Origin of the sequence: Mammaliicoccus sp. JADD-157 (genome assembly GCF_049310805.1) — a bacterium.
GTDB classification, from domain to species: Bacteria; Bacillota; Bacilli; order Staphylococcales; family Staphylococcaceae; genus Mammaliicoccus; species Mammaliicoccus lentus.
Window position 1 is genome coordinate 230,686 of the sequence record NZ_JBMOVZ010000002.1, and the last position, 57,671, is coordinate 288,356.

53 protein-coding genes, 1 riboswitch and 1 other annotated feature (2 of these 55 only partly in view) are annotated in these 57,671 nt (G+C 31.9%); of the genes, 6 read left to right on the forward strand and 47 right to left on the reverse strand.

What is annotated here, in order from left to right; all coding sequences use genetic code 11:
• From ACO6VN_RS07675 to ACO6VN_RS07815, 29 genes are all read right to left on the reverse strand, one after another.
• Positions 1 to 500, reverse strand: the 5' portion of a protein-coding gene (locus tag ACO6VN_RS07675) for an AbrB family transcriptional regulator (protein ID WP_016999287.1). The gene continues 571 nt to the left of window position 1, outside the view; only the first 500 of its 1,071 coding nucleotides appear in the window; its start codon is at positions 498 to 500; the stop codon falls past the left edge of the window.
• A gap of 90 nt (positions 501 to 590) precedes the next feature.
• Positions 591 to 1,877 (reverse strand): glutamate-1-semialdehyde 2,1-aminomutase, encoded by a 1,287-nt coding sequence (hemL, locus tag ACO6VN_RS07680; RefSeq protein WP_216683884.1) that lies wholly within the window; start codon positions 1,875 to 1,877, stop codon positions 591 to 593.
• Between the two features lies 1 nt (position 1,878).
• Positions 1,879 to 2,862, reverse strand: coding sequence for a porphobilinogen synthase (hemB, locus tag ACO6VN_RS07685; RefSeq protein ID WP_194201336.1), 984 nt, complete (start codon positions 2,860 to 2,862; stop codon positions 1,879 to 1,881).
• Positions 2,862 to 3,539 (reverse strand): uroporphyrinogen-III synthase, encoded by a 678-nt coding sequence (locus ACO6VN_RS07690; RefSeq protein WP_216683885.1) that lies wholly within the window; start codon positions 3,537 to 3,539, stop codon positions 2,862 to 2,864. Before ACO6VN_RS07690 ends, hemB begins: the two co-directional genes overlap by 1 nt.
• A gap of 15 nt (positions 3,540 to 3,554) precedes the next feature.
• The gene (hemC, locus tag ACO6VN_RS07695) at positions 3,555 to 4,481 is read right to left on the reverse strand and encodes a hydroxymethylbilane synthase (RefSeq protein ID WP_016999291.1); all 927 of its coding nucleotides are present in this window, start codon (positions 4,479 to 4,481) and stop codon (positions 3,555 to 3,557) included.
• An 18-nt stretch (positions 4,482 to 4,499) separates the two neighbouring features.
• Positions 4,500 to 5,333, reverse strand: coding sequence for a cytochrome C assembly family protein (locus tag ACO6VN_RS07700; RefSeq protein WP_016999292.1), 834 nt, complete (start codon positions 5,331 to 5,333; stop codon positions 4,500 to 4,502).
• Positions 5,334 to 5,353: 20 nt separating this feature from the next.
• The gene (gene hemA / locus ACO6VN_RS07705; protein WP_016999293.1) at positions 5,354 to 6,703 is read right to left on the reverse strand and encodes a glutamyl-tRNA reductase; all 1,350 of its coding nucleotides are present in this window, start codon (positions 6,701 to 6,703) and stop codon (positions 5,354 to 5,356) included.
• Between the two features lie 74 nt (positions 6,704 to 6,777).
• Positions 6,778 to 7,365 (reverse strand): ribosome biogenesis GTP-binding protein YihA/YsxC, encoded by a 588-nt coding sequence (gene yihA, locus ACO6VN_RS07710; RefSeq protein ID WP_016999294.1) that lies wholly within the window; start codon positions 7,363 to 7,365, stop codon positions 6,778 to 6,780.
• A gap of 173 nt (positions 7,366 to 7,538) precedes the next feature.
• Complete coding sequence (gene clpX, locus ACO6VN_RS07715) at positions 7,539 to 8,801, reverse strand: ATP-dependent Clp protease ATP-binding subunit ClpX (protein WP_016999295.1); 1,263 nt, start codon at positions 8,799 to 8,801, stop codon at positions 7,539 to 7,541.
• 126 nt (positions 8,802 to 8,927) lie between these two features.
• Complete coding sequence (gene tig, locus ACO6VN_RS07720) at positions 8,928 to 10,208, reverse strand: trigger factor (RefSeq protein WP_016999296.1); 1,281 nt, start codon at positions 10,206 to 10,208, stop codon at positions 8,928 to 8,930.
• Between the two features lie 92 nt (positions 10,209 to 10,300).
• On the reverse strand, positions 10,301 to 11,230 hold the full coding sequence (locus ACO6VN_RS07725; protein WP_064204339.1) for a hypothetical protein: 930 nt from the start codon (positions 11,228 to 11,230) through the stop codon (positions 10,301 to 10,303).
• Positions 11,231 to 11,232: 2 nt separating this feature from the next.
• Positions 11,233 to 11,856 (reverse strand): NUDIX domain-containing protein, encoded by a 624-nt coding sequence (locus tag ACO6VN_RS07730; protein WP_194201338.1) that lies wholly within the window; start codon positions 11,854 to 11,856, stop codon positions 11,233 to 11,235.
• A gap of 158 nt (positions 11,857 to 12,014) precedes the next feature.
• Positions 12,015 to 12,374 carry a 50S ribosomal protein L20 gene (gene rplT / locus ACO6VN_RS07735; protein WP_016999299.1) on the reverse strand — a complete coding sequence of 120 codons (360 nt, stop codon included), beginning with the start codon at positions 12,372 to 12,374 and terminating at the stop codon, positions 12,015 to 12,017.
• 42 nt (positions 12,375 to 12,416) lie between these two features.
• Complete coding sequence (gene rpmI, locus ACO6VN_RS07740; protein WP_016999300.1) at positions 12,417 to 12,617, reverse strand: 50S ribosomal protein L35; 201 nt, start codon at positions 12,615 to 12,617, stop codon at positions 12,417 to 12,419.
• Between the two features lie 25 nt (positions 12,618 to 12,642).
• Positions 12,643 to 13,173, reverse strand: a complete 531-nt coding sequence (gene infC, locus ACO6VN_RS07745; protein WP_064204340.1) for a translation initiation factor IF-3 — start codon at positions 13,171 to 13,173, stop codon at positions 12,643 to 12,645.
• A 23-nt stretch (positions 13,174 to 13,196) separates the two neighbouring features.
• Positions 13,197 to 13,324 (reverse strand) — a sequence feature (ribosomal protein L20 leader region).
• 52 nt (positions 13,325 to 13,376) lie between these two features.
• Positions 13,377 to 14,870, reverse strand: coding sequence for an amino acid permease (locus ACO6VN_RS07750; RefSeq protein WP_064204341.1), 1,494 nt, complete (start codon positions 14,868 to 14,870; stop codon positions 13,377 to 13,379).
• An 89-nt stretch (positions 14,871 to 14,959) separates the two neighbouring features.
• Positions 14,960 to 15,132: riboswitch (Lysine riboswitch) on the reverse strand.
• A 68-nt stretch (positions 15,133 to 15,200) separates the two neighbouring features.
• Positions 15,201 to 17,129, reverse strand: coding sequence for a threonine--tRNA ligase (gene thrS / locus ACO6VN_RS07755; RefSeq protein WP_016999302.1), 1,929 nt, complete (start codon positions 17,127 to 17,129; stop codon positions 15,201 to 15,203).
• Between the two features lie 316 nt (positions 17,130 to 17,445).
• Positions 17,446 to 18,366, reverse strand: a complete 921-nt coding sequence (gene dnaI / locus ACO6VN_RS07760; RefSeq protein WP_016999303.1) for a primosomal protein DnaI — start codon at positions 18,364 to 18,366, stop codon at positions 17,446 to 17,448.
• Positions 18,366 to 19,763: a replication initiation and membrane attachment family protein gene (locus ACO6VN_RS07765; protein WP_194201339.1), complete on the reverse strand. Its 1,398-nt coding sequence runs from the start codon at positions 19,761 to 19,763 to the stop codon at positions 18,366 to 18,368. Before ACO6VN_RS07765 ends, dnaI begins: the two co-directional genes overlap by 1 nt.
• A gap of 11 nt (positions 19,764 to 19,774) precedes the next feature.
• Entirely contained in the window at positions 19,775 to 20,233 is a 459-nt protein-coding gene (gene nrdR / locus ACO6VN_RS07770; RefSeq protein WP_016999305.1) for a transcriptional regulator NrdR, read from the reverse strand.
• Positions 20,234 to 20,384: 151 nt separating this feature from the next.
• Positions 20,385 to 21,419 (reverse strand): glyceraldehyde-3-phosphate dehydrogenase, encoded by a 1,035-nt coding sequence (locus ACO6VN_RS07775; RefSeq protein ID WP_194201340.1) that lies wholly within the window; start codon positions 21,417 to 21,419, stop codon positions 20,385 to 20,387.
• A 274-nt stretch (positions 21,420 to 21,693) separates the two neighbouring features.
• Positions 21,694 to 22,293 (reverse strand): dephospho-CoA kinase, encoded by a 600-nt coding sequence (coaE, locus tag ACO6VN_RS07780; RefSeq protein ID WP_194201341.1) that lies wholly within the window; start codon positions 22,291 to 22,293, stop codon positions 21,694 to 21,696.
• Positions 22,294 to 22,303: 10 nt separating this feature from the next.
• Complete coding sequence (gene mutM / locus ACO6VN_RS07785; RefSeq protein ID WP_422404442.1) at positions 22,304 to 23,176, reverse strand: DNA-formamidopyrimidine glycosylase; 873 nt, start codon at positions 23,174 to 23,176, stop codon at positions 22,304 to 22,306.
• A 21-nt stretch (positions 23,177 to 23,197) separates the two neighbouring features.
• Positions 23,198 to 25,822, reverse strand: coding sequence for a DNA polymerase I (gene polA, locus ACO6VN_RS07790; RefSeq protein WP_422404443.1), 2,625 nt, complete (start codon positions 25,820 to 25,822; stop codon positions 23,198 to 23,200).
• Positions 25,823 to 26,012: 190 nt separating this feature from the next.
• Positions 26,013 to 27,719: a two-component system histidine kinase PnpS gene (gene pnpS, locus ACO6VN_RS07795; protein ID WP_422404444.1), complete on the reverse strand. Its 1,707-nt coding sequence runs from the start codon at positions 27,717 to 27,719 to the stop codon at positions 26,013 to 26,015.
• The gene (locus ACO6VN_RS07800) at positions 27,712 to 28,422 is read right to left on the reverse strand and encodes a response regulator transcription factor (RefSeq protein ID WP_016999311.1); all 711 of its coding nucleotides are present in this window, start codon (positions 28,420 to 28,422) and stop codon (positions 27,712 to 27,714) included. The genes pnpS and ACO6VN_RS07800 overlap by 8 nt, the downstream gene beginning before the upstream one ends.
• Positions 28,423 to 28,717: 295 nt before the next feature.
• Positions 28,718 to 29,650 (reverse strand): malate dehydrogenase, encoded by a 933-nt coding sequence (mdh, locus tag ACO6VN_RS07805; protein WP_194201345.1) that lies wholly within the window; start codon positions 29,648 to 29,650, stop codon positions 28,718 to 28,720.
• Between the two features lie 59 nt (positions 29,651 to 29,709).
• On the reverse strand, positions 29,710 to 30,978 hold the full coding sequence (gene icd, locus ACO6VN_RS07810) for an NADP-dependent isocitrate dehydrogenase (RefSeq protein WP_016999313.1): 1,269 nt from the start codon (positions 30,976 to 30,978) through the stop codon (positions 29,710 to 29,712).
• A gap of 50 nt (positions 30,979 to 31,028) precedes the next feature.
• Positions 31,029 to 32,147 carry a citrate synthase gene (locus tag ACO6VN_RS07815; protein WP_016999314.1) on the reverse strand — a complete coding sequence of 373 codons (1,119 nt, stop codon included), beginning with the start codon at positions 32,145 to 32,147 and terminating at the stop codon, positions 31,029 to 31,031.
• 431 nt (positions 32,148 to 32,578) lie between these two features.
• On the opposite strand from ACO6VN_RS07815, the gene ACO6VN_RS07820 reads away from it, so the two are divergent.
• Positions 32,579 to 33,931 (forward strand): amino acid permease, encoded by a 1,353-nt coding sequence (locus ACO6VN_RS07820; protein ID WP_194201346.1) that lies wholly within the window; start codon positions 32,579 to 32,581, stop codon positions 33,929 to 33,931.
• A gap of 118 nt (positions 33,932 to 34,049) precedes the next feature.
• Here the strand turns inward: ACO6VN_RS07820 and pyk are convergent, their stop codons facing one another.
• From pyk to ACO6VN_RS07860, 8 genes are all read right to left on the reverse strand, one after another.
• Positions 34,050 to 35,810, reverse strand: a complete 1,761-nt coding sequence (gene pyk, locus ACO6VN_RS07825; RefSeq protein ID WP_017000652.1) for a pyruvate kinase — start codon at positions 35,808 to 35,810, stop codon at positions 34,050 to 34,052.
• A 25-nt stretch (positions 35,811 to 35,835) separates the two neighbouring features.
• Positions 35,836 to 36,801, reverse strand: coding sequence for a 6-phosphofructokinase (gene pfkA / locus ACO6VN_RS07830; RefSeq protein ID WP_017000651.1), 966 nt, complete (start codon positions 36,799 to 36,801; stop codon positions 35,836 to 35,838).
• Positions 36,802 to 37,045: 244 nt separating this feature from the next.
• Positions 37,046 to 37,990, reverse strand: coding sequence for an acetyl-CoA carboxylase carboxyl transferase subunit alpha (gene accA / locus ACO6VN_RS07835; RefSeq protein ID WP_194201348.1), 945 nt, complete (start codon positions 37,988 to 37,990; stop codon positions 37,046 to 37,048).
• Positions 37,983 to 38,852: an acetyl-CoA carboxylase, carboxyltransferase subunit beta gene (gene accD / locus ACO6VN_RS07840; RefSeq protein WP_017000649.1), complete on the reverse strand. Its 870-nt coding sequence runs from the start codon at positions 38,850 to 38,852 to the stop codon at positions 37,983 to 37,985. The genes accA and accD overlap by 8 nt, the downstream gene beginning before the upstream one ends.
• A 16-nt stretch (positions 38,853 to 38,868) precedes the next feature.
• A complete protein-coding gene (locus ACO6VN_RS07845; protein ID WP_017000648.1) occupies positions 38,869 to 39,324 on the reverse strand; it encodes a FadR/GntR family transcriptional regulator in 456 nt (151 codons plus the stop codon).
• Positions 39,325 to 39,344: 20 nt separating this feature from the next.
• Positions 39,345 to 40,574, reverse strand: coding sequence for an NAD(P)-dependent malic enzyme (locus tag ACO6VN_RS07850; protein ID WP_026023712.1), 1,230 nt, complete (start codon positions 40,572 to 40,574; stop codon positions 39,345 to 39,347).
• Positions 40,575 to 40,711: 137 nt separating this feature from the next.
• The gene (locus tag ACO6VN_RS07855) at positions 40,712 to 43,903 is read right to left on the reverse strand and encodes a DNA polymerase III subunit alpha (protein ID WP_422404445.1); all 3,192 of its coding nucleotides are present in this window, start codon (positions 43,901 to 43,903) and stop codon (positions 40,712 to 40,714) included.
• Positions 43,904 to 43,915: 12 nt separating this feature from the next.
• Positions 43,916 to 44,842: a DHH family phosphoesterase gene (locus ACO6VN_RS07860; RefSeq protein WP_422404446.1), complete on the reverse strand. Its 927-nt coding sequence runs from the start codon at positions 44,840 to 44,842 to the stop codon at positions 43,916 to 43,918.
• 74 nt (positions 44,843 to 44,916) lie between these two features.
• Between ACO6VN_RS07860 and ACO6VN_RS07865 the strand changes: the two genes are divergently transcribed.
• Positions 44,917 to 45,276, forward strand: a complete 360-nt coding sequence (locus ACO6VN_RS07865; RefSeq protein WP_064204351.1) for a YtpI family protein — start codon at positions 44,917 to 44,919, stop codon at positions 45,274 to 45,276.
• 164 nt (positions 45,277 to 45,440) lie between these two features.
• Here the strand turns inward: ACO6VN_RS07865 and ACO6VN_RS07870 are convergent, their stop codons facing one another.
• Together ACO6VN_RS07870 and ACO6VN_RS07875 are read right to left on the reverse strand one after the other, a co-directional pair.
• On the reverse strand, positions 45,441 to 46,736 hold the full coding sequence (locus tag ACO6VN_RS07870; protein ID WP_017000643.1) for a DRTGG domain-containing protein: 1,296 nt from the start codon (positions 46,734 to 46,736) through the stop codon (positions 45,441 to 45,443).
• 142 nt (positions 46,737 to 46,878) lie between these two features.
• Complete coding sequence (locus tag ACO6VN_RS07875; protein ID WP_017000642.1) at positions 46,879 to 47,568, reverse strand: metal-dependent hydrolase; 690 nt, start codon at positions 47,566 to 47,568, stop codon at positions 46,879 to 46,881.
• A 108-nt stretch (positions 47,569 to 47,676) separates the two neighbouring features.
• Here ACO6VN_RS07875 and ACO6VN_RS07880 point away from each other — a divergent pair, with 108 nt between their 5' ends.
• The gene (locus ACO6VN_RS07880) at positions 47,677 to 48,735 is read left to right on the forward strand and encodes a M24 family metallopeptidase (protein ID WP_064211084.1); all 1,059 of its coding nucleotides are present in this window, start codon (positions 47,677 to 47,679) and stop codon (positions 48,733 to 48,735) included.
• The gene (locus ACO6VN_RS07885) at positions 48,732 to 49,361 is read left to right on the forward strand and encodes a copper homeostasis protein CutC (protein WP_017000640.1); all 630 of its coding nucleotides are present in this window, start codon (positions 48,732 to 48,734) and stop codon (positions 49,359 to 49,361) included. The genes ACO6VN_RS07880 and ACO6VN_RS07885 overlap by 4 nt, the downstream gene beginning before the upstream one ends.
• Before the next feature lie 262 nt (positions 49,362 to 49,623).
• On the opposite strand, the gene ald is transcribed toward ACO6VN_RS07885, so the two are convergent.
• Complete coding sequence (gene ald / locus ACO6VN_RS07890; RefSeq protein WP_017000639.1) at positions 49,624 to 50,736, reverse strand: alanine dehydrogenase; 1,113 nt, start codon at positions 50,734 to 50,736, stop codon at positions 49,624 to 49,626.
• Between the two features lie 233 nt (positions 50,737 to 50,969).
• On the opposite strand from ald, the gene ACO6VN_RS07895 reads away from it, so the two are divergent.
• Positions 50,970 to 51,476: a universal stress protein gene (locus tag ACO6VN_RS07895; protein ID WP_017000638.1), complete on the forward strand. Its 507-nt coding sequence runs from the start codon at positions 50,970 to 50,972 to the stop codon at positions 51,474 to 51,476.
• 159 nt (positions 51,477 to 51,635) lie between these two features.
• Here ACO6VN_RS07895 and ACO6VN_RS07900 read toward each other — a convergent pair whose 3' ends face one another.
• The 6 genes from ACO6VN_RS07900 to sppA form a co-directional block, all read right to left on the reverse strand.
• Positions 51,636 to 51,764 carry a hypothetical protein gene (locus tag ACO6VN_RS07900; protein ID WP_017000637.1) on the reverse strand — a complete coding sequence of 43 codons (129 nt, stop codon included), beginning with the start codon at positions 51,762 to 51,764 and terminating at the stop codon, positions 51,636 to 51,638.
• A 149-nt stretch (positions 51,765 to 51,913) separates the two neighbouring features.
• Positions 51,914 to 53,113 carry an acetate kinase gene (locus tag ACO6VN_RS07905; protein ID WP_017000636.1) on the reverse strand — a complete coding sequence of 400 codons (1,200 nt, stop codon included), beginning with the start codon at positions 53,111 to 53,113 and terminating at the stop codon, positions 51,914 to 51,916.
• 75 nt (positions 53,114 to 53,188) lie between these two features.
• The gene (locus tag ACO6VN_RS07910; RefSeq protein WP_422404447.1) at positions 53,189 to 54,133 is read right to left on the reverse strand and encodes a class I SAM-dependent methyltransferase; all 945 of its coding nucleotides are present in this window, start codon (positions 54,131 to 54,133) and stop codon (positions 53,189 to 53,191) included.
• A gap of 61 nt (positions 54,134 to 54,194) precedes the next feature.
• Complete coding sequence (gene tpx / locus ACO6VN_RS07915) at positions 54,195 to 54,695, reverse strand: thiol peroxidase (protein WP_017000634.1); 501 nt, start codon at positions 54,693 to 54,695, stop codon at positions 54,195 to 54,197.
• A 68-nt stretch (positions 54,696 to 54,763) separates the two neighbouring features.
• Positions 54,764 to 55,324, reverse strand: coding sequence for an RDD family protein (locus ACO6VN_RS07920; RefSeq protein ID WP_017000633.1), 561 nt, complete (start codon positions 55,322 to 55,324; stop codon positions 54,764 to 54,766).
• A gap of 12 nt (positions 55,325 to 55,336) precedes the next feature.
• On the reverse strand, positions 55,337 to 56,332 hold the full coding sequence (gene sppA, locus ACO6VN_RS07925; RefSeq protein WP_064204352.1) for a signal peptide peptidase SppA: 996 nt from the start codon (positions 56,330 to 56,332) through the stop codon (positions 55,337 to 55,339).
• A gap of 86 nt (positions 56,333 to 56,418) precedes the next feature.
• On the opposite strand from sppA, the gene ACO6VN_RS07930 reads away from it, so the two are divergent.
• Positions 56,419 to 57,222 (forward strand): NAD kinase, encoded by an 804-nt coding sequence (locus tag ACO6VN_RS07930; protein WP_017000632.1) that lies wholly within the window; start codon positions 56,419 to 56,421, stop codon positions 57,220 to 57,222.
• Between the two features lie 222 nt (positions 57,223 to 57,444).
• Here the strand turns inward: ACO6VN_RS07930 and ACO6VN_RS07935 are convergent, their stop codons facing one another.
• On the reverse strand, positions 57,445 to 57,671 hold the 3' end of the coding sequence (locus ACO6VN_RS07935) for a sulfite exporter TauE/SafE family protein (RefSeq protein ID WP_017000631.1). 547 nt of this gene lie beyond the right edge of the window; 227 of the gene's 774 nt are visible here — the last part of the coding sequence; its start codon lies off the right edge, out of view; it ends in the stop codon at positions 57,445 to 57,447.

Genomic DNA, 57,671 nt, shown 5'->3' on the forward strand with positions numbered 1-57,671 from the left:
CTACCATATATAGATGAAATAATAGGTACTAAAATAACTACGAACATAATTCTTGATGTTTGAGTTAAAGTAACTACTAATAAGTCAGCTTTTTTATTTTCTTCTGCCATAACAACCATTTGACTTAGCGCCCCAGGAATTGCACTTAACAAAGCAGTTTCAAATGTGACATTAGCAATTTTCTTAAAAACAATAGAAATTAATAATGCAATTAACAAAATGAATACTGACATTAGTACAATTTGTAACCATTCACCTTTAATATCATTTAATACAACAGGCGTAAAGGTTGACCCCATTTGTACACCTAATATTAAAAGACCTAAATTACCTAACCATGTTGGCCATATAATTTTTCTTTTCATGAATTTGATTACAATTAAACTCGCAAATATTGGGCCAAACATCCATGGTAAAATCATATGGATTTTATCAAGGAAAAACCCTAGTACGATAGCAAGTACACTTACTAATAAAATATTCCATTTATTACTATTCATGAAATAACACCTCGAATAGATTATATCATTTTTACAATTAAAGACCCCGAAAAACGGATTATAATCCAATTTTCCGGGGATATATTAAACTTATTTTACAATTCTTGATAGAGCATTATCAAAGGCTTGGATTGTTTTTTCAATATCTTCTTTCGTATGTGAAGTAGATAAGAACGTACCTTCAAATTGTGAAGGCGGTAAGAATACACCTTCTTTAGCCATTTCTCTATACATATTACTAAATAATTCTAGATCAGATTTATTAGCTTCGTCAAAATTCGTAACTGGGCCTTCATTTAAGAAGTAACCAATCATTGATCCAGCACGATTAACAGTTATTGGTACATTGTATTTACTGAATACATTTTTCAAACCGTCTTCTAATAAGTCTCCCAATTCATTGAAGTATTCATAACTTTCTTCAGTCAATTGAGTTAATGTAGCATAACCACTCGTCATAGCAAGTGGATTACCAGATAATGTACCCGCTTGATATACACTACCTACTGGTGCTATTTGTTCCATAATGTCTCTTCTACCACCAAAGGCGCCAACTGGTAAACCGCCACCAATTACTTTTCCAAGACAAGTTAAATCTGGTGTTACACCGAAGTAGCCTTGTGCACAATTATAACCAACTCTAAATCCAGTCATTACTTCATCAAAAATTAATAAAGTATCATTTGATGTAGTTATTTCACGAAGTCCTTCTAAAAATCCGTCAACAGGTGGTACAACACCCATATTACCTGCAACTGGTTCTACTATTACAGCTGCGATATCATCACCATAATGTTCGAAAGCTACCTTAACTGATTCAATATCGTTATAAGGTACTGTAATTGTATTTTTAGCTGTACCTTCTGGAACACCTGGAGAATCTGGTAGACCTAGAGTGGCAACACCAGAACCTGCTTTAATAAGCAATGAATCACTGTGTCCATGGTAACAACCTTCAAATTTCAATATTTTATTTTTTCCTGTAAAACCTCTAGCTAAACGCAATGCTGCTAGCGTAGCTTCAGTACCTGAAGAAACCATTCTCACCATTTCTATAGATGGTACACGATCAATAACTAATTGAGCCATTTTATTTTCAAGAATCGTTGACGCACCGAAAGAAGTCCCTTTGTCCACCGCTTCATGTAATGAATTTCTCACTTTATCATCAGCATGACCAAGGATTAATGGTCCCCAACTTAATACATAATCTATATACTCATTACCATCAATATCATAAATCTTTGAACCTTTACCATATTCCATGAATATTGGATCAGTGTCTACTGATTTAAATGCACGAACCGGACTGTTAACACCTCCAGGCATTAAATTTACGGCTTCGTTGTATGCTTGTATTGATTTTTCATAACGCATATTAGTATTCTCCTTCATCTAGATATTTACAAATGTCTTTTGCAAAGTAAGTAATAATCATATCTGCACCAGCACGTTTCATAGAAATCATTTGTTCCATAACAATTTTTTCTTCATCTATCCAACCATTTAACGCTGCTGCTTTAGTCATGCTATATTCTCCACTTACATTATAAGCAACTACAGGTACATCAGTATTATTACGTACATCACGAATAATATCTAAATAACTTAAAGCCGGTTTAACAATCATCATGTCACAACCTTCTTTTAAGTCACTTTCTAACTCTCTAAAAGCCTCTAATCTATTACTTGGATCCATTTGATAAGTCTTACGGTCTCCGAATGAAGGCGCACCATCTGCTGCTTCTCTAAATGGACCATAGAAACTTGATGCATATTTTATACCGTAACTCATAATAGGTATGTTTTTTAATCCTGCTTCATCTAAACCTTGTCTAATCTCCGTTACAAAGCCATCCATCATATTACTTGGTGCAATAATGTCTGCTCCTGCTTTTGCTTGTGATACAGCTGTCTTAACGAGTAATTTTAATGATTCATCGTTATCTACATCATGAGTCGTTTCATCTATAACACCACAGTGACCGTGGTCAGTATATTCACATAAACATGTATCTGCTACAACTAATAAATCAGGGAATTTACTTTTTGCTAAACGAGTGGCTTTCTGTATGATGCCGTCATCTACAAAAGCACCAGTACCACATGCGTCTTTTTCATTTGGAATACCGAAGAACATAACACCTCTTACACCTAAGTCATAAGCTTCTTTAAGTTCTTCTTCTAATAAGTTTAAGCTTAATTGATATATACCTGGCATAGACGTTATTTCATTTTTAATGTTATCTTCTTCTATTACAAAAATAGGATAAATTAAATCTGCTTTATGAACATAAGTTTCTTTTACAAGGTTTCTCATTGATTGTGAAGATCTTAATCTTCTATGTCTATCAAATTTCATTACTCTACCTCTTCCAATATTTTATTTAACATATCATTCAGTGTTGCACGTGGAGCAACTTTACATCCTTGATGGTATGTTTTTAATTTTTCTTCTGTTATTTCACCAATCGCATACACTTCAATATTATCAATCTTATTATACTTTTCAAAATAACTCGACACAGCAGATGAACTAGAAAATGTAACATGCGTTACTTCGTTATTTTCAATAAGTTCATGAACTTTATCTACATTTTCATAATTCGTTTTTGGTTCGTAAATATGAAGTCGTTGAACTTCATTGTCCCATTCTCTCAAATGGTCTGTTAATTTATTTCTTGCTAGTCTACTACAAGGGATTAATATTGATTGTTTATGCAATCGATTCTCTAAAGAATCCAATAAACCTTCTTGTGTAAATGTACTTGGCATAACTTCAATCGGTATTGAATAATCTTCAGCGAGTGCTTTAGTTTTTGTACCGATTGCTGCTATATGCTTTACATTTATTAAATTTAAATATGGCTGAAATAATTTAATGGCGTTTACAGACGTAAAAATAAGCCAATCATAGTATGGTTTTATACAAGATTCGTCAACTTCGATTGGAACAATATCTATAAAAGGATAATGTTTCAGTTCTATATCTTCGCGTTGAACAGTTCTTGTACTTGTAACCACTACAATTGGCTTCATTTTAACGACTCCTTATTACGCTTCTTCTTCATTTAGCTTTCTAATAATCTCATAAGCACCTTGGGCTTTTAACTCGTCAGATACTTCTTTACCTATTTCTACTGGATCAGTTCCAACTTTAGTAGATTCATATCTTTCTTTACCATCTGGTGACATTATTAAACCTGTGAATGTAATTTCGTTGCCTTCTTTAGTTGCATAACCAGCAATAGGCACTTTACAACTACCATCCATTTCACTTAAGAAAGTTCTTTCACTTGTAACACATGTTTTAACTTCTTCATCATGAACAGCATTTAATATATCTAGTAATTCTTTATCATCACTTCTACATTCGATGCCAAGCGCACCTTGACCGATTGCTGGCATCATCGTATCTTCACGTAAGTACTCTGTAACTATATCGTCACCCCAGCCCATACGTTTTAATCCAGCTGCTGCTAATATAATTGCATCAAAATCTTCAGTACGTAACTTTTCTAAACGTGTATCAATATTACCTCTTATCCATTTAATTTCTAGATGTGGGTATTTCGCTAAAATTTGAGCGCCTCTTCGTAATGAGCTTGTCCCAACAATACTGCCTGGTTTTAAATCAGCTAGTTTGACGTGATTGTTAGCTACATATGCATCAAAAGGTATTTCACGTGGTGGTATGCAACCTAATGTAAGACCATCAGGTAACACACTTGGCACATCTTTCAATGAATGAATAGCAAAATCAATTTCACGATCGAATAAAGCTTGTTGAATTTCTTTAACGAACAAACCTTTTCCACCTACTTTAGATAATTGAACATCAATTATTTTATCGCCTTTAGTGACAATTTCTTTAATTTCAATATCTAAATCTGGAAATTTTTCTTTCAATTTATCAATAAATTGCTGACTTTGTGTCATCGCTAATTTACTTCTTCTTGAGCCGACAATAATTTTACGCATATTTTCCTCCATGATCATTTAGTTAAACCATTGATGAAATCCTGAAAATTTCGAAACCACCAAATAATTTATCATACAAACTAAGAATATCATAATATTAGCAACTACTAATGTCTTAGTTTTAACAGTTTTTCTTACTCGTAGGAATAAATATATACCATATAGCAATAAGACAATTAATGATCCAATTACTTTTAAGTCCAACCAAATCTCACTACCAATAATGATTAGACCCCATTGTATTCCTAATATTAAACTTATTAACAAGACTAAGAAGCCTACTAAAGAAAATCTAAATACATTTTGCTCTAGCTGTTCAATGCTTCCCATTCTAAAAAACTTTTGGTTAAATGTCTTTTCTTTTAAATTTTTTCTTTGTAATAAGTATAAAATTGCATGTGATGTACTCAATGCAAAGATAACATAACTCAAAATCGCTAATGAAATATGAATGAGTAATAATTCATTCATCATGTTTGCGGCAGTATTTTCGGCATCATATTGTTCAGGTCTGAAAGTATGAATTGTTAAAAATACAAAACCAATTAAATTAATTATAAATACTGTTAAGTCAGTTGATTTAAAATAGTTTAAAACTAACGAAACTGTAATAATCATCCAGGTGTAAAAATAAAAACCTTCAAATAGGGTTAATATCGGAAATTGTTTAGTCGTAATGATATACATGCATAAAAAGATTGTTTGAAATATCCAAACAATCCCTAATGCATAGTAACCAAGTTTTCGTACTTTATTATTCTTTTGAATAAAATCATAAAAGTAACACCCTAAACATATCATATAGATGATTAAAACAACCTCATGCAAACGTACTGCAATTATATCTTGCATAGCATCACCATTTAATTAAATTAAGATTCAACTGTATTAGGCGTCAATTGAACTTGTTTAGATTCTTTCTTTGTTTCTGTTTTATTTTCATTTATTCTCTCAACTTCATTTGTAATGTTGAAGATTTCTTGGAATAATTCTAATTTTTCATCAGATTTTTTATCTGTTGATAATTCTTTAGCTTGTGTAATAGGATCTTTAAGTAACTGATTGACGATGCTCTTCATATGTTTAGAGATTACTTTACGTTCTCTTTCAGTCATGTCAGGTAATTTTCTCTCAATGCTTGTCATTGTATCTTGTTGTATGTGAGAAGCTTTGTCTCTCAAAGCAGTTATTACTGGTACAACACCTAACATATTAACCCACTCTTCATGCTTATCAATTTCTTTAGCAATTAATAGTTCAATTTCTCGCGCAGCTTTCTCACGTTCTGCTAAGTTTGCATCTACTAGACCATTTAAGTCGTCTACATCATAATTAAACATTAATTCTAAATCGTTAACTTCTGGATCAATATCACGTGGAACAGCAATGTCGATAAGAACTAAAGGTTTATGCCTTCTAAATCTTTCAACATCTCTCATCATATCTTTTGTTAATACATATTGCTCAGCACTTGTTGAACTAATTACAATATCAGCTTCCATTAAAGAACATTGCAATTCGTTTATGCTTTTTGCTACACCTTTATATTGCATAGCTAAAGCCTCAGCTTTTGCAACAGTACGGTTTAAAACAGTTATATCTGTCACGCCACTACCGTTCAAATTCGCAACAGCTAATTCTGCCATCTCACCGGCACCTATGATTAACGCTTTTTTATTATCTAATCTGCCTAATACTTTTTTAGATAGTTCTACTGCAGCATAAGAAACTGAAACAGCATTAGATGCGATATCTGTTTCACTGTGAGCACGTTTAGCTAATGTAACTGCTTGTTTAAATAAACGATTAAACATCGTTCCAGTAGTTACTTCTGTTTGTGCAGTTTGGAAAGCGTCTTTCATTTGTCCTAAAATTTGAGTTTCACCTAATACCATAGAATCTAACCCAGATGTCACTCTGAATAGATGTTCTATTGCATCATTCTCAGTTAGAACATTTGTATACGTCTTAATTGTATCTAATGATTGATTAAACCAGTCAGCTAAAAATGATTGTATATAGTATCTGCCTGTGTGTATTTGATCTACTACGGCATATACTTCTGTTCTATTACATGTTGATAAGATTACACATTCTAATATAGATTTTTTGTTACTAAGAGTTACAAGCGCGTTTTCAATTTCTTGATCATTAAACGCTAATTTCTCGCGCATCGCAACGTCTGCAGTTTTATAGTTTACACTTACTACAACTACATGCACTTCTAACGCCCCCATTAATTTATGTCCAATGTCTTAATTATAACATTTCTAATCTAGGAATGTGAGGAATTTGTTTAAATAAATTGTGACAATAATGCCCAAATATTGTCCGTCTTGTCTTTATTTAATGAAGAATAACTAATTAATACGTCCTCAGATTCTATTTCCAGTGTTTCTCGAATAATTTTGAGATGTTTTTGAACTTTACCTTTTGGTATTTTGTCTTCCTTAGTAGCAACTATAATCGTAGGTATTTCAAAATGCTTTAAGTAATCGTACATCAATATATCATCTTGTGTAGGTTTGTGGCGTATATCTATAAGTTGTATTACACATTTAAGTTCTTTTCTCGTTGTTAAGTACTGTTCAATCATCTTGCCGAATTGTTCTCTTTGTTTTTTACTTACTTTAGCATAACCATATCCAGGCACATCTACAAATATTAATTGTTCATCAATGTTAAAAAAGTTTAAAGTTTGCGTTTTACCTGGTTTAGATGAAGTTCTCGCTACTTTTTTTCTAGAAATAAGTGTGTTAATAAATGTTGATTTACCTACATTTGATCTTCCACTTAATGCTATTTCAGGTAAGCCCGTTTCCGGATATTGCTTAGACTCTACTGCACTAATTATAATGTCTACATTATTTGGATTTATTTTCATTGTAATCTCCTACATCATTCGTTTCTTTTATTATAGCTTAAATCATTAAATAATTAAACATAGCAATGTAGTGAAACAACGAGCTCTTATTTTTAAAAAGTCTTTTTAATGTCACCACTGCTAAAGAAAGAGTCCGAGACAATTATCATGTCCCGGACTCTAGATTTTATAATTTAAGCTGATGTTTTTTCATCGTTTAATAAGTTACCTTCGCTATCATATAAGCTTGGGTTCTTATGATCTCTAATTGTCTCTTCTGTTATAACGACTTTCGTTACATCATCGCTTGATGGAATATCAAACATGATATCAATTAGAGCTTCTTCAATGATTGAACGAAGACCACGAGCACCAGTCTTGCGCTCTATAGCTAATTCACTGATAGCACCTAAAGCCTCATCAGAGAATTCAAGTTCTACATCGTCTAGCTCTAACATTTTAGTATATTGTTTAACTAAAGCATTTTTCGGTTTAGTTAAGATATTTTTAAGAGCTTCAACATCTAACGTATCTAAGTTAGCTACAATTGGAATACGACCAATAAATTCAGGAATTAAACCATATGACTGTAAGTCTTCAGGTCTAATTTGTGAAAGTAATGATTCTTCATCGCTGATTTCTTCTCCAGCACTACTAAAACCAATTACCTTTTCACCTAAACGACGTTTAATAACTTCATCAATACCATCAAAGGCACCACCAAGAATAAATAAGATATTTGTTGTATCAATTTGGATAAATTCTTGGTTAGGATGTTTTCTTCCTCCTTGAGGTGGTACGCTTGCTGTTGTACCTTCAAGAATTTTAAGAAGTGCTTGTTGAACACCTTCACCTGATACATCACGAGTTATTGAAGTATTTTCAGATTTACGTGCAATTTTGTCAATTTCATCCACATAGATGATTCCTTTTTCAGCACTTTCAACATCAAAGTCTGCAGCTTGAATTAATCTTAATAATATATTTTCAACGTCTTCACCAACGTAACCTGCTTCAGTTAAACTTGTAGCATCTGCAATTGCAAATGGAACATTTAATGATTTAGCTAATGTCTGAGCTAGTAATGTTTTACCACTACCAGTTGGACCTATTAGTGCAATATTACTTTTTTGTAATTCAATACCATCTTCACTTTCTGAAGGTTGTTGAACACGTTTGTAATGGTTATAAACAGCTACTGCTAATGATTTTTTAGCGCTTTCTTGACCAATTACATAGTCATTTAATTGCTCTAATATTTCTTTAGGTGTAGGAACTTCAGTAAATTGTTCTGGTTCTTGTGATTTTAACTCTTCTTCTACTATTTCTGAACAAAGTTCTATACATTCATTACAAATGTAAACACCACTACCAGCTACAAGTTTCTTAACTTGATCTTGTTCTTTACCACAGAAAGAACATTTTAAATTTTCTTCACCATCGTTAAATTTAAACATTTTTACACCCCTATTCTTCTTCTAGACTATACTAAAAGTACTTTATTATTTCAAATTAAACGGGTTAAAAAAGAATAGTAGCAGAAATATTCTGCTACTATGATCTATTTTAATACCGAATAACGATTATGCTTCTTTAGATTCATTAACTAATAAGTCGATAACTTTTTGGATTTTTAGGTCATTAACTAAGATATCATTATTACCTAAAGTAGATTTAATATCTTCTACAGATAATCCGAATTGTTCACTCATTTTTGTTAACTCAGCTTCAACATCTTCGTCTGAAATTTCAATGTTCTCAGCATCCGCAATAGCTCTTAAAGTTAAATTAGTTTTAACACGTTTTTCAGCGTCTTCTTTCATTTGAGCTTTAAGTTCTTCTTCTGATTGTCCTGAGAATTGATAATATAAATCAAGGTTTAATCCTTGTTGAGAAATACGTTGTTCAAACTCTTGCATCATACGATCTAATTCAGTGTTAATCATAGCTTCTGGAATATCTACAGTAGCATTATCAGAAGCTTTTGTAATTGCTTCTTCTTTTTCAGTAGCGTCAGCTTGGTTAACTTTAGCTTCTTCTAAGTCTTTACGTAATTTTTCTTTATATTCATCAACTGTTTTTACAGATTCATCTAGTTCTTGAGCTAATTCATCATCTAATTCAGGAACTTCTTTACCTTTAACTTCGTTGATTTCTGTTTTGAAAGTAGCTTCTTTACCAGCTAATTCTTCAGCGTGGTATTCTTCAGGGAATGTGACAACAACATCTTTGCTATCATTAGCTTTAAGACCGATAAGTTGTTCTTCAAATCCTGGAATAAATGAACCTGAACCAATTTCAAGATCATAACCTTCAGCTTGTCCACCTTCAAAAGCTTCTCCATCAACATAGCCATCAAAGTTAATGTTAGCTACATCACCTTCAGCAATTTCACCATCTTTAACTGTTAATTCAGCTTGACGACTTACCGCATCATTTAAAGCTTCTTCGAATTCTTCGTCAGTTACTTCACGGTCTTGCTTTTCAATAGCTAAACCTTTGTATTCACCTAATTCTACTTCAGGTTCTACAGTTACAGTTGCTTCAAAGATAAGTTCTTTACCTTTTTCCATTTGTGTAACATCGATTTCTGGACGATCAACAGGGTTGATTTCTGCTTCCTCTACTGCATTACCATATGCTTCAGGTAAAATAAAATCTAAAGCATCTTGGTATAATGATTCAACACCAAATCTTTGTTCAAATAATGGTCTTGGCATTTTACCTTTACGGAAACCAGGCACATTAATTTGTTTAACAACTTTTTTGAATGCTTTGTCTAATCCTTTATCTACTTCTTCTTTTGGAACCGTAACAGTTAATAAACCTTGGTTGCCTTCTTTCTTTTCCCATGTTGCTGTCATGAATAAAAACCTCCGTGATTATCCTAATTTATTAATTTTCAACTCTTTAATTATAACATAGCTTTTCAATGTTTCAACTATAGTGTTTATATTCATTCAAATTTCTGAATAACGCCAATAAATTGTTCCCAATCATCTTGGCTCACACTTTCATAGTTAGCGTCTATATTAAGGCGTTCTGATAAAAGTTTCAAGTAACATGCTATTAAAACTTCATTTTTAATAGATTTAAATTCGATTGGATAAAGTAAAATGGCATGTTGATTTAATATAGAGTTACTTAATTCTATAGACGCTGGGCTATCTATTTCAAGTTGTTCAATAATTTTAGGTATAATATTTATTTTAAAATCTGTTCTTTCAATGCCACTAAGTTCTGTAGGAACAATAGCTATATTTGTATCTATTTTATTAAATTTAACTTCAGCTGACCATTCTCCCAAACGTAAATACTCTAATATTAAGCTTTGAACATTTGGATGTAACGGTTCATTCTCAATAATTTGAGCTAATGTTAAATTGAAAATACCTAGATGGTTATCTATTAAATCTATTAATAATTGCACTTGTTCCTCAAAGTTTGTATCTTTAAAAGTTTTTAAAATTTCTGAAGCTTTAAGTTTCCTTTGTTCTAGCTTATCTTTTGCTAAATCTTGCATTGGTATTAAAGTCATTCTTGTTGCATGGTCAATAGCTTCATCTTTAATTTGATTTATGATTTCCACTACAGTTTGATACTGTTCTAATTGAAATAGGCTTTCTACAAAATATATTACAACTTGATCATATTGTTCGTGACCTTGGTTTAATAATATACTTGCTTCTTCTCTTAATTCTAGATAATGACCGCAAGACTTTAAAACTTCACATTTCATCAACGATAATTGTTCATCCATTTCAAAATGTTGTTCATATGTTTCGAATGATTCATATGCTTTATCATATTCACCATCTTGCATTGAAGTTTTAATATTTGTAATTAATTGATTCTTTAATTTAGGAAATGGAATGATATCAGACAAGGTCACTCACCTCTTCTATATAAGCCGTCTATAATTAAGCTACTCCATGTTTCATAATTTTTATTATTCGCTAAATCTGATTGTTTAACCCAATTAATTTTCAAAGTATCAGTTTCTTTAGATTCAACACTTGATTCATTTACTTTTAATTTGAAAACTAATCCGATGTGTACTTTACCAACTTCGTTTTGGTCGTCATTAATAAAGCCGATTAGTTCCATATTTTTAACATTTTCTTTATCAAGCCCTACTTCTTCTTCTAATTCTCTTTCTGCATTATCTCGAATCACTTCTTCTACATTTGTAGCATTTGGAACATCATTCATATGACCGCCTACACCAATAGAACTTAAGCCATGAAGTCTACCTTCTCCTCCACCTGTTAGTCGTTCATATACAAGTATTTCATCATTTTCATTTTCTAAAATACAATATGAAATAAGTTGTTTATATGAAGGGTCTTCTTCCATGTCCCCACGTCTTTTAACTTCGTACTCATTAATTGTTTCATAAATATATTTCGTTTCTTCATCTTGAATAGATTTAAAACCATCGAATTGATAAGCTTCATCTTTAAAAATTGTCTTTCTAGGGACAACTGTAATCATTTCATCAAATTTAGACATAGTATTCTCCTTATAAGTTGTTCTTCTTTATTTTATCAAAGCGTATATAAGGCGTAAAGAAGATACCTTTATATTAAACTTAATCTTCTTTATAAAAAAGGAGCGGGACAGAAATCTTTTATCTAAAAGATTTCGTAGTCCCACTCCCTCAATTTTTATTATTTTGCTAAAGCATCTTTAGCTTTAGTAGCTAATTCAGCAAAAGCTTTTTCGTCTGAAATAGCGATTTCAGATAACATTTTACGGTTAACTTCGATACCAGCTAATTTAAGACCATTCATTAAACGGCTGTAACTGATGTCGTTTTGACGAGCCGCAGCGTTGATACGAGCAATCCATAATTTACGGAATTCACGTTTTTTCTGACGACGGTCACGGTAAGCATAGTTACCTGATTTCATAACTTGTTGCTTAGCAACTTTGTATAATGTATGTTTTGATCCAAAGTAACCTTTAGATAATTTTAAGACTTTTTTACGACGAGCTCTCGTCACTGTTCCACCTTTAACACGTGGCATGATAATTCCTCCTTGAACTGGACCATTAGTCCAATAAATTTATTATTTTACGTACGTTAACATTTGTTTAACTCGTTTTACATCTGATTTAGATACTAAAGTAGATTTACGTAATTGACGTTTAGCTTTAGTTGATTTGTTTGCGAATAAGTGTGAAGTAAACGCTCTAGAACGCTTTAATTGTCCTGAACCAGTTCTTTTAACACGTTTAGCTGCTCCGCGATGAGTTTTCATTTTAGGCATTGAGTTTTCCTCCTAGTATTTCGGTTTATTTTTCGTTTGTGATAGGCGCTAACATTAGGAACATTGAACGCCCTTCCATTTTAGGTCTTTGCTCAACTGTTGCTATATCTTTACAAGATTCTGCAAAGCGTTCAAGCACGCGTTGACCAATTTCTTTATGCGTAATCGCACGACCTCTAAATCTAATAGATACTTTAACTTTATCTTCTTTAGATAAGAATTTTTGAGCATGTTTTAGTTTAGTTTCAAAGTCGTGTTCTTCGATAGTTGGACTCAATCGAATTTCTTTAACATTAACAACTTTTTGCTTTTTACGAATTTCTTTTTCTTTTTTCTGTTGTTCGAATTTATATTTTCCGTAATCCATAATTCTTGCAACAGGTGGTTTAGCACCAGGTGCTACGATAACAACGTCTAAATCTACTCTTTCAGCCATTTCAATAGCTTCTTGTTTAGATTTAACACCTATCTGTTCACCATCTTGGCCAATTAGTCGAAGTTCTTTTGCGCGAATTCTGTCGTTAACTTGAGTCTGATCTTTAGCTATGGTTGACACCTCCTAGATTTTTACGAAGTCGTCCAAGAAAAAAAGAGCGAATGCATAAATGCACCCGCTCTTATCCATAAACATTAAAGGTTTATTTTTACCTGCCAACTGCTTAAAGCGTCACTACAGGTGAGAAGCGGGTATGCTTCTACTTGGTCCGTTTCGTATTCAACATGACCTATCATACCAACTATAAACCTTTATGTCAATATTTATTTAATATTCTTTTCGAATTCTTCCATATCAACATCTTGACTTAAGTCCACTTTTTCTAATGGAATTAATTTCGTTTTATATTTTAACTTATGGAAAATGTAAAATACTAAGAATACAGGAATACCCATATAAGTAATGAAAAATCTTCTAGGATCAAATTCACCCGTTTGTATAAAGTCTACATCTTGGCCTACTATGACAATCGCACATAATATAAATGCAAACAATGGACCAAATGGGAATAATTTAGCTTTATATTTTAGTTTTGTTTTATCATAATCTTGTAAATCAAAAGCTCTTCTAAATCTATAATGACTAATCGCAATACCTAACCAAGCAATGAAGCCTGTCATACCTGAAGCTGCGATAATATATTCATAAGCGCCACCACTTAAATGTTCTATTATAAATATTAATACAACTACAAATGCAGTAGCGATTAACGCTGTATAAGGTACACCAGCTTTATTTGTTTTTGAAAATACTGGTGAAGCCAATTTATCTTTACTCATTGAAAACAGCATTCTTACAGAAGCATACATACCTGAGTTGCCTGCTGATAATACTGAAGTTAAGATTACTGCGTTCATAAATGAAGCTGCAAATGCTAATCCTGCATTTTCAAATACAAGCGTGAATGGCGATTTAGCAATTTCATCTCCACCCATTAGGTTTGGATTTGTGTACGGAATAATCATTCCTATTACAAATATAGCTAAAATGTAAAATAGTAATATTCTCCAAAACACTTGTTTAATTGCTTTCGGCACTGCTCTTTCAGGATTTTCAGATTCTCCTGCCGTAATACCAATAAGTTCTGTACCTTGGAATGAGAACCCTGCAACTAAGAATACTCCTAATGTTAATAAGAATGTATTCACATTTGAATCTCCTAGGAACGGTGCATCTCCTACAACAAAATTATCAAACCCTAAGTATTGACCACCTATAATACCAAATATCGTTAATAAACCGATACCGATAAAGATAATAACTGTTGCAACTTTAATAAATGCAAACCAGTACTCACTTTCACCATAAACTCTAACAGATAGTGCGTTAAGACCAAATATAATCAACATGAATATGATACTCCATAGCCATGAAGGTAATATTTCTAATGGTTCCCAATAGCTAATAACTTGAGAAGCAATTGTAATATCAGCTGCTACTGTAATAACCCAGTTAAACCAATAGTTCCAACCTAAAGCGAAACCTAATGATGGATCAACAAATCTTGTAGCATATGTACTAAATGATCCCGAAACTGGTAAATATGTTGCCATTTCTCCTAACGATGTCATAAGGAAGAAGACCATAATACCAACTACTGCATATGCTAATAATGCACCCCCTGGTCCCGCGTCTCTTATAGCACCACCCGAAGTCATAAATAAACCTGTACCGATACAACCACCGATAGCAATCATAGAGATGTGTCTATCTTTTAACTTCCTTTGAATATTATTAGTTGTTTTTTCTTGCGACATTGATCTTTCCCTTTCTACAATTCCACAATAGAGCCACTAAAAAAGTCGCATACCCTATTCGATATGCGACCATATATGAACATTCCATACAAATTGGTAGCACATCACTTAGTGTGACAGTCCAGTATTTATTTAACACTGGCCCAATAAATAGCATTATGGTCACTATTTATTTCGGCAATATCCCCTTTCTACATTTCAACATATGTGCCATAACACTTCTGAATGTATAATCTTGAACATCGCAACCTCTAACTCATTACTGAGGAATATTAAATTAATTTTTACTATTAAACTATAACTGAAGAATCCGAAATTTTCAATAGCCTCTTATTTTTTCAAGCGAATTTCATCAACAAGATTCCAAATAAACTCGTCTTTTTCGACTGTTTTTGAATCTTTTGATCCATACTGTCTAACATTAACTTCTTGATTTTCTACTTCTTTGTCACCTACAACAAGCTGATAAGGTATTTTTTTCATTTGAGCTTCTCTTATTTTGTAGCCCATTTTTTCATTACGATCATCGATATGAACACGAACACCTTGTGATTTCAATTCATCTTGTAATAATCTAGCATAATCATAATGTAAATCTACGTTAACAGGTATAATTTCAACTTGATTTGGTGCTAACCAGGTTGGGAATACACCTTTAGTTTCTTCTATTAAGAAAGCAGTGAAACGTTCCATAGTTGAAATAACACCTCTATGGATAACAACTGGACGGTGTTCATCTCCATCTTTACCAATATATGTTAAGTCAAAGCGTTCCGGTAATAGGAAATCAAGTTGCGCAGTTGATAAAGTTTCTTCTTTACCCATTGCAGTTTTCACTTGAACATCTAATTTAGGACCGTAGAATGCCGCTTCACCAATCGCTTCTTCATATGGTAATTCCATTTCATCTATTACTTCTTTCAATACTGCTTGAGCTCTATTCCACATTTCATCATCATCGAAGTATTTCTCTTTATCTTCAGGATCACGATAACTCAATCTGAAAGTATAGTCTTTGAATCCAAAGTCTTCGTAAACATCTAAAATCATGTTTACTACACGCTTAAATTCTTCTTTAATTTGATCTGGTCTAACAAAAATGTGCGCATCGTTTAAAGTCATACCACGAACACGTTGTAAACCTGATACTGCGCCACTTGCTTCATATCTATGCATCATGCCTAATTCAGCAATACGTATAGGTAATTCACGATAAGAATGACGACTATTTTTATAAATCATCATGTGGTGTGGACAGTTCATAGGTCGTAAAACTAACGATTCATTACCTACATCCATAGGTGGGAACATGTCTTCTTGATAATGATCCCAGTGACCTGATTTTTTATAGAAATCAACGTTAGCCATGATTGGTGTATAAACATGGTCATAACCCATACTTACTTCTTTATCTACAATATATCGCTCTAATTCACGTCTAATTACAGCACCATTTGGCAACCATAAAGGTAGTCCAGCGCCAACATCTTGGTTAGTTGTAAATAGTTCTAATTCTTTACCAATTTTCCTATGGTCACGTTCTTTTCTCTCTTCTAAAATTTTCAAGTGAGCTTTCAAATCTTTTTTATCGAAGAATGCAGTACCATATATACGTTGCAACATTTTGTTATTAGAATCGCCTCTCCAATAAGCCCCTGCAGTTGATAAAAGTTTAAATTCTTTAATTTTCGAAGTTGAAGGTACGTGTACACCTCTACATAAATCAGTAAATTCACCTTGTGAATATAGTGTTACATTTTCGTCTTCAGGTATAGCATCAATTAACTCTAATTTATATTCATCGTTTTTGAAAAATTCTTTAGCTTCATCTCTAGATACAACTTTACGTTCAATTTTGAAGTTTTCATTTACGATTTGTTTCATTTCCTTTTCGATCGTTTCGAAGTCGTCACTAGAAATTTTGTGTTCTGTATCTATATCATAGTAGAAGCCACCTTCAATGACTGGACCAACACCAAATTTCACATCTCCATATAATCTTTGCAATGCCTGTGCCATTAAATGTGCAGTCGAGTGTCTTAACACTTCTAAAGCTTCGTCACTACCAGGTGTTACAATTTCAATATCCCCATCTTCCTCTAAAGGTCTAGTTAAATCGACTAGTTGTCCATTGAATTTACCTGCTACTGCTTTTTTTCTTAACCCAGGGCTAATAGATTGAGCAATATCTTCAGTTGTTGTGCCTTGTTCAAATCCTTTCACATTGCCATCTGGAAATTTGATATTTATTTCGCTCATAACGACTTCCTCCTCATTAAAATTATTAAAGAACATAAAAAAGAGACCTCATCCAAAGGGACGAAATCTCTCGCGGTACCACCCTCATTAACGCAAACTTATTGTGTTTACGATAACTCTACATAAGATAACGGTCTTGAGCCGAATGTGGATTAACACATCATGTATGAGGGAGTAACCGAATATATCGCATTATCTCAATTTCAGCTAGATGAGACTCTCTGTGAATGCTAAATAGACGTCATGTCCTCTAAATTTAAATATTCATTTAAGATAATTCAATTATACAACTCTATTATAAAATATCAAGCTAAAATTACGCTCTATAGTTTTTGCCTTCAAGTTCATAGTCTTCAGTAATTGTCTTAATTCGTTCCATAATTCTACTTGCTTTCGTTATTTCAGCACCTTGTCTCGTTTTGCTCAAATGAAATTCTAATTCTTCAAAATTAAAGTTCGAGCTAAAGAAAGTCGGTAGTTTATGGACCATTCTATAATGTAATAACGGACCTAATACTTCATCCCTTACCCAAGGGGTTATTTCTTCCGCGCCAATATCATCAAGCATTAATACTTTTGCTTCTCGAGCAGATTCAAATCTTTGGCTAAATGAACCATCATTAAAACCATTTTTTAATACTCTAATAAATTCTGGTAAATATATAATTGTTGAAGCTTGGTTTTTCAATTTCAATTGATTAGATATTGCACCAAGTATATAAGACTTACCTGTTCCAAATGGACCGTGTATATAAAGTCCTTTAGTATCTTCACCATTCACTATTTTATTACAAATTTCCATAGCTTTTTTAATAATAGTCATTCTCGCTTCATTATCTACGTATATATCTTTAATTGTTGCCTGTAATGTTTCTTCAGGCATTTGAAAAGATGTTACTAAGTTAGATTGGAAGCGTTGTTCATCATGTTCTATTTTATTCGGGCACGGTAAATATCTAATTTTAATGTGATCATTTTGAATGTATAATTCTGGAACATGTCCTTTAACAAAGTTAATGCATTTATTGTAACAATCACATTTTTCACAACTTTTCGACTGGTCTTTAAATGCTTGCAGTTGATCTAAATCTCTATCTATCATAGCATTTGTCAATTCAGATTGATGTGCTTCTATAAATGCTTTCACTTCTTTATTGGCAAGTGTATCTCTTTTTATTTTATCTAGTCTTTTTTGAAAATCTTTATTTTGTTGCAAATGCTGCCCTAACGGTTCCATCAATGATCACCTTCTTTCCAAAATGCTTCCATTTCTCTTTGTAGAGCTTTTTTTCTTTTTTCAAATTCTTCATCAGTTTCATCTTGTTGTTTATCATTATTGGCGCCGTCTTCTTTTTCTTCACTCGATTTTTGTTTTAATAGCCAATCCGGTGTTTTTTCAATAGATTTCAATTTATATGAATTATAATTACCTTTTTCTTGACGTTGCTTTTTCTTTTCTTTAGTTTTCTTTTCAAATTCTTTAATGTAATTATAAGCTTCCTCTGCTGAACTTAGCTTTAACTTCTTCCAGTTAGAAGCGATTTCCTCAATATAAGCTTTCGGTAATTGCATGTTATTTTTGAACATAACATATTGTAATAGTATGTTCATAACCCCGTATGGTAACTTTTCTCTAGTAATGATTTCTTCTACAAGTCTTTTCTGTGCAACGGTTGGCTCAGATTCTGTAAACGAAGATAACATTTCAATAGGGCTTGTAGTATCTAGTAATTCATACCAAGATAATAATGAGTTTACTTCTTCACTTGGTTGTTCATTTTGACTTGATGTTATATTACCTTGCTTTACTTCTAATGCTGGCAAAGCACCTTCATGCTCTATTTGATAAATTGACCGTGCGTGTTTCCTTAAATCCTCTAAAGAGATTGTTTGGTTCTCTGTTATAGATTTTAAAATGATAGATTTCATATCTACAGGTGTTATACCATATAATGTAGCAATTTGTATAATTACTTCTTTTGTCTTTTTATTTAAAATCTCTTTAGAAATTAAATGATTATTCAGTAATAACTCAAGCATTTCAAAATCGAATTTTACATCTGATAAATCCAAACCTTTGTTTTTAGCATCTTGTTGTATTTCTATTGAATCTGTAGGCGCTACTTGTGACATATTAGGCACTTTAAAAACATCTGTAAAAGTTTTGGTAACATCGTTATAATCTGAAGTAGAAACACTTTTATCTTTATATCTATTTTTCAAGGCAACAAATCTTGCCTTACCTATTTGTTGGTATAAAAAAACTGATAATAAAGGATCATTAAAGAATTGTTCAGTTGTAGCAGGTTGTTGTAACGAGTATATAAATGTTTGCTCTTGTTGGTTTACTTTCATAAAAGTTTTAATTAATCCAATACCTTCTAATAAATCTAACGAATCTCTAAAATTTGATAAATTAATTTTTAAATCATTCATAATTGTATAATGACTATAAGCGTCATGTTCATTATGAAAATTAAATTGTGATAAATATAAATAAACACCTATTGCATCAGTACCAATTAACGGCGTATATAAGCTAGTTAATATGTCTTGATGGACATGTGTGTAATTATAATTTGATTTCACGTAAAAGCCATCTCCAGGCTTTATACCACTAAAATATTCCGCCATTAATAATCACCTTACTTTCGGTCTTTCAAAATACCTTGCATTGATTGTAGCAATTGATCGACATCTTTGAACTCTCTGTATACAGACGCGAACCTTACATATGATACTTGATCAACATCCATTAAATGTTCCATTACTTTTTCTCCAATATCATTAGAAGATACCTCAGTAACTCCTTCAGCTCTTAAGTCTTTTTCAACTTGGTTTGTAATATCTTCTAGTTTTTGAAAAGCAACTGGTCTTTTTTCACATGAACGAACGAGACCATTTAATATTTTATCTCTATTAAAAGTTTGTCGAGCTCCATCTTTTTTAACTACTATTAAAGGTGATAGTTCAACTCTTTCGAATGTCGTGAAACGAAATCCACATGATTCACACTCTCTTCTTCTTCTTATAGCAGTCAGATCATCAGCGTGTCTTGAATCCACTACTTTAGAATTATCATATTTACAATTTGGACATCTCATTCGTTTCACCTCTCAGAACTTATATTTTCATACATAGATTATACAGTAGTTTCGGATATTTTTAAACGCTCACTACTTTACATTTGTAAATCATCAAATAAAAACACAATGCAAATTTCAAAATTCGCATTGTGTTTATTAAGTATATCAATTATGAAATTTTTTGTTCTTGTGTTTCAGTTAAAATGTTTGCCACTTGCTCAGCTAATTCAACAACTCTCATTGAATATCCCCATTCATTGTCATACCAAGCCAATACTTTAACTTTATTATCTCCAATGACCATCGTAGATTGTTCATCAACAATAGCTGAATGTGGATCAGTATTAAAATCAATTGAAACTAATGGTTCATCGCTTACAGCCATAATCCCTGCCAATTCTCCATTACTTGCTTCTCTTAATGCATCATTCACTTTTTCTATCGTTACATCAGTTTTCAAATCAACAACTAAATCAACTAAAGAAACGTTTGAAGTTGGTACTCTTAATGCCATACCATGCATTTTACCTTCTAATTCTGGTAATACGAGTGATAAAGCTTTTGCAGCTCCAGTCGAAGTTGGTATTATGCTGTCAGTACAAGAACGTGCTCTTCTTAAATCTTTATGCGGATTATCTAAGTTCTTTTGATCATTTGTAAAAGCATGAACGGTTGTCATTAAGCCATTTTCAATACCAAACTTATCATTTAAGACTTTAGCTACAGGGCTTAAGCAATTTGTTGTACAAGAAGCATTTGAAATAATATCAAATTCTTTTAAATTAAGTTGATTATCATTTACACCTTTAACAATCGTTTGAACTTTTCCACCTTTAGCAGGACCAGTCAATATTACTTTTTTAGCACCTGCATCTATGTGTGAAACTGCTTTATCTCCATGGTTGAATTTGCCTGTTGCTTCAATAACAATATCAATATTTAATGTTCCCCATGGTAATAGTTTAGGGTCTCTCTCTGACACTAATAAAATTTTATGATTATTTATTACAATTCCATCTTCAACTGCTTTTATTTCTTCATCTAATTTGCCATGTGTTGAATCATACTTAATTAAATGTGCAATTGTTTCTGGCGGATAAGACGCATTTATCGCAACAATATTCAAATCATCAGATTTAAGTGCACCTCTTAATACCATTCTACCTATTCTTCCTAATCCGTTAATCGCAATATTTTTTTTCATAATCGAGAACCCCTTTTAATGTGATATACTATTTGTTGCAATTAGTATATCACATTAAAATCGTATTGAAAACGTTTACTATTGTGTTTTTGAAAATTTTATTTTTATTAATAAAACTACGTTATTAAGTATTTTTACTCATATATTATATTTAGTATGTAACATTGAATTTTCTAGTAAAACAAAAATGCGCTCTTCAATTTAAACACTTAAAGTGTCTATCTTAAAGAACGCATCAAAATATCAGTAATTCAAACTTGAAATTATTATAAAATCATGTGGTTATATAGTTTTTAGCAGTTAAAAATTGAATAATAGTCGATTCTAAATCTTCTTTTGTGCCATTGTTTTCAATAGTTTCATCTGCTAAATGTCGTTTTTCTTCAATTGGAATTTGTGAACGTATACGTAATAGTGCTTCGTCATCAGTCAATTGATTTCTTTCTTTCAATCTATAAATTTGGTTTGTTTCATTTGTATATACTAACCATGTTTCATCAACTGTATCTTGTAATTGGTTTTCAAATAATAAAGGGATATCCATTATAACGTTTTTTCCCTCGTTCAATGCTTGTTGTTTCTCATCTTCCATTATTTCACGAACTTTAGGATGTATAATGTTATTTAATTTATTTCTCATATTTTCATCATTGAAAACAATCTGGCCAATATACTGACGATTCATTTCACCATCAATTATTGCTTCGTCACCAAATACTTCTCGCACTTCATCTAATCCTTTACTGCCTTTTTCGACAGCTTTACGACTAGCTATATCAGCGTCCACAATATAAAACCCATGTTCTTTTAACAGGTTTGATACTGTTGATTTCCCCGTAGCTATCCCACCAGTTAAACCTATTACACGACTCATCTTTACACACCTACTTTTGACAGTTTGGACAATAATGAGTATTTCTTGTAGCTATGATTTCTTGTTCAATAGTACCACCACATTGTCCGCAAATATTTTTACCATATACAAGATGTCTTTCTTGCATCGTTCCTTTTTCTCCGTCGGCATTGTAATAATCAGAAATACTTGATCCACCATTATCAATACCTTCTTGAAGAACTTCCACTACTTCACGAAATACTTTTTCTTGTTCTTCTTCACTTAATTCTTTAACGCTACGACTAGGCAAAATTCCTGCACGTAATAAAGCTTCGCATGCATATATATTTCCACACCCTGAAATCACTGTATGGTCGAGTATTGCCACTTTTATAGGTTTATTAATAAACTTTTTTGTCTTAATTTGTTCTTTATAATGATGAAAGGCTTCTTCAAAAAATGGCTCTGGCGCTATTTTTAATACTGAAGGATATTCTGTTAAATCTTTCAAAGCTCTTATTTCACCAAATCTTCGAATATCAGTATAAATAAGTTTAATTCCATTATCTAACTCAAAAATAACGTGCCAATGCTTTTTATGATTTGGTATCGTAATATCTTCTAATTGCGGAACTGTAAAGAAAGCACCTGTCATACCAAAATGACACATCATAATATGGTGATTTTGATCTTTTTTTAATTCTATAAATATATATTTACTTCGTCTGTATACGTTCGTAATCGTATAATTTTCAATACGCGCTTTAAATTCTTCTAAAGAGGTACCTTTAACAATCGTTTCTTTACCTGTATCTTTACCTATTTTCACTTTATCTGAAAATTTAATATGTTGAATCGTTCTTCCAATTAATTTAGGTTCGATACCTCTCTTAACATGTTCTACTTCTGGTAATTCTGGCATTTTCAGTCTTCTTTCTCTTCATTATTTTGCATCATACCATGTGTCTCCATAACTTGATTCAACACTTAATGGTACGCTCAGTTCAAGCGCATTATCCATGATTTCCTCTACAAATGGCCTGAATTCATCTATTTCATCATTTGGCACTTCAAATATTAATTCATCGTGTACTTGTAATAATAATTTTGCATTAAAGTTTGTATCTTTAATTTTATGAGCAAACTGAACCATTGCAAGTTTGATGATATCAGCTGCACTACCTTGTATAGGTGTATTCATAGCTGTTCTTTCTGCAAAGCTTCTTAAATTAAAGTTTCTATTTGTAATATCAGGCGTATATCGTCTTCTATGAAGAAGTGTTTCTACGTATCCTTTTTGTTTTGCATCTTGCACTATTGTATCCATATATTCTTTTACTTTAGGGAAACTATCTAAATAGTCATCGATAAATTTCTTAGCTTCTTTTCTCGTAATACCTAAACTTTGACTCAACCCATAATCACTGATTCCATAAACGATACCAAAGTTAACAGCTTTAGCTTGTCTTCTCATATTTCCAGTAATTTCGTCTTTACTATCTATGTTGAAAACACGCATTGCAGTTTTCGTATGAATATCTTCATTAGATGTAAATGCTTCTTTCATATGTTCGTCCCCTGTAATATGTGCCAATACACGTAACTCAATTTGAGAATAGTCAGCTGCAAAAATAACATGGTCTTTCTTACTTGGTCTAAATGCTTTTCTAATTTTACGACCTTCTTCTAATCGAATCGGTATGTTTTGCAAGTTAGGTTCAACAGAACTTAAGCGACCAGTTTGTGCCAATGTTTGGTTAAATCGCGTATGAATCTTCCCTTCAGGTGTAATCATTTTTTGTAGGCCTTCAATGTAAGTAGATTGCAATTTAGATAATTGTCTATAAACTAAAATATCTTCAATTATAGGATGTTCATTTCGTAATTGTTCTAACACATCTACTGCTGTTGAATAGCCAGTCTTAGTCTTTTTAATGATTGGTAATTTTAAATCTTCAAATAATACTACACCAAGTTGCTTAGGTGAATTAATATTGAATTCAGAACCCGCATAATTATGAATTTGTTCAATTAATTTCTCAAGTCTTGAATTTAAATCTTCTTGCATATTTACTAAAGTATCCTTATCAACTGTTATACCTAATCTCTCCATATCAGCTAAAACTGTCGCTAGTGGCAACTCTAAATCATCGTGTAATGAAAGTTGTTCTCTTTCTTTTAATAGGTCAATCATTTTTTCTTTTGATTCTGAAATCGCAGTCACTTTTTTTGCGATACATTCAAATAAAACTTCTCTTTCTGGCACGTGTAACTTTTTGCCTTTTCCATATATGCTTTCGTCATTAGGCACGTAATAAATTCCAAATTCAGACACGACTGAATATACATCATCTATTGTTCTAGAAGGATCTAATATATAACTCGCTAACATTGTATCAAATGTAACACCTTTAATTTTTACACCTAATCTATGTGATAATACAATAGTCTTTTTAACGTCATAAGCAGACAACGATACCTCTTCTAGTTCTAACCATTCATGTAAATCTTTATTTTGTTTAAATTCTTCTTCTGTTATCACAAATACCTGATTTTCCGTTTGAATAGCGAAACCTAGAACGTCTGCTTTTAGATAATTGTTTTCATTCGTCTCAAAATGTATGGACGCTTCTTTTGTATTTTTAAAATCAAAATCATCCATGCTATCTATATATTCAATAACACGATTATCTGAAGCTTCTGTACTTGCATCCATTTGATCTAACAATTGTTTAAATTCTAAAGTTTTGAATAGTTTAATTTTCTCTTCATCACTATAGTCTGTTAATTTTAAATCATCTATCGTTACTTCTATAGGGCTATCTCTATTAATCGTCGCTAAATCTTTACTTAATTTTGCATTTTCTTCATTTTCAATTAGCTTTTCTTTCATTTTAGATTTTTTTAATTCATCTATATTTTCGTAAACGCCCTCAACTGTTTCAAATTGTTTCAATAACTTGATAGCAGTCTTTTCACCAATACCAGGGACACCTGGTATATTATCTGATTTATCTCCCATAAGACCTTTCATATCAATAATTTGATTTGGTACTATACCATCATACTTTTCAGCGATGAATTCAGGTGTATAGTGATCAATATCTGTCACACCTTTTTTAGTGTAATAAATTGTTACGTTTTCGCTAGCTAATTGAGTTAAATCACGATCGCCAGTTATAATGATAGTTTTTAAATTTTGATTATCAGCTTGTTTTGATAGCGTACCGATAATATCGTCCGCTTCATAATTTTCAAGTTCATAGTGTTTAATATGATAACTTTCAACTAATTGACGAATATATGGCAATTGGCTACGTAATTCATCCGGCGTTTTTTCACGTCCACCTTTGTATTCACTATACATGTTATTTCTAAATGTTGTTTTTCCAGCATCAAATGCAACCATAAAATGAGTCGGTTGTTCTTCTTTTATTATTTTATCTAAAATCATTGTGAAACCATAAATTGCATTTGTGTATACGCCCGCTTTATTAGTTAAAAGAGGCAATGCAAAAAAAGCTCTAAATGATAAACTATTTCCGTCTATAAGTACCAATTTTTCCAATGTGAGATACCTCCATCATTATATTGATTTCATTTTATCATATATAACTCCATATTTAGATTGTTTCGCATAAAATAAAAAAGCAAGATACCGAAGTATCTTGCTCAATCATCAAAATGAAGGGGTCTAGATTCATTCTATCTATAAACCATGAAACTAGTGTGAATTTATTGTAAAGATTATATGAAGATTATTCATTAAATAATTTAACTATAAAATTAGAGCCCTCGCCTACTTTAGATTCTACTTTAATTACACCATTATGTGCTTCTATAATATGTTTTGTAATAGACAGTCCTAAGCCAGTACCTCCAGAATCTCTACTTCTTGCTTTATCAACTCTATAAAAGCGTTCAAATATACGAGCATGCTCTTCTGCAGAAATACCTATACCATTGTCTCTAACAGAAATAATTTGTCCGTCTATTTCATTTTTAATTGTTAAAACAACTTCACTAGATGGCGAAGAGTAACTAATGGCATTCGTTAACAAATTAATAAGAACTTGTGTGATTTTATCTTTATCTCCAAGTGCATATACATCATTATCGATATTACCTATCAATTCAATATCTTTTTTATGTGCTGCATTACTTACAGTTTGTATACAATGCTCACCTATTTCAGTTAAAGAAATACGTTCTTTTGGAATTTTATTACTTTGTTCAATTTTAGATAAATCTAACAAGTCTTGTACTAATGATTGTATCCTGTTTGATTCTTCAAGAATGATATTTAAAAACATATCTAAAGATTCTGGATCGTCTTTAGCACCATCTAATAAAGTTTCAGCAAAGCCTTTAATAGAAGTTATAGGTGTCCTCAGTTCATGAGATACATTTGCAACAAAGTCTTTGCGCATATGTTCTAATTTTTTCAATTTTGTAATATCATGCATTACAACTACGAGACCTAAAAGATTTTTCTTACGTCTTGATAGGACTGGTATAGTAGATACTTCGAAAAATTTATTATGAACATTGTTAATATACAATTCAATTTGTTCAAATAAAGGTTGTTCTAACTTCAAAGCTTCGTTCATCATTTGGCTGATTTCTTGATTAGGCATGACATCTTTAAACAATTGCCCTTCTGCATTCCCAACTCTATCAAATAAATCATGATAAGTTTTATTAGCTATAACAATATAACCATCTCTATCGATCATCAACGTTGCACTTGGAATGTTTTCTAATGTCGTTTCTAATCTATTTCTTTGGAGTTTCTGCTCATTATTTAAATCGTCTAGCGTTCTAGCGAGCTCATTAGTATTAATGAATAAGTCTTTCGTTTCTTTAACATTACTTTCTGGAACTCTTACTCTATACTTACCAGAAGCTAATAATTTAGTAGCATATGTTACTTCTTTTATAGGATAGATGTAAGAAGTATTGATGTATCTAACTACGAAATAAATAAGTGGTAAAGTAAATAATAAGACGATTAACAAGTATTTCCAAATATCTTTTTGAATAATTGCTATAGTTTCAGATTCTTTTGCTAAAACAATCGTATATTCACCATATTTTTTAGCAGAAATTAATTCACTTTTTTCTTTATTAAGTTTAAATGATTCATCGAATTTTCTAGCTTCTTTAATGGCATCATCTTTCTCATTATCAAAAATTTTAGTCCCTTGATTTTGAGAATTATATAATTCTTTATTATTTTTCATGACTAAAACATCTTGTACAAATACATTTAATATATTATCTAAATCTTCTGGATGTTGTTTGGCAATATCGTAAATCTTTCTAGAATCGTTTTTCATTTGTTTATCTTCTTGCTTAGATATTAGATCATAACTTGAATTATGTAGGAAAAACCCTAATATAAGAAAACTTACAACGGTAACTGTTGTAAGTATAATTAAAAGCTTATTATAAAACTTAATCATTATTTTTTGGTCTTTCTAACTTATAACCTAAGCCTCTCACCGTTTTTATAAACTGAGGCTGTTTAGGGTTTTCTTCAAGCTTATCTCTTAAATGACTTATATGTACATCTACAATACGTGAATCTCCTGCAAATTCATAATTCCATACTGAATTCAGCATATGTTCTCTAGTAATCACACGGCCTTGTCTTTCGATTAAATATAGTAATAATTCGAATTCTTTCGGTGTTAATTCTAGAAGCTCGTCATTTCGATAAACTTCAAAATAATCTGGACGTATTCGAATTGAACCTAATATAATATCTTCATCTTCATCTAATTGACTAGATTCGATTTGGCTAACTCGTCTTAAAATTGCTTTAACTCTTGCTACCACTTCTCTTGGTGAAAATGGCTTTGTCATGTAATCATCTGCACCTAGTTCTAAACCTAATACTCTATCAAATTCATCATCTTTTGCTGTTAACATTAAAATAGGAACTTGATTTTTATCTGAACGTATTGTTTTACATACTTCAATACCATCCATTTCAGGTAACATGACATCTAAAACCACTAAATCCGGTTTTTCTTCGTTGACTTTCTCTAATGCTTGGACACCATCATAGGCTACAATAACTTGGTAACCCGCTTGTTCTATATTATATTTAAGCAAAGTGACGATTGATTGTTCATCGTCTACTACCAATACTTTTTGTGACATGCAAGAACCTCCTTAAGCGATTTAACATAATTATAACGTAAATTATTAAAAAAATAATACGTATTTAGAGAACTTTACAAAAAGTTAACACTGTATTAACAATTAAGCTAATAAAATAGGGAGTAGGACAAAAATCTCATTTTAAAAAATTTCGTAGTCCTACCCCCATTAAAAATGACTAAGTATGAAAAAGCTTGATTTAAGCACGTTTTAATACCTAATCAGATAGTGCCTTGTAATGAATGAAGCTGAGACATTTATTTATGTCCCAGCCAGCACTTTAACTATATTATTCCTATTGTAACACTTCTTTAACTGATTTAACTGCTTCTGCAGATTCATCTAATAATTCTTTTTCTTCATTTGTTAAATCTAATTCAATAACTTTTTCTATACCATTACTACCTAGCACAGTTGGTACACCTAAATAGATATCCTCATACCCATATTCACCTTCTAAATAAGCAATAGAAGGTAATACGCGTTTTTGATCTTTCAAAATAGATTCCGTCATTTCAATTAATGCAGCGCCAGGAGCGTAATAAGCAGATCCATTTCCTAGAAGGTTAACAATTTCTGCCCCACCTTTTCTTGTACGATCTACAATTGCATTAATTTTTTCTTCAGAAAGTAATTTTTCTAATGGTACTCCACCAGCTGCTGAGTATCTAATTAAAGGAACCATAGTATCCCCATGACCACCAAGTACAAAACCTGTTACATCTTTAACAGATAAGTCTAATTCTTCTGCAACGAATGTTCTGAACCTAGCTGTATCTAATACACCCGATTGACCAATAACTCTCTCTTTAGGAAATCCTGATGCTTTATATACAGTGTACGTCATGGCATCAACAGGATTTGTTAAAACTAAAATAATTGCATTAGGTGAATATTTAACTATTTGTTCAGTAACTGATTTCATGACTTTTTGGTTTGTTTGTACTAAATCATCTCTCGACATACCAGGTTTTCTAGCTATACCCGCTGTAATAATTACAACGTCAGAGTCTTTTGTATCTTCATAGTTTGATGTCCCAATTACTTTAGAATCAAACCCAAGTACTGGTGCGCTTTCAGCTATGTCTAATGCTTTACCTTTAGTAGGATCTTCAGATTGAGGTATATCAACTAATACAATATCCCCTAATTCTTTTTGTGCTGCTACAAAAGCTGCTGTAGCACCTGTAAAGCCGGCGCCAATAATTGATACTTTTTTTCTTGTCATAAATTACATCTCCTTAAAATAAAAGGGAGGTTATATATAACCCCCCTCAATTAATCACATTATGGTAAATTTTTAACTAATTCATCAGCGAATTCTGAAGATTTAACTTCAGTTGCGCCTTCCATTAAACGAGCAAAGTCATATGTTACTACTTTAGATGCAATAGTCGCTTCTACAGATTGTGTAATTTTATCTGCAGCTTCTTGCCAACCAATGTGTTCTAATAATAGAACACCACTTAATAATACTGATGAAGGATTCACTTTATCTAAACCAGCATATTTTGGTGCAGTACCATGTGTAGCTTCAAAGATTGCATGACCAGTTTCATAGTTGATGTTAGCTCCTGGTGCAATACCAATTCCGCCAACTTGTGCTGCTAAAGCATCTGAAACATAGTCACCATTTAAGTTCATTGTAGCTACAACATCAAATTCAGCAGGGCGCGTTAAAATTTGTTGTAAGAAAATATCTGCGATTGAATCTTTAATGATTAATTTACCTTCAGCTTCTGCATCAGATTGCGCTTTGTTCGCAGCATCTTTACCTTCTTCTTCAACGATTTTATCATATTGTTGCCAAGTGAATACACGGTCACCAAATTCACGTTCAGCTAAATCATAACCCCATTGTTTGAACGCACCTTCAGTAAACTTCATAATGTTACCTTTGTGAACTAATGTAACGTTACGACGATTGTTATCAAACGCGTAGTTAATAGCTGCTCTAACTAATCTTTCAGTACCTTCTTTAGAAACAGGTTTGATACCAATACCTGAAGTTTCAGGGAATCTAATATTTTTAGCACCCATTTCATTTTGTAAGAAATCAATAACTTTTTTAGCATCATCAGAACCCTCTTGGAATTCGATACCAGCATAAATGTCTTCTGTATTTTCACGGAAAATAACCATATCTGTATCTTCAGGACGTTTTACAGGTGAAGGAACACCTTTAAACCAACGTACAGGTCTTAGACAAGTAAATAAATCTAATTCTTGACGTAAAGCAACGTTTAATGAGCGAATACCTCCACCAATTGGTGTAGTTAAAGGACCTTTAATAGCGATTAAATATTCTCTAATTGTATCTAATGTTTCAGCAGGTAACCACTCGCCTGTTTCGTCGTAAGCTTTTTGACCAGCTAATACTTCTTTCCATTCAATTTTCTTTTCGCCATTATAAGCTTTTTCTACAGCTGCATCTAGTACTTTACTTGCTGCATTCCAGATATCTGGACCAATACCGTCTCCGATAATATAAGGAACAATAGGATTATTCGGAACATTTAAAACGCCTTGATTTGTTGTAATTTTTTCTGCTGTCATTATATGATTCCTCCATTTAAATATGTTTAATTTATATTATATTTATAAAACTATCTATTTTCAATTGGTTCATACTTACGATTACGTTCACCTGTATATTCAGCTCTTGGTCTCATAATTCTATTTTCTCTATATTGCTCTAGAATATGAGCAGTCCAACCTGCCATACGGCTTACTGCAAATATCGGTGTGAATAAATCATGGTCTATACCCATGCTATGGTAAACAGTTGCACTAAAGAAATCAACATTAGGTAATAAACCTTTTTCTTCTTTCATTATTTCTGCAATACGTAATGAAATTTCGAATAACTCTTTTTGACCAGTTTCATCAGTGATACGACGACTCATTTCTTTTAAGTACTTAGCTCTTGGGTCACCATTTTTATATACTCTGTGACCGAATCCCATAATTTTTTCTTTATTTTCGATTTTTTCTTTAATATAACTATCTGTCTTATCAACGGTTCCAATTTCAGTCAACATTTTCATAACTTGCTCATTAGCGCCACCATGCAATGGACCTTTTAAAGCTCCAGCTGCTGCTGTTACACCTGAATACATATCTGATAATGTTGAAACAGCTACCCTAGCTGTAAATGTTGATGCATTAAATTCATGATCTGCATGTAAAATTAATGCTTTATTAAATCCTTCAATTTCTACGTCGCTAGGAACTTCCCCTCTTAACATGTACAAGAAGTTACCTGCATAGCTTAATTCCTTTTTAGGTTTAACAACTTCTTTACCATTTCTAACTCTTGAGAAAGAAGTTACTAATGAAGCTACTTTTGCTTGAATTCTTATCGCACGTTCATAATTTGTTTCATCATCAAACACTTCAGCTTGTGGATCAAAATGAGCTAAGTATGATAGTGACGTACGTAAACCTGTCATCGGATGTACTTTATCCGTTGCATAATCTTCAAAATGTGAGTACATTCTCGGGTTTAAAGTCATATAATGCAATAATTTTTCTTTTAAGTCTTCTAGTTCTTCTTTATTTGGTAATCTTAGATTCCACAGTAAAAACATTACCTCTTCAAATAATGCATTTTCTGTTAAGTCATCTATATCATAACCAGCATAAGTTAGTTGATTATCTATAATAGAACTAATTTTTGTTTCAGAAGCAATAATACCTTCTAGTCCTTTTGCTACTTGTGCCATATTGTTTATCCCCCTTACTAAATAATTGCCCATGTATGTAATGGCTTTCATATACATTATATATAATTTAAGCCATTTTGTGAATGCGAACACCTTTTAAACTTTTAAAAAGTTAATTAATATCGTTAAATAAATTAGGATAAGTGTAAAATTATTGAAAATACAATTTTCATATAACTTTTAGACGATAAGCTTTGAACCAAGTGTTATAAAGGTTTTGAACACTTTTAATTCTTATAAAAGTTATCAGATATATGCATTACTCCTCTTTAATCATTCATTTTATTTATTGTTTATGATAAAAATAATAAATCATTTTTAATAGACTTAACTGCATACAATTTATGTATATTTTAATTGCTATTTTAATAGTGTAAGTGCATAATAAAATATATATTAAGACGTATTAAGGAAAGAAGGAATTAATTTTTATGTCAAATAATTTACAAAGGGAATTAAGTAATAGACACGTTCAACTAATTGCTATAGGTGGAGCAATAGGAACTGGTCTATTTTTAGGTGCAGGTGAAACAATACATTCAGCTGGCCCTTCAATTTTATTAACCTATATCATAATAGGTTTCATACTGTTTATGTTTATGAGAGCTTTAGGGGAAATATTATTATCTAATACAGACTTTCATTCATTTGCAGACGTTACACATACATATATTGGTCCATTTGCTGGATACATTACAGGTTGGACTTATTGGTTCTGTTGGATAGTTACCGGCATGGCAGAAGTAACAGCCGTAGCAAAATACATAAGCTTTTGGTTTCCTGAAATACCAACTTGGATTACAGCACTATTCACAATACTCGTACTAATGACAATGAATTTAATGACCGCAAAATTATTTGGAGAATTAGAATTTTGGTTCTCAATTATTAAAATTACAACAATTATTGCCTTAATTGTTGTAGGAATCATCATGCTAGTCATGGCTTATAAAACGCCATATGGTACAGCTTCACTTACTCATATTTGGAGTCATGGTGGATTGTTCCCCAATGGGATGAATGGATTTTTCTTATCATTCCAAATGGCGGCATTTTCATTCGTAGGTATTGAATTGATAGGTGTAACTGCAGGAGAGACTAAAGATCCACACAAGACTATTCCAAGAGCTATAAACAGCGTACCTATTAGAATTATGTTATTTTATGTAGGGTCACTAATCATTATCATGTCTATAACACCATGGAATCAAATTGATCCTGCTGAAAGCCCATTCGTAAAATTATTTGGTCTAATAGGTATTCCAATTGCTGCTAGTATTATTAATTTTGTTGTCTTAACAGCAGCAGCTTCATCTTGTAACAGCGGTATTTTCTCTAATAGTAGAATGCTTTATGGTTTATCCCAAAACAATCAAGCAAATAAAGGTTTCGGTGAAACAAATAGCAGAGGCGTACCATATAAAGCAACTTTATTTAGCTGCTTATTATTAATGATATCTGTACTTTTAAACTATATTATTAAAGACGCAGGCGAAGTTTTTAAATATGTTACATCAGTATCTACTGTACTATTCTTAGTTGTTTGGTCATTGATAACAATTGCATATATTAGATATAGAAAATTAGCACCAGAACTTAACAAAACGTCAAACTTTAAATTACCTGGTGGTGTTCCGATGGCATGGATTACATTAATATTCTTTATTTTTGTATTTATATTGCTTATGACTAACAAAGTAACTTTAATCGCTATTTTAATTACACCAATTTGGTTTGTTTTATTGACCATCATGTATTTTATACAAAAAAGAAAATTTAAATAGATTCACTTAAAAACCATCAAAATTCTTATTTATTAAAGAATTTTGATGGTTTTTTATTTATATATAAATAAAAAAAGTCCAAGACATAAACTTGTCTCAGACTCTTTCATTATATTGATTAAAGTACGTTAGCGTATCCTTCATAAATCTTATGTTGTTTTGGATCTAAAGTGATTAATGTGCCGTCAACAATTTTTTGACGAGCATCTTCTACGCCAACTATAGTCGCGATACCTAAGTTTAATCCAACTACTGCAGCGTGTGAAGTTAATCCACCTTCTTCAGTAACTAAACCTTTAGCATTTTCAAGGTAAGGAACCATATCAGCATCACTAGATTGTGTAATAACTATAGCTTCGCTTAAATCTTTACCTTCTAAATCTTCAGCTTTATCAACTACTACAGCTTTACCGACAGCAGATGAATGGCCAATACCTTGTCCTTTAGCTAAATCATCACCTACTAAGTGAATTTTCATTAAGTTAGTTGTACCTGTTTCACCTGTTGGTACACCAGCAGTAATGATAATTAAGTCACCATTATCCACTAAACCAGTATTTACTGCTGTTGAAACAGCATTGTTTAATAATTCGTCTGTAGTTTGTTTACCTTTTCTAACTACTGGTAAAACGCCCCAAACTAATGACATATGACGTGCAGTTGTTTCATTAGGTGTTACTGCAATAATATGAGAATGTGGTCTATATTTAGATATAGTTTGTGCAGTAGCACCACTTTCTGTTGCTGCTACAATTGATTCAACATTTAAGTTTAATGCAGTGTGAGCTACTGATACACCAATTGCATTAACTAAGTTTGTATCAATCATCTTAGAACGATCTGATAATAATTTTTTATAGTCTTGTGCTTTTTCAGCCGCTACTGCAATATTTTGCATTGTGCGAACAGCTTCTTCTGGATATAACCCAGCAGCTGTTTCACCTGATAACATAACAGCGTCTGATCCATCGTAAATAGCGTTAGCTACGTCACTTGCTTCAGCTCTCGTACAACGTGGGTTTCTTTGCATAGAATCCAACATTTGTGTTGCTGTAATAACAGGTTTACCTAGTTTATTACATTTTTGAATTAATTGTTTTTGTACCATTGGAACTTCTTCAGGTAAAATTTCAACACCCATATCTCCACGAGCAACCATTAAACCATCAGAAACTTGAAGGATTTCATCGATGTTTTCAATACCTTCTTCGTTTTCTATTTTTGGAATTATTTTAATGAAATCAGTATTACTTTCTTCTAAAATAGCGCGAATATCTAATACATCCGAAGGTCTTCTTACGAAACTCGCCGCTATGAAATCAATACCTTGTTCAATACCAAAACGAATATCACTAGCATCTTTATCTGTAATACCAGGTAAGCTTACTTTAACGCCTGGCAGGTTTACACCTTTTTTATTTTTAAGTTCTCCAGAGTTATCAACTGAACAATGAACTTCTCCTTTAGATGCATCAATAGATTTAACTGTTAATTCAATTAATCCGTCATCTAAAAGTATTTTAGAACCAACTTCAAGATCTTCAGCTAAATTTTCATAAGTTACGGAGAAAGCTTCTGTTGTCCCTTCTACTTCTGTAGTTTTAACAGTAATATCATCACCTTTAGTCAATTCAATAGAACCATTTTGCATAGTATGCGTTCTAATTTCTGGACCTTTAGTGTCTAATAAAATACCAATGTTTTTGTTTAATTTCTTACTTACTTTACGAATCGTATCGATACGATTTTTATGTTCGTCATGATCACCATGTGAAAAGTTTAATCTTGCAACGTTCATACCTGCAAGCATTAATTTTTCTAACATTTCTTCAGACTCTGAAGCTGGACCTATTGTACATACAATTTTTGTCTTTCTCATTTTAAATGACCTCCGTATTTTTGTTTTATATAGATAGCTGATTTGCTAATTCATACATTTTATTATCAATGCTATGCTCTGATTGGAATATTTCATCAAAGTTTGTACGAGTTAGTATATTTTTTTGGATACCAACTGCTTTTGCACTTTCACCTTCAATAAGTAATTCTACTGCATATCCGCCCAATCTAGAAGCTAAAACTCTATCCATACCTGTTGGTGTACCACCACGTTGGATGTGTCCTAAACAAGAAACACGTGTATCTATATTTATAAATTTCTTAAGCTCTTCGCCACATTGATTACCTGTCATAACACCTTCAGCACAAACAATGATTGAATGTTTTTTACCACGTTCCATACCTTGTTGAATCTTTTCAGCAATTTCTTCAATGTCAGATTTAACTTCAGGTATTAATATTGTTTCAGCTCCAGCAGCAAGTCCAGACCATAAAGCTAAGTCTCCTGCATCTCTTCCCATTACTTCTATAATAAAAGTACGTTCATGGCTTGATGCTGTATCACGAATTTTATCGACTGAATCAATAATCGTATTAAGTGCAGTATCAAAACCTATTGTAAAATCTGTACCATTTATGTCATTATCGATTGTTCCTGGTACGCCGATTGTTTTAAGACTTTTAGCTTCTTCACTTAATCTTTGTGCACCTCTGTAGCTACCATCTCCGCCGATAACTACTAACCCTTCAATACCTCTTTTTTCAAGGTTTTCAATTGCTTTAGCGCGGACTTCTTTTTCTTTAAATTCTGGACATCTAGCAGAATATAAGAAAGTTCCACCTCGTTGAATCATATCTCCAACTGATCCTAATTCTAGTTTTTCAATGTTATCATTAATTAAACCTAGATAACCTTGATAGACACCATAAACTTCAATATCATGGTATATTGCTTTACGAACGACAGCACGAATAGCTGCATTCATCCCTGGTGAATCTCCACCACTCGTTAATACTGCAATTTTTTTCATAAATATACAGACCTCTCTTAATATATGATTGTTAATTTAAAAATAACACAAATGTGAACTTGATTCCATTAAAACTAACGTTATTTAGATATGTAAACGTCTTCTTTGATAAAGCTTCATACTTTCGCAATAATCAATTTATTGAAAACGTTTTATAATAATGAATATTATGCATATATACTCATTATAAACAAAAAGAAAAGTCTTACATAAGTAAAAGACTTTTCTTTTTGTTTATAAAATATTAATCAATATAACTTCCAATATTTCGGTACTTATTAAATCTATCTTCTATTAAATTATCAGGTGATAATTTTCTTAGCTCTGATAAATGAAGTTCCAAAGAATTTTTAATTAGTTTAGCTTGGTTTTCGACATCTTTATGTGCACCACCAAATGGCTCTTTAATAACTTCATCTACAACATCCAATTCATTTAAATCAGGTGCAGTAATTTTCATTGTCTCAGCAGCCATTTGAGCTAAATTAGAATCTTTCCAAAGTAAAGCAGCTGCCCCTTCTGGTGATATAACAGAATATGTACTATTTTCTAACATTAGCAAGCGGTTTGTAACGCCTAATCCAAGCGCGCCACCACTACCTCCTTCACCTATTACAATTGAAATAACAGGCACACTTAAAGAAGCCATTTCTACTAAATTTTTAGCAATAGATTCACTTTGTCCTCTTTCTTCGGCAGCTTTTCCTGGATATGCACCTTTAGTATCGATAAACGTAACAATCGGTCTATTGAATTTCTCCGCTTGTTTCATTAATCTCAATGCTTTTCTATATCCTTCAGGGTGAGCCATACCAAAGTTTCTATATATATTGTCTTTCGTATCTTTACCACGTTGATGACCGATAACAGTTACAGGGACACCGTTAAAATAAGCTAATCCACCAATTAAAGCCGGATCATCTCTGAATGTGCGGTCACCATGTAATTCAATAAATTCATCAAAAATATACGGAATATAATCTAAAGTAGTTGGTCTTTCCTGTAGCCTTGCGAGTTGTACTCTATCCCATGGTTGTAAGTTTTCATATATTTTCTCTGTTTCTTTTATTAATGTTGCTTCTAGCATTTCAACTTCATCTGCTAGATTAACATTATGCTTTTCTTGATAAGCTTTTATTGATTCAATTTTTTCTTTTATTTCCTTTAGTGGCTTTTCAAATTCAAGCATTATCTTTCACCTCATTATAATGCATACTTAGTACTGTACTAAGTGTACGGTACATATCTTTTCTATGCACTACTTTATCTAATTGACCGTGTTCTAACAAGAATTCAGCAGTTTGAAAATCATCCGGTAATTTTTCACTAATTGTTTGTTCTATAATTCTACGACCCGCAAAGCCAATTAAAGCTCTAGGCTCAGCAAAATTCAAATCACCAACTGAAGCAAAACTTGCAGAAACACCACCTGTTGTTGGGTGGGTCATATATGAAATAAATAATAAACCTTTATCACTATGACGCTTGATAGAAACACTAGTCTTAGCCATTTGCATGAGTGAGATAATACCTTCTTGCATTCTTGCTCCACCACTTGCTGTAAATAAAACAAACGGCAAATTGTTATCAGTGCAGTAATCTACTATTCTACAAATTTTTTCGCCTACAACTGCGCCCATACTACCCATTCTAAATCTAGAATCCATAACACAAACACCATATGGAACGCCATCTATTTTTGAAATACCAGTTACTACTGCATCATTCAAACCTGTTTTCTGTCTGTCTTTTTGTAGTTTTTCTTCATAACCTGGAAATTCTAATGGATTCGCTGCTATCATCCCTGCATCAAATTCCTGGAATGCACCTTCATCGCTTATAGCTTGAATTCTATCATGAGCAGTTAAAGGTATATGATGATCACAATTGAAACAAACATTCAAGTTTTGTACAAGTTCTTTAGTATACATAATTTTTTTACATTTAGGGCATTTCGTCATAATACCTTCAGGAACGTCGTTATCTTTGCTGTTTTGAACTGTCACATATTTTTTCTTTTTCTGGTTACGATTGAACAAGTCTTTAAACATGTCACTACCCCCTGACTTAATTACTATTATCTCTTTCAAATCTATCGCTATATTGAGAGAGTAACTTCCAAATCATATACATAATTTGGTTATTATTTGAAGAAACAAGTTCTTCTTTTGATTGTGCTTCAATGTTAGTATGCTCTTCACAGAAATTCTCAATCATCCACTTAAGTTCGTTTATTTCATCTAATTGAGAATCATTGTGTATCAAAAATCTACCAATTAAATCAAAAAGTTGGTGTTGGTACATATCACTTAAGAATGTACCTTCACCTCTTCTCGTATGTATCACACCTAGTAACTCTAAAGCTCTAAGTGCTTCTCTTATACTTGAACGTCCAACATTAAGCGTATCGCTGAGAAATCTTTCAGAAGGTAGTTTTTCTCCCACTTGAATATTTTTTTCAACAATAATTGTTTGAATTTGTTCAACAATTTTGATTAAACCTTTTTGTTTATCTTTATCCAATGTGGTGTCTCCTTCCGAAATTATGATAAATCTGCTAGTTCATATGTCTTACGTTCAATTTCATCTATATCTACTTCAATACGTGCAACGCCTGATTCCATTCCTGCTTTAGCTACCGCCTTTGCTACGTAAGGTGCTACTCTAGGATCAAATGGGCCTGGGATGACATAGTCAGCGTTTAATTCTTTATCTGAAACTAAGTTAGCGATTGCTTCAACAGCTGCTTGTTTCATTTCTTCATTAATATGAGTCGCACGAATATCTAATGCACCTCTAAATATACCAGGGAATGCTAGGACATTATTAATTTGGTTTGGAAAGTCAGAACGACCTGTACCGATTACTTTTGCTCCTGCTTTTTTAGCTATATCTGGCATGATTTCTGGAACTGGATTTGCCATTGCGAAGATAATTGAATCTTCAGCCATAGTGTCAACCATATCTTTAGTTAGAGCACCTTCAACAGACACACCAATAAAGACATCAGCATCATTAATGACATCTTCTAATTTACCTTCAATTTTATCTTTGTTAGTCCATTTAGCTACAAATTCTTTAGTAGGGTTCATGCCATATTCACGACCTTCAAAGATTGCACCTCTAGAATCACACATAATCATATTTCTAACACCATAACTGTATAGAAGTTTGATAATTGCGATACCTGCTGCACCTGCTCCGTTTAATACAACTTTGATATCAGCTAAATCTCTATCCGTCAATTTAAGCGCGTTTAATAAGCCTGCAACTGTAACAATTGCAGTTCCGTGTTGATCATCATGAAAAACTGGTATTTTTGTTTCTTTTTTTAGTCTTTCTTCAATTTCAAAACATCTTGGAGCTGAAATATCTTCTAGGTTTACGCCACCATAATTTGGCTCTAGTAACTTCACTGTATTTACGATTTCATCTACATCAACTGTATTTAATGCAATTGGAATACCATCTACTCCAGCAAAACTTTTAAATAATACAGCTTTACCTTCCATTACCGGTATACTTGCTTCTGGACCAATATCCCCTAATCCAAGAACAGCTGTACCATCAGTTATAACAGCTACTGCATTAGATTTCATTGTGTAATCATAAACCTTGCGGACATCTTCATGAATGTCCTTACATGGTTCAGCTACCCCTGGAGAATAAGCTAAACTTAATTCTTCTTTATTTGTGACTTTAACTTTTGCGTATACGCCTAATTTTCCTTGTTTTTCTTTGTGCATGTATAAAGCATCGTCTCTTAATGACAATATAATCATCCCTTCGTTATTATATGTATCTCCCAATATATTATACATGAAATTTCCTATTTTTAATTAAAAAATTCTCCATAGTGGTCAGACCACCATGGAGAATACTATATCATAATTTAATTGATTAATAAAGCCTATATCAATCGTATATTTTCGTAACCTATCATATCGATAAAATCTTTAATATTTCCTTTATCAGAATTTAAATAACCCATATTATGAGATGTATAATCTTCGTCATTAAAATAAGTTACTTTAATGCCACTTTTATGATTTTGCGTAACCCAATCATTAAGTTCAAATACATTTCGAACAACTAATTCAGAAGTTGTTTTGATTTTGTACTCTTTATAATCTTCTAATAAATCTATTTGGTTGATAATTATTTGCATTTTACCGTTTCTGTTTTCGAATTTGCCTTGAATAATTAAAGGTTTATTTTCTATATTCATTGTTTCAATTTTTTTATACGTATCCGGAAAAATAACGCCTTCAACTTCATTAATACCGTCAATTAAATTAACGAATGCCATGTTTTGTCCTTTTTTAGTTCTTATTTTTCTTAAAGAAGCAATCATAACAAGCATTGGCACTTTATCGTTTTGTACTCTAATTGGATAAATCGTTAAATATTGATGCTGCTTAAATAATGTTAAGATAGGATGTTCTGTAGCATAAAATCCTAAATATTCTTTTTCATATTCACTTTTCATTAAACTAGGCATTTCTTCTACTTCTTTAAATTCTTTTTTAACATTTAAACCTAACTCTGAAAGTAAATTATTCGCATCTCCAACAGATGCGCTACTTTCGAAAACATCATCTAAAGACTGTAGCATTGTTGCTCTAGTTTGCTTAAAATCATCTAACGCCCCAGCATAAATAAGTGCTTGAATTAGTTTTTTATTCTTAACTTTATTTGGTAGCCTATGCACTAAGTCGTACATATCTTTATAAGGTCCTCTATACTTTCTTTCTTCTACTAAACTCTTTACGCTTTGATAACCGACAGTTTTAATTGCACCTAAAGATGTGTATATACCAGTTTTGGTTGCTTTGTAGAACCATTCACTATGATTAATAGATGGCGGATAAATTTTTACACCTATCCTTTTTAATTCTGTAACCATTTGTTCAGTTTTATTTTCATTACCAACTACATTAGATAAAATAGATGCATAAAAGTAAGTAGGATAATGCACTTTTAAATAAGTCATAATGTAAGCTATTTTACTATATGCGACAGCATGAGCTTTAGGGTAACCATAATCAGCGAATTTTAAAATTAAATCAAAAATTTTAATAGCTGTCTGTTCTTCATAACCACGACTTAAACTTCCATTTATAAAATGTTTTCTTTCATTTTCAAGAACAGATCTATTTTTCTTACTCATAGCCCTTCTTAAAATATCAGCTTCACCATAGGAGAAACCAGCAAATTTACTAGCTATTTGCATAATTTGTTCTTGATAAATAATAACACCATATGTAGACTTTAAGATTTCTTCTAAATCAGGATGCAAGTATTCAATTGGTTCAACTTTTCTTCTTCTTTTTATATAAGTAGGTATTTCTTCCATAGGTCCTGGTCTATATAAAGAAGTCACTGCTACTATATCTAAGAAATGGTCAGGTTTTAACCTTTTCAACACACTTCTTACACCTTGAGATTCTAGTTGGAATATTCCAGTAGTTTCTCCACGTGATAATAGTTGAAATACTTTTTGATCATCATAAGGTATATTTTCGATAACAATTTCAGTTTTTTCTTGATACTTAACTTGATTCACAACTTGTTGAATGATTGATAAATTCCTTAATCCTAAAAAGTCGATTTTTAACAGACCTAATTTTTCAGTTTCTGTCATCGTCCATTGTGTTAATACACCTGTATCTCCCATCATTGTCGGTACAAATTCATGTAAAGGTTGATCGTTTATAATGATACCTGCTGCGTGTGTCGAAGTATGTCTTGGTAAACCTTCTAATTGTTTACATAATTGGAACCATTTTTCGTTTAAATGATTTTTACTGACGAATTGTTTAAATTCATCACTTTCGTATGCCTCGTCTAAAGTTATACCTAACTTGTGTGGTATTAACTTAGATATATAATTTAAAGTTGGTTCATCAAATTGCAATATTCTACCTACATCTCTTGCAACTGCTCGTGCTAGCAAATGACCGTAAGTCACTATACCTGCTACTCTATTATCACCGTACTTCTCTTGGACATATTGAATAACTTTATCCCGCTTCGTATCTTGGAAATCAATATCAATATCCGGCATAGTTACACGTTCTGGATTTAGAAAACGCTCAAATAATAGGTCATATTCAATAGGATCCAATGTCGTAATATTTAGTATATAACTTACGAGCGAACCACCTGAAGAGCCACGCCCTGGACCAACTAACACATCATTTGATTTCGCATAATTTATTAAGTCACTCACTATAAGGAAGTAATCTGAATATCCCATGGATACTATAATGTCATACTCATATTTCAACCTTTCAGCATAAGTGTCATTAAATTGTGGAAAGTTTGATTTATTGTTCATCAATAATTCCCACAGATAAGTATCACTATCTTTGCCATTTGGCGTAACATACTTCGGCAATAAATCTTGATGGTATTGAATTTGTACATTACATTTTTCAGCTATTTCATCAGTTGTTTTGATAAATTTAGATGAGACGTCAATTTGGCTTAATTCTTCCATAGTTAAAAAATGTTGGTTTAAATGCGTATTAAAATCAGATATTGTTAATTTTTCATTATTTTTAATAGCATTTAATGCAATTAAACTATCGCTATCTTCATCATTTAAATATAAAGCCGATTGCATATACACTTTTTTATAATTTTCTTCAACTGATGAATCATGGGATATGTACTTGTCTTGGTCAGATATTTTTATTGAATGGAATAAATGTTCATTATCAATATTTAAGTTTTTACCTATTATGATTAAACCTTCTGAATAAGTATTTAACCACTCGATTGGCGTTGAATGTCTTTCTTTAAGAGATATCGCTGAAGATAATTTAACTAAATTTTGATAACCAGTTTGATTTTTGGCTAACAACACACATTCTAATTCATTTAATTGATCATCTAAATAAATGGTCAAACCAAATATAGGTTTAATACCTTGTTTTAAACATTCATCATAAAATTGCAAAGCTCCATACATGACATTTAAATCTGTTATAGCAAGCGCTTGATAATTTTCATTTTTAGCCTTTTTAATAACATCTGGAATTCTCAAACTAGAATTCAACAAATCAAATGACGAATGAATATTTAAATGACTTACCATGCGCTTTACCTCCTATATTTCAGATTTAATATCTCTAGCTAATTCATTGAACTCTTCCCAACTGTATACAGAAGCACCTGATGCATTAGGGTGTCCTCCACCATTGTATTTTGCCGCAATATGATTTATTTTTATACCTTTAGATCTAATGCGACATCTAATTTCTTTTCCTTCATCGACTGCAAACACCCAAGCTTTCACACCTTTAATATCTGCAACTGCATTGACAAATAATGATGCTTCATTTGGTAAAATATCAAATTTTTCTAATATATCTTTCGTTATTTTTATATAACAAAATCCGTTTCCATCATAGTTGAAGTTTTGAAGGATGTACCCTTGAAAATGTAATAGCTTTGGTTCACGTTCACTAAGTTGATTAAGCATTTCATTGCGGTTAAATTCTTTAGTCATAAGTGAAGCGGCTACTTCCATAGTATGAGGTGTCGTATTATCAAACAAGAAACGACCAGTATCTCCTACTATACCTAAATATAATACACGACTTGCTTTTGTATTAATTTCAGATTGGTTTAAATTCCACTCTTGATTTAAATCATAAATAATTTCACTTGTTGAAGAAGCTTCAGTGTTAACATAATTAATATCGCCATATGAATCAACTGGTGGATGATGATCTATTTTAATGAGCTCTTTACCTAGTTTAAATCGATTATCATCGATTCTTGGTTCATTTGCCGTATCACAAATTATTACTAAAGCATTTTGGTATACTTCATCCTCAATATTGTCTAATTCACCAATAAACTCTAATGAAGGTTCTGATTGTCCAACTGCATAAATATTTTTTTCGGGAAAAGCTTCTTCTAAAATATATTTCATTCCTAGTTGCGAGCCGTAAGCATCAGGGTCTGGTCTTACATGTCTATGTATAATTATTGTTTCGTATTCTTTAATTTTATTTAAAATGTCATTCATATTGGTCCCTCTTTCTATATATTTACTTATATTTTATAAATTGATATAATGCTTCTTGGTAGGAGGATTAAACTATGTCACCTGAAATTATGTCCGTATTGGTTGCGTTATCCGTAACCGTAATGATTCTCGCTTTAATTTTTACTATTTTAAACTTTGCCCGTTCATTCAGAACAAAAAGAGATGTTAGAAAAGCATATCATAAAGAACGCGCGAGATTTTTCTTTGGTATCTTCTTAATAGCATTCTCAGCAGACCAAGTACTTTTGTTTCCAACTTTAGTTACTTACATAATTGTCTTAGTATTGGTGTTCTTTGGTATTGTTAATATTACCTATGGACATAAAGCAAGTAAATACTTTAAAGGTAATTTACCGATTGAGAACAAAGCTTGGGAAGAATTCGAACGAAAAAAACGTAATCAATCATCTTAAAAACGGAGTGGGACAGAAACCTCATTTTACTAAAAAGGTTTCGTTGCCCCACCCCGGCAAGAATGATTAGAATTGAAAAGCTTGATATAAGTGCATTTTCAGTTCAGTCATCTATTGCCAATATTTTTCTTTGGTCTGGAGCATTTATTGTTTTCCAGACTTTTTTATTTATCTAGTAATTGACACATCAACAATGCTTTCGCAACAGTATTATTACCATTCATCATAGATATTTCAAATTTAGCAGACAACCTGCCCATATCTAAAACTGATATATTAACAGTAACTTCTTCATCAATTTGTACCGTTTTAAAATAATAAATGTCTATATGTTCAATCATCAACTCTGATTTCTTCAATTTTCTCACTTCATATCTAAGTGCTTCTTCTATTACTGCTATATAAATTGATTTCGTCATCATACCAAATTGATTTGTAAGTTGTGGAGAAATATTAACTTTTATTTTGCCGTTCTCCATACTAATTTGTTTAGCAATTTGATCATGAATTGTTTCTCCTATCTGAGGCTGTCTACTCATCAGTTGCATTGTCTTTAACACATCTTCTCTTGAGATTATACCAATTAATTCTTTCGTATTTGAGACAACTGGTAACAATTCAATACCTTCCCAAATCATCAAATGAGCACATGTAGCTATCGTTGTATTTAAATGCGCAACGATTGGTGCTTTAGTCATTAAAGCTTTAATCTGTTTATCTGGCTCTTCATTAACAATATCTTTACTCGTTAAAATACCGATGACCTTTAGTTCATTATCGACAACTGGAAATCTAGTATGAGAAGTTTGTTGTGACATTTCGTTCCAATCTCTCACTTTTTGGTTATCAAATAAATAAGAAGTTTCTTCAATTGGTATCATGATATCTTCTACCATAAGAATTTCTTTTTTAATCATTTGGTCATAAATAGCTCGATTGATTGCATTGGCTACTAAAAACGTATCATAATTAGAAGATATTATAGGTAAATCATGCTCATTGGCATATTCGATAATGTCATCATCCGCTTCAAATCCACCCGTTATTAATACGGCTGAACCTCTTTTCAACGCTTCCATTTGAACATCTGCTCTATTACCGACTATAAGCAATGTATTCATCGTTAAGTATTTAACAACATCTTTGATTTCCATAGCACCAATTGCAAATTTAGATAAGGTTTTATGTAAGCCTTGTTTACCACCTAAAACTTGTCCATCTACTATTTTCACAATTTCATTAAAAGTTAAGTTTTCAATTTGTTCTCTTGATTTTCTTTCAATTCTAACTGTACCTACTCTATCAATTGATGCTACTAACCCTTTATTATCAGCTTCTTTTATCGCCCTGTATGCAGTACCTTCTGAAACATTTAAATCTTTAGCAATCTGTCTGACAGAGATTTTATGTCCAACAGATAACGATTCAATGTACTTTATTATTTGTTCATGTTTCGTCATGTTTTATACCCTCTATCGATTAAAATGAATTAATTATATTATACATTCTTGAGAGATTAAAAGATATGTTTACATAAGAAAGAATCATTAACAAAATATAAGAGACTGGGACATTTATTTCTGTCTCAGTCTCTTATATTAATTATAATTCTACATGTTCACCTGGTTTTAAAATATGAACTTCTGCTTTTGTTACAGCTTTTTCAAATTCTTTTGGATCTTGTTTAATTAAATCAAATGTGTCGTAATGGATTGGAACGACTTTTTTAGGTTTGATAAACTCATTGATGGCATAACTTGCATCATCAATGCCCATTGTAAAGTTGTCACCGATTGGTACAAAACATAAATCAACAGGATGTCTATCAGCTATTAACTTCATATCGCTGAATAAACCTGTATCACCTGTATGATAAATTGTGCCACCTTCTGTTTCTAGAACAATACCTGCAGGCATTCCTAAATAAATTATTTCGCCATTTTCTTCTGTAAAACTATTACTGTGGAATGCTTGAACAAATTTTACTTTACCAAAATTAAATTCAATGTTCCCACCAATATTCATTGGATGTAGGTTTTCAAGTCCATGTTTATTAGATAAATAATCAATTGCTTCTGGTAATGCAATAACTAGTGCACCTGTTCTTTTAGCAATATTTACTGTATCCCCAATATGGTCGCCATGACTGTGTGTCAATATGATATAATCTGCTTCAACTTCATCTACATTTAAGTCACTCATAGGATTGCCAGATATAAATGGGTCTACAATCACTTTATGATTTTTACTTTCGAAATATATAACTGATTGACCATGAAATGATACTTTCATGAATTTCCCTCCTCACAATATCTTTTCTCTATATTATATACCCTAAATTTGAATTTATTAAGCAGGAAGTCTAGAATAATGATGTACGAAAGATAATTGGGAGGCTGAATTATGAAACACAATGAAATTACAACGTTTTTAAATGAGAAAAATGTAGATGCTGCATGGATAACAACACCTTTAAATATTTTTTATTTAACTGGTTATTTATCTGAACCTCATGAACGTTTATTTAGTTTATTAATTACAAAAGACGGAGAAGAAACACTATTTTGTCCAAAAATGGAAGTTGAAGAAGCTAAAAATGCTGGGTTCAAAGGGGATATCGTTGGATATTTAGATACTGAATCAGCTTTTGACTTAATTGAAGAAAGAACTTATAAAACTTTCGCTATTGAATCCGAACATTTATCTGTTAAACGTTTTCGCGAAGTAGAAAAAGCTTTTAATGTTGAAAAATTCGAAGATATTGATCAAGTGTTGAAAGATGTAAGAAACATTAAAACTCAAAATGAAATTGAATTATTGCATGAAGCGGCTAAATACGCAGATTTAGCAATTAAAGCTGGTGCCGAAAAATTGGCTGAAGGTGTAACTGAAATCGAAGTACTTAATCATATTGAAACAACTATGAAACAACATGGGATTTCAAAAATGAGCTTTGATACGATGGTATTATTCGGAGATCACGCAGCAGCACCACATGGTACCCCGGGAGATAGAAAATTACAAAACAATGAATATGTTTTATTTGATTTAGGTGTTATATACAAAGGTTACTGCTCGGACATTACAAGAACAATAGCATTTGGTACACCTCCTGAAAAAGCTCAAGAAATTTATAACATTGTATTAGAAGCAAATAAAAAAGCAATTGATATTATTAAACCAGGCGTTAAAATCTCTGAATGTGATAAAGTAGCACGAGATATTATAAGTAATGCTGGATATGGCGATTACTTCCCACATAGACTCGGTCACGGTTTAGGATTAAGTGTTCATGAATTCCCTGATATTTCTAGCGTTAACACAGATACATTTAAAGAAGGTATGGTTTTAACTGTTGAACCAGGCATTTATGTTCCTGGAGTAGCTGGTGTTAGAATTGAAGACGATATTGTCGTAACAAAAGACGGCCATGAATTTTTAACAGGTTATGAAAAATGATAAAAGAATCTTGCGTTGAAACAATTGAACAAATTAACCATGCGATTAAAAACGGAGCAAATCGTATAGAATTATGCGATAACTTATCTGTAGGTGGCACTACACCTAGCTATGGTATGGTTAAAATTGCAACCGAGTTATGTCATCAAAATGATGTACAAGTTGCTGTTATGATCAGGCCTAGGGGTGGAGACTTTAATTACGATTATTTTGAATATGAAGTAATGAGACAAGATATTATTCAACTTAAAACTTTAAATGTAGACGCATTTGTTTTTGGTTGTTTAGATGAAAATGAACAACTCGATGAATGGAAAATGGATGCTTTAAAAGAAACATGCGGAGATACACACGCTGTATGTCACATGGCATTTGATTTAATCAATCCATATATTCAATTAAAGTCTCTTGATTGGCTAATTGACCACGGCTTTGAGCGCTTGTTAACACATGGCGGCCCAAGTGACCAATCAGTCTTTGATAACGTATTCCATCTCGGTAAATTGCTAATGCATTCAAAAGGCAACATCACAATTATGCCAGGTGGCGGACTTAATAAAGATAATTTACAAACGTTACTTAACGACATACCGTTTGATGAAGTACATGGAACTAAGATTGTCTAAATTAAAGTATAAGGATTGATTAGGATTGAAAACTTTGATATAAGTGCGTTTTCAATCCAGTCAGCTACTGCCATATAACATAAGAGTCCGAGACATTATTTTGTGTCTCGGACTCTTAGTCTTTTTATTCGGAAGATTTATTATTTAGTATAACCCTGCCATTCTAAAGACTAAATATATAATTTATAATCTAGTTTGTTCATTTTTATCTTTTCAAAAAAGCACAAAATGTTTAATATACCAACATTTTGTGCTTTCTCTATTATTTCAAGATGTCTTGATAAGGTGTAAATTCCTTATCAAATGTTTTTGCTACTTCTTCGTAAGTTAATTTACCATGAATTGTGTTTAAACCTTTTGCTAGTGCTTCATTTTCTTGACATGCTTTTATATAGCCTTTGTTTGCAAGTTGTAATGCGTATGGAGTTGTTGCATTATTTAAAGCTATTGTTGACGTTCTAGGCACTGCGCCAGGCATGTTAGCAACTGAATAATGAAGGACACCGTGCTTAACATATGTAGGATCGTCATGCGTTGTAATTCTATCAGATGTTTCGAATGAACCACCTTGATCAATTGCAATATCCACAAGTACTGAACCAGGTCTCATTTTCTTAACCATATCTTCAGTTACAAGCTTTGGTGCCTTTGCACCAGGGATAAGAACAGAACCTATCACTAAATCACTTTCAACTACAGATTCTTCGATGTTTAATGGTGATGACATCATTGTTTGTACACTAGAACCAAATAAATCATCTAATTGTTGTAATCTAGTAGGATTTAAATCAATAATTGTAACATCAGCACCAAGACCGACTGCCATTTTAGCAGCATTTGTTCCTGCTTGTCCGCCGCCAATTATTGTGACTTTTCCACGTTTAACACCGGGTACACCAGATAATAGAATTCCAATTCCACCATTAGTTTTTTGTAAGAATTGAGCACCAATTTGTGTAGACATTCTTCCTGCAACTTCACTCATAGGTGCTAATAATGGTAGAGAGCGATCTTTTAATTGAACAGTCTCATAAGCAATTGCTGTTACTTCATTTTCTAATAATGCATTAGTTAACGATTCTTCTGCTGCTAAATGAAGATATGTAAAAAGTATTAAATCCTTTTTGAAAAATTGAAATTCTTCTTCAAGAGGTTCTTTAACTTTCATAACCATTTCAACATTCCAAGCTTCTTTTTGATCAACAATTTCAGCACCTAAAGCCTTGTAGTCTTCGTCTGTAAATTGTGAACCTAAACCTGCACCAGTTTCTACTTTAACTGAGTGTTTTTGGTCAATTAAAGTTGCTACTCCACTGGGTGTTAATGCCACCCTATTTTCATTATTTTTTATCTCTTTTGGTACTCCAATTATCATAATAAATTCCCTCCTTGACTCAATCATAACGCCATAATTTTGAAAGCGCAATCATTTTTATTCAAAAATTATACTATTGCTAATATCTTAAATTTCTAAATATTCAAACGATAATTATACTTTATCATATTATGATAAAAAATGTGACATTATCTCTATTATTAAAAAGTTAATTTGTTATTTTTTCAGAAAATTATGATATAATAAGATAAAAGAACAAGGAGGCGGTTCAGATGTTAAATTATAAAAATATTCTTATAGCAGTAGATGGATCAACTGAGGCAGAATGGGCTTATAACAAGGCAGTAGCTGTAGCAAAACGTAACGATGCTAAATTAACAATTGTTAATATTGTTGATTCTCGCTCATACGCTAGTGTTGAGGCTTATGATACTCAAATAGTAAATAAAGCTACAAGCTTCGCTGAAAGTTTATTATCTGGATATAAAGAAAATGCTGAAAAAAATGGTGTAGCAAATGTTGCAACTAAATTGGAATTTGGCTCACCTAAAACGATTATTCCTAAAAAGTTAGCTGATGATTTTGAAGTCGACTTAATCATGTGTGGTACTTCAGGACTAAATGCAGTAGAACGCTTCATTGTAGGTTCAGTTTCAGAAGCAATTGTTCGAAATTCTCCATGTGACGTTTTAGTTGTTAGAACTGAAACAATGCCTGAAGATTTCGAACCAACAGTTGCAACAAAAGAATTATTCGATCAACATCACGATGGAAAATAATTTTTAAGAATTAAATATTAGTCGAGTTTAGAATATAATTCCACACTTGCAAAAAGCTTGGGAGTTGGACAGAAATCTCATTTTATTAAACAGATTTCGTAGTCCTACCCCGGCAATGAGGCTGAGACATGTATTTATGTCTCAGCCTCAAATTTTTTATTATTTTTGTTCGTTATTTTGGTCTTGTATATCTTCATTACTTTTTTGCTTTTGTTTTTTTGCTTGTTCTCTACCTACTCTTCTCATTACAATTCTAACTAATCGCAACAGTGCTCTCTCTGGTCTCATGATATTCCTCCTCATTGCTTCTTTAATTATGTATAGCCTTAACGATAAATAGGTAAACATAAAGGAATTGGATAACTAACATTAAAATTTTCATATAAATAAAAGAGGTTGAAACAATTAATTTGTTTCAACCTCTTGATTATTAATAATTATTTACCTAAATTACCAAATTTCATAACATCACGAGCGATTACAACTTCTTCGTCAGTTGGAATAACAATTACTTTAACTGGTGAATGCGGGTAGTTGATAAATGCTTCTTCACCATGTAATCCTGTGTTTAAGCGTGGGTCCCAATATACACCCATGAATTCTAAACCTTCTAATACTTTAGCACGTACAGTATCAGAGTTTTCACCAACACCTGCAGTGAATACGATAGCGTCTAAACCATGCATTCTTGTTGCATAAGAACCCATATATTTATGAATTCTAGAAGCAAATACATCTAATGCCAATTTAGCTCTTTCATTACCTTCGTTTGCATCTTGTTGTATATCTCTTAAATCACTTGAAGAACCTGAAATACCAAGTAATCCTGATTCTTTGTTTAAGATATTTAATACTTCTTCTGCATTTTTGCCCGTTTTTTCCATGATAAATGGAATTAAAGCTGGGTCTAAGTTACCTGAACGTGTTCCCATTGTTACACCAGCTAATGGTGTGAAGCCCATAGATGTATCTACAGATTTTCCGCCATCAATAGCTGCGATTGAAGCGCCATTCCCGATATGGCATGAAATAATTCTTAATTGATCTATAGGACGATCTAATAATTCAGCTGCTCTTTCTGATACATATTTATGACTTGTACCATGGAAACCATATTTACGAATACCGAAATCTTTATAGAAGTTATAAGGTAAACTATATAAATATGATTCTTCTGGCATAGTTTGATGGAATGAAGTATCAAATACTGCAACGTGAGGAATATTTGGTAATAGCTTTCTGAAAGCCTTAATACCCATAATGTTTGCTGGGTTATGCAAAGGCGCAAGTTCTGTTAATGATTCAATTTTTTCTAATACATCATCTGTTACAAGTGCTGATTCAGGGAATAATTCTCCACCATGTACTACACGGTGACCAGTTCCTTGAATATCATTAATATCATTGATAATGTTATGATTTTTTAGTGCATCTAACATAATGTTAACTGCAATATCATGATTTTCAATATCTAATGTTTCAGTAATTTTTTCTCCGTTTACTACAATTGAGAAAACTGAATTTTTTAAACCAATACGTTCTATCAAACCTTTTGTTATTACTTTTTCTTCAGGCATTTCAAATAATTGAAATTTTAATGATGAACTACCGGCATTAATTGCTATTATTTTTGTCATTTAGACTTCCTCCTGATAATACTTTTCTATACTATTTAAACACTAATACAGATACTAATCAAGTATTAATACAGTTTATGAAGGATGATTTTCTTTCATCCATTCATCAACTTCATCTAAAAACGTTTTTAGTTGGGCTTTTGCTTTGAAGTCTGGGATATTCGCTAATAATACCTCAACAGAATGAGTTTTCCCTGAGTCTTTCTTTTGTAAGATTAATAATGATTTTTTAGATTGTTCTGTCTTAAACAATGTTTTAGGGAAGTTTAAAAATGCTTGCATTTCTGTTTCTGTTGCAATAAATTTTTGAAGCTGTTTCACTTCTTCACCTTCGAATAATTGACTTGGAACAATTAAAAATACATAACCACCTGGTCTCACTGCATTGACTGCTTGTTCTAATAATAAATAATGGCTATAACTGTGGCCATCTTCGAAACCTAATTTCATTTCTTTACTACGTTCATCAACTGGATAATATCCAACTGGTAAATCCCCTACTACAACGTCCGCTTCTTCTAATGGCAGTGGCATAATTGCATCATGTGGATATACATCGAATGGTATTTCCAAGAAGTTAGCAAGATGAATACTTACACGCTGTAATACTGGGTCTACTTCTATTAAATGATGCATTACAGTTTTTTCTTGGTTCTGTTCATTTATTGTCGCACTTAAATGTCCTGTTCCACTTGCTATATCTACAACATTTAATTCCTCTTTATTCTTATTAAATAAGTTAACAAGGTAGCTTAATATAAAGCCTATTGAGTCCGGTGTCATTTGATGATTAGGTTGAATGATTTCTTCTTTTAGCAAACTTAAATATGCAAATTGAAATGCTTTTCTTCTCTCTTGTATTGTCGATTGTTCTAAGAGGTCTCTTTGGTTGGTATAAATATCTTCCATTGCTAAACCTAAGTTTTCAATATAACTTTGTCCATTTTCATCATGTAATTTTTTACTATTTTCATCCAGTTTCTCATACAATGTTTCCATAATATTTTTTTCTTCAGTCATAATTGCCCTCTTTCGTATAAAAAGCTGCCCATTCATATGGACAGCACTTTATAGTTGTTTATTAGTTTAAGTTTTTGAAAGCTTCTAAAGCTTTATCATAGTCTGGGTGATTTGTGCCTTCACTCACAATTTCTGAGTAAACAACTTTATTGTCTTTATCTAATACAAAGACAGAACGTGCTAGTAAACGTAATTCTTTCATTACTACACCATAATTTTCACCAAATGATAAGTCACGGTGATCACTTAATGTAATTACGTTTTCTAAACCTTCAGCTGCACACCATTTCTTTTGAGCAAATGGTAAGTCGTTTGAAATTGTTAGAACAACTCCATCTTGTACATCTGCTGCTTCTTCATTAAATTTGCGAGTTTGTTGACTACAAACACCTGTATCTAAAGAAGGTACGGCACTAATGAGTTTCTTTTTACCTTCATAGTCTTTTAAAGTTCTTTCTGATAAATCATTTGCTAATACAGTAAAGTCTGGTGCTGTTGAACCTACTTCTACTTCTTTACCTACTAATGTAATAGGTTCATTCTTGAATGTAACTTGCGCCATTAAAAAAGCCTCCTTAATCTTGATAGGTATATTCTATCATGATTAAAGAGACTTTGAAATTCATTTGTTTATGAGTTTTGACTCGTTACTCTTTGGAAGTCTTTTCTCATTTCAATGTATTTATTTTTCAAAACAACTGTATCACCAAAGTAATCGTGAATACCTTTATGTTTTTTATTAAATGCTACGACTATATAAGGTAAGCCAAGCAATATGCCCGAAATAATTCTACCTATCCATTCTCTAAATAACACATCAGTAAATTTTAACGGCTTTGCATCTTCTCGATAAACACTCAAGCCAAGTATCATTTTTCCTAATGTTGCCTTAAAATAATAAGTCATTAACACAAAATATAAATAAAATATCAATGCGCTAACAATATTTTCAACACTGAAATATGGTACGAATAGGTACTCACTCTTAATACTTGTTGACGCGAATAGCGGTCCTAATACAATACCTTTAAACCCAGCTAAAGCAAGTAAATCAATGATATAAGCTAAAAATCGAACCCAGAATCCAGCAAATACGATAGATTTTATACTAGACATATACTTATTTACAGTGCGTTCTATGTCACTTTGTTCACGAGAAGAAGCGACTTGTTCGTAATGTACTTCAGTCATTTAAAATCCTCCTTACTCACCATATAGATACATAGGTTGTGGTGAATTATTTGCTTTAATAAGTGCTTCATATTTACTTATATCATCAAAACCTAACATAGATGAAATTTTACTTTTAGCTCCCATTGGAAAGTTCATGAATGAACCAGTTGTATCATAAGTAACTACTTGTGCATTTTTAGATTTTACTGCATTTCTTAAATCTTTAATTGCATCATCTTCATAACCAATTTCATCGATTAATCCGTTTGATTTTGCTTGTTGTGAAGAATAAATTCTTCCGTCTGCTAATTTCTTAACTTTATCTTCTGGCATATCTCTGCCATCTTTAATAACTTTAACAAATTGTTTATAGCTATCATCTATGATTGATTGCATAATGTCTTTTTCTTCTTTAGACATATCTTTCATAGGGTTTAATATTTGTTTATGTTTACCTGAAACAACTGATTGATCTTTTACGCCTAAGTTATCTGCTAGTTCAGCATAATTAATACTAGAAATAATAACCCCTAATGAACCAGTTAAAGTTTGTGAACCTGCATAAATTTTATCAGCTGGAGTAGAGATGTAGTATCCCCCAGATGCAGCCATATTTTTCATTTGTACATAAACTTTCTTGTTTTTCGCTTTTATTTCTTCAAGTTTTTTATGTATTTCGTCACTTTCGTATGTACCACCACCTGGTGAATTAACTTCTAATAAGACGCCTTTTACGCTATTATCTTTTTTAATTTTATCTAATTTCTTTAAAAATGATTGATGATTATACCCACTGCCACTGAATAATGATTCTTCAGTTCCAGTATCTTGTATAGTTCCATCAACAGATAATTTAACTATTTTACTACTGCTATCACTTCCTGATTGGACTGATTCACTTATGCCGTCAGAACCTGTAACAGTATTTTTCCAAGAATTATCAAGAAATACACCTACTGTACTCATCACAATACCACCAATAACAAGTACTAGTGCAATAATAATTGCAACTAACCTTTTTGACATACTATCTTCCTTTCTATTTTAAGATTTTACATTTATAATGATAACAGACTTTCATATCAACTGTAACAATTTGGGAGGAAGATTTTATGAATTCTAATAAACATATTTATTTTTTCACATCTAAAGATAAAGACATACTTCAAACATGTGACGAAATCAAAGCACAGATGGAACCATATGGCTTTAAATTCGTAAATAATCACGAAGAAGCGGATATTATCGCTTCAATTGGAGGGGATGGTAGCTTCTTACAGGCATGTCGCAAAACTAATTTTAATAAAGACAAAATTTATGTCGGGATTCGTACACGCTTAGATCAAAATTACTTATATGTTGATTTTAGTGTTGATGACATACAAAACTTGATCGATTCTATTAATTCAAATGATGTAATGGTCCGTAAATACCCAGTTTTAGAAGTAAACCTTAACGATCAGATGTCATATATGTGTTTAAATGATTTTTACATTAAATCTAGTGTTATTAAGCCAATGAAGATGGAAATTTATATTGACGATGAATACTTTGAAGCATTTAATGGTGATGGTTTACTAATCTCTACCCCTACAGGTTCAACAGGTTATAATAAATCTTTAGATGGCGCTATAATTGACCCGATGATTCGAAGCATGCAACTAACTGAAATTGCTTCATTAAATAATAATAACTTTAGAACAGTAAGTAGTTCTGTCGTCTTAGGCGAAACGCGTACCCTTAAAATTGTATTAGATAAAGAAGGCAATTATTATCCTATCATGGGATTAGATAATGAAGCATTAAGTATACAAGAAACTGAGTTTGTTAGACTTCAAATAAAAAATAAATATATACGTACACTCAGACTCCCACACAATTCATTTTGGAGCAAAGTACAAAGGAAATTTTTATAATAGAAAAAAGCCCGAGACACATTTATGTTTCGGGCTTTTATTATATATGTGAGGTAATGACCTCTAACGTGCAAGAAATTATTAACAAGCTTGTTAGCGTTAAAGGCCTATATTTTAAAATCGTATATATTAAAAACCCTCCTAATTTGTTAATTAATATCTCAACGGATTAGGAGGGTTTTTTGAGCTAAGGAATTATCTCCCTGTCTCATGTTATTTTAATCACATTAACTGTACAGTCACATAATCATAAATATTTTTAATAATCAAAATGATAGTCACAACAATAAATAATACTTTTACATAAGAAACGCCTTTTTTAATAGCAAACGTCACTCCTAAGTATGAACCTGCTACCATTGATGCGGCCATACATAATCCATATACATAATTGACTTGTCCGAGAAACATGAACAATAATAACGCACCAACGTTTGAAGCAAGGTTTA

Bases quoted from the DNA above. Each gene is read 5' to 3' on its own strand.
- ACO6VN_RS07860 (WP_422404446.1), bottom strand. From the start codon at position 44,842: ATGAATGACATTTTAAATAAAATTAAAGAATACGAAACAATAATTATA.
- ald (WP_017000639.1), bottom strand. From the start codon at position 50,736: ATGATAATTGGAGTACCAAAAGAGATAAAAAATAATGAAAATAGGGTG.
- ACO6VN_RS07865 (WP_064204351.1), top strand. From the start codon at position 44,917: ATGTCACCTGAAATTATGTCCGTATTGGTTGCGTTATCCGTAACCGTA.
- tpx (WP_017000634.1), bottom strand. From the start codon at position 54,695: ATGGCGCAAGTTACATTCAAGAATGAACCTATTACATTAGTAGGTAAA.
- yihA (WP_016999294.1), bottom strand. From the start codon at position 7,365: ATGAAAATAAATCCAAATAATGTAGACATTATAATTAGTGCAGTAGAG.
- clpX (WP_016999295.1), bottom strand. From the start codon at position 8,801: ATGTTTAAATTTAACGATGGTGAAGAAAATTTAAAATGTTCTTTCTGT.
- icd (WP_016999313.1), bottom strand. From the start codon at position 30,978: ATGACAGCAGAAAAAATTACAACAAATCAAGGCGTTTTAAATGTTCCG.
- ACO6VN_RS07870 (WP_017000643.1), bottom strand. From the start codon at position 46,736: ATGACGAAACATGAACAAATAATAAAGTACATTGAATCGTTATCTGTT.
- ACO6VN_RS07815 (WP_016999314.1), bottom strand. From the start codon at position 32,147: ATGGCACAAGTAGCAAAAGGACTAGAAGGTATTATTGCTTCTGAAACA.
- rplT (WP_016999299.1), bottom strand. From the start codon at position 12,374: ATGCCACGTGTTAAAGGTGGAACAGTGACGAGAGCTCGTCGTAAAAAA.
- pfkA (WP_017000651.1), bottom strand. From the start codon at position 36,801: ATGAAAAAAATTGCAGTATTAACGAGTGGTGGAGATTCACCAGGGATG.
- accA (WP_194201348.1), bottom strand. From the start codon at position 37,990: ATGCTTGAATTTGAAAAGCCACTAAAGGAAATAAAAGAAAAAATTGAA.
- dnaI (WP_016999303.1), bottom strand. From the start codon at position 18,366: ATGGAACCGTTAGGGCAGCATTTGCAACAAAATAAAGATTTTCAAAAA.
- ACO6VN_RS07900 (WP_017000637.1), bottom strand. From the start codon at position 51,764: ATGAGACCAGAGAGAGCACTGTTGCGATTAGTTAGAATTGTAATGAGA.
- ACO6VN_RS07885 (WP_017000640.1), top strand. From the start codon at position 48,732: ATGATAAAAGAATCTTGCGTTGAAACAATTGAACAAATTAACCATGCG.
- ACO6VN_RS07800 (WP_016999311.1), bottom strand. From the start codon at position 28,422: ATGTCACAAAAAGTATTGGTAGTAGACGATGAACAATCAATCGTCACT.
- sppA (WP_064204352.1), bottom strand. From the start codon at position 56,332: ATGTCAAAAAGGTTAGTTGCAATTATTATTGCACTAGTACTTGTTATT.
- ACO6VN_RS07905 (WP_017000636.1), bottom strand. From the start codon at position 53,113: ATGACAAAAATAATAGCAATTAATGCCGGTAGTTCATCATTAAAATTT.
- coaE (WP_194201341.1), bottom strand. From the start codon at position 22,293: ATGAGTCGTGTAATAGGTTTAACTGGTGGGATAGCTACGGGGAAATCA.
- thrS (WP_016999302.1), bottom strand. From the start codon at position 17,129: ATGAGCGAAATAAATATCAAATTTCCAGATGGCAATGTGAAAGGATTT.
- ACO6VN_RS07920 (WP_017000633.1), bottom strand. From the start codon at position 55,324: ATGACTGAAGTACATTACGAACAAGTCGCTTCTTCTCGTGAACAAAGT.
- hemB (WP_194201336.1), bottom strand. From the start codon at position 2,862: ATGAAATTTGATAGACATAGAAGATTAAGATCTTCACAATCAATGAGA.
- ACO6VN_RS07765 (WP_194201339.1), bottom strand. From the start codon at position 19,763: ATGGCGGAATATTTTAGTGGTATAAAGCCTGGAGATGGCTTTTACGTG.
- nrdR (WP_016999305.1), bottom strand. From the start codon at position 20,233: ATGAGATGTCCAAATTGTAAATATGATAATTCTAAAGTAGTGGATTCA.
- hemC (WP_016999291.1), bottom strand. From the start codon at position 4,481: ATGCGTAAAATTATTGTCGGCTCAAGAAGAAGTAAATTAGCGATGACA.
- ACO6VN_RS07820 (WP_194201346.1), top strand. From the start codon at position 32,579: ATGTCAAATAATTTACAAAGGGAATTAAGTAATAGACACGTTCAACTA.
- pnpS (WP_422404444.1), bottom strand. From the start codon at position 27,719: ATGATTAAGTTTTATAATAAGCTTTTAATTATACTTACAACAGTTACC.
- ACO6VN_RS07930 (WP_017000632.1), top strand. From the start codon at position 56,419: ATGAATTCTAATAAACATATTTATTTTTTCACATCTAAAGATAAAGAC.
- mutM (WP_422404442.1), bottom strand. From the start codon at position 23,176: ATGCCAGAATTACCAGAAGTAGAACATGTTAAGAGAGGTATCGAACCT.
- ACO6VN_RS07855 (WP_422404445.1), bottom strand. From the start codon at position 43,903: ATGGTAAGTCATTTAAATATTCATTCGTCATTTGATTTGTTGAATTCT.
- ACO6VN_RS07895 (WP_017000638.1), top strand. From the start codon at position 50,970: ATGTTAAATTATAAAAATATTCTTATAGCAGTAGATGGATCAACTGAG.
- ACO6VN_RS07700 (WP_016999292.1), bottom strand. From the start codon at position 5,333: ATGCAAGATATAATTGCAGTACGTTTGCATGAGGTTGTTTTAATCATC.
- ACO6VN_RS07875 (WP_017000642.1), bottom strand. From the start codon at position 47,568: ATGAAAGTATCATTTCATGGTCAATCAGTTATATATTTCGAAAGTAAA.
- ACO6VN_RS07730 (WP_194201338.1), bottom strand. From the start codon at position 11,856: ATGTCTAAATTTGATGAAATGATTACAGTTGTCCCTAGAAAGACAATT.
- hemL (WP_216683884.1), bottom strand. From the start codon at position 1,877: ATGCGTTATGAAAAATCAATACAAGCATACAACGAAGCCGTAAATTTA.
- accD (WP_017000649.1), bottom strand. From the start codon at position 38,852: ATGTTTAAAGACTTGTTCAATCGTAACCAGAAAAAGAAAAAATATGTG.
- mdh (WP_194201345.1), bottom strand. From the start codon at position 29,650: ATGACAAGAAAAAAAGTATCAATTATTGGCGCCGGCTTTACAGGTGCT.
- ACO6VN_RS07775 (WP_194201340.1), bottom strand. From the start codon at position 21,419: ATGAAAAAAAATATTGCGATTAACGGATTAGGAAGAATAGGTAGAATG.
- tig (WP_016999296.1), bottom strand. From the start codon at position 10,208: ATGACAGCAACATGGGAAAAGAAAGAAGGCAACCAAGGTTTATTAACT.
- ACO6VN_RS07750 (WP_064204341.1), bottom strand. From the start codon at position 14,870: ATGTCGCAAGAAAAAACAACTAATAATATTCAAAGGAAGTTAAAAGAT.
- pyk (WP_017000652.1), bottom strand. From the start codon at position 35,810: ATGAGAAAGACAAAAATTGTATGTACAATAGGTCCAGCTTCAGAGTCT.
- rpmI (WP_016999300.1), bottom strand. From the start codon at position 12,617: ATGCCTAAAATGAAAACTCATCGCGGAGCAGCTAAACGTGTTAAAAGA.
- ACO6VN_RS07690 (WP_216683885.1), bottom strand. From the start codon at position 3,539: ATGAAGCCAATTGTAGTGGTTACAAGTACAAGAACTGTTCAACGCGAA.
- ACO6VN_RS07910 (WP_422404447.1), bottom strand. From the start codon at position 54,133: ATGACTGAAGAAAAAAATATTATGGAAACATTGTATGAGAAACTGGAT.